General features: G+C 36.0%; 36 protein-coding genes (1 of these 36 cut by a window edge). 27 read left to right on the top strand and 9 right to left on the bottom strand.

The window, feature by feature from the left end:
* Window positions 1-372: 372 nt before the first annotated feature.
* The 7 genes from DEX24_RS07500 to dnaA form a co-directional block, all read right to left on the bottom strand.
* On the bottom strand, window positions 373-1,455 hold the full coding sequence (locus DEX24_RS07500; RefSeq protein ID WP_109305801.1) for an HD-GYP domain-containing protein: 1,083 nt from the start codon (window positions 1,453-1,455) through the stop codon (window positions 373-375).
* A 209-nt stretch (window positions 1,456-1,664) separates the two neighbouring features.
* Window positions 1,665-4,217, bottom strand: a complete 2,553-nt coding sequence (gene gyrA, locus DEX24_RS07495; RefSeq protein WP_109305800.1) for a DNA gyrase subunit A — start codon at window positions 4,215-4,217, stop codon at window positions 1,665-1,667.
* A gap of 25 nt (window positions 4,218-4,242) precedes the next feature.
* A complete protein-coding gene (gyrB, locus tag DEX24_RS07490) occupies window positions 4,243-6,165 on the bottom strand; it encodes a DNA topoisomerase (ATP-hydrolyzing) subunit B (RefSeq protein ID WP_109305799.1) in 1,923 nt (640 codons plus the stop codon).
* Window positions 6,166-6,231: 66 nt separating this feature from the next.
* Window positions 6,232-7,347, bottom strand: coding sequence for a DNA replication/repair protein RecF (gene recF / locus DEX24_RS07485; protein ID WP_109305798.1), 1,116 nt, complete (start codon window positions 7,345-7,347; stop codon window positions 6,232-6,234).
* Between the two features lies 1 nt (window position 7,348).
* Window positions 7,349-7,585, bottom strand: a complete 237-nt coding sequence (yaaA, locus tag DEX24_RS07480) for a S4 domain-containing protein YaaA (RefSeq protein ID WP_109305797.1) — start codon at window positions 7,583-7,585, stop codon at window positions 7,349-7,351.
* Window positions 7,586-7,750: 165 nt separating this feature from the next.
* Entirely contained in the window at window positions 7,751-8,887 is a 1,137-nt protein-coding gene (dnaN, locus tag DEX24_RS07475) for a DNA polymerase III subunit beta (protein ID WP_109305796.1), read from the bottom strand.
* 171 nt (window positions 8,888-9,058) lie between these two features.
* Window positions 9,059-10,402, bottom strand: a complete 1,344-nt coding sequence (gene dnaA / locus DEX24_RS07470; protein ID WP_109305795.1) for a chromosomal replication initiator protein DnaA — start codon at window positions 10,400-10,402, stop codon at window positions 9,059-9,061.
* A gap of 557 nt (window positions 10,403-10,959) precedes the next feature.
* Between dnaA and rpmH the strand changes: the two genes are divergently transcribed.
* From rpmH to ychF, 13 genes are all read left to right on the top strand, one after another.
* Window positions 10,960-11,094: a 50S ribosomal protein L34 gene (gene rpmH / locus DEX24_RS07465; protein WP_109305794.1), complete on the top strand. Its 135-nt coding sequence runs from the start codon at window positions 10,960-10,962 to the stop codon at window positions 11,092-11,094.
* A 141-nt stretch (window positions 11,095-11,235) separates the two neighbouring features.
* Window positions 11,236-11,592, top strand: a complete 357-nt coding sequence (gene rnpA, locus DEX24_RS07460) for a ribonuclease P protein component (RefSeq protein ID WP_109305793.1) — start codon at window positions 11,236-11,238, stop codon at window positions 11,590-11,592.
* Between the two features lie 104 nt (window positions 11,593-11,696).
* A complete protein-coding gene (jag, locus tag DEX24_RS07455; RefSeq protein WP_109305792.1) occupies window positions 11,697-12,446 on the top strand; it encodes an RNA-binding cell elongation regulator Jag/EloR in 750 nt (249 codons plus the stop codon).
* 163 nt (window positions 12,447-12,609) lie between these two features.
* Window positions 12,610-13,998 carry a tRNA uridine-5-carboxymethylaminomethyl(34) synthesis GTPase MnmE gene (gene mnmE / locus DEX24_RS07450; RefSeq protein WP_109305791.1) on the top strand — a complete coding sequence of 463 codons (1,389 nt, stop codon included), beginning with the start codon at window positions 12,610-12,612 and terminating at the stop codon, window positions 13,996-13,998.
* Window positions 13,999-14,026: 28 nt separating this feature from the next.
* Entirely contained in the window at window positions 14,027-15,913 is a 1,887-nt protein-coding gene (gene mnmG, locus DEX24_RS07445; protein WP_109305790.1) for a tRNA uridine-5-carboxymethylaminomethyl(34) synthesis enzyme MnmG, read from the top strand.
* Window positions 15,914-15,947: 34 nt separating this feature from the next.
* Window positions 15,948-16,664: a 16S rRNA (guanine(527)-N(7))-methyltransferase RsmG gene (rsmG, locus tag DEX24_RS07440; protein ID WP_109305789.1), complete on the top strand. Its 717-nt coding sequence runs from the start codon at window positions 15,948-15,950 to the stop codon at window positions 16,662-16,664.
* 171 nt (window positions 16,665-16,835) lie between these two features.
* Entirely contained in the window at window positions 16,836-17,684 is an 849-nt protein-coding gene (gene noc / locus DEX24_RS07435) for a nucleoid occlusion protein (protein WP_109305788.1), read from the top strand.
* 131 nt (window positions 17,685-17,815) lie between these two features.
* A complete protein-coding gene (locus DEX24_RS07430; protein ID WP_373863601.1) occupies window positions 17,816-18,574 on the top strand; it encodes a ParA family protein in 759 nt (252 codons plus the stop codon).
* Window positions 18,567-19,406, top strand: coding sequence for a ParB/RepB/Spo0J family partition protein (locus DEX24_RS07425; protein WP_109305786.1), 840 nt, complete (start codon window positions 18,567-18,569; stop codon window positions 19,404-19,406). Before DEX24_RS07430 ends, DEX24_RS07425 begins: the two co-directional genes overlap by 8 nt.
* A gap of 14 nt (window positions 19,407-19,420) precedes the next feature.
* Entirely contained in the window at window positions 19,421-20,125 is a 705-nt protein-coding gene (locus tag DEX24_RS07420) for a DUF554 domain-containing protein (protein WP_109305785.1), read from the top strand.
* A 95-nt stretch (window positions 20,126-20,220) separates the two neighbouring features.
* On the top strand, window positions 20,221-21,105 hold the full coding sequence (locus DEX24_RS07415; protein ID WP_109305784.1) for a mechanosensitive ion channel family protein: 885 nt from the start codon (window positions 20,221-20,223) through the stop codon (window positions 21,103-21,105).
* Between the two features lie 2 nt (window positions 21,106-21,107).
* The gene (locus DEX24_RS07410) at window positions 21,108-21,323 is read left to right on the top strand and encodes a DUF951 domain-containing protein (protein WP_109305783.1); all 216 of its coding nucleotides are present in this window, start codon (window positions 21,108-21,110) and stop codon (window positions 21,321-21,323) included.
* Between the two features lie 76 nt (window positions 21,324-21,399).
* Window positions 21,400-22,500, top strand: coding sequence for a redox-regulated ATPase YchF (ychF, locus tag DEX24_RS07405; RefSeq protein WP_109305782.1), 1,101 nt, complete (start codon window positions 21,400-21,402; stop codon window positions 22,498-22,500).
* Window positions 22,501-22,526: 26 nt separating this feature from the next.
* Here the strand turns inward: ychF and DEX24_RS07400 are convergent, their stop codons facing one another.
* Window positions 22,527-23,099: a DUF3267 domain-containing protein gene (locus DEX24_RS07400; RefSeq protein ID WP_170112879.1), complete on the bottom strand. Its 573-nt coding sequence runs from the start codon at window positions 23,097-23,099 to the stop codon at window positions 22,527-22,529.
* Between the two features lie 162 nt (window positions 23,100-23,261).
* Between DEX24_RS07400 and rpsF the strand changes: the two genes are divergently transcribed.
* From rpsF to DEX24_RS07345, 11 genes are all read left to right on the top strand, one after another.
* Complete coding sequence (gene rpsF, locus DEX24_RS07395) at window positions 23,262-23,552, top strand: 30S ribosomal protein S6 (RefSeq protein WP_109305780.1); 291 nt, start codon at window positions 23,262-23,264, stop codon at window positions 23,550-23,552.
* A gap of 42 nt (window positions 23,553-23,594) precedes the next feature.
* Window positions 23,595-24,176 (top strand): single-stranded DNA-binding protein, encoded by a 582-nt coding sequence (gene ssb / locus DEX24_RS07390; RefSeq protein WP_109305779.1) that lies wholly within the window; start codon window positions 23,595-23,597, stop codon window positions 24,174-24,176.
* 49 nt (window positions 24,177-24,225) lie between these two features.
* A complete protein-coding gene (rpsR, locus tag DEX24_RS07385) occupies window positions 24,226-24,462 on the top strand; it encodes a 30S ribosomal protein S18 (RefSeq protein ID WP_109305778.1) in 237 nt (78 codons plus the stop codon).
* Window positions 24,463-24,616: 154 nt separating this feature from the next.
* Window positions 24,617-25,561, top strand: coding sequence for a YybS family protein (locus DEX24_RS07380; RefSeq protein WP_109305777.1), 945 nt, complete (start codon window positions 24,617-24,619; stop codon window positions 25,559-25,561).
* 13 nt (window positions 25,562-25,574) lie between these two features.
* A complete protein-coding gene (locus tag DEX24_RS07375) occupies window positions 25,575-27,548 on the top strand; it encodes a DHH family phosphoesterase (RefSeq protein ID WP_109305776.1) in 1,974 nt (657 codons plus the stop codon).
* Window positions 27,548-27,997 carry a 50S ribosomal protein L9 gene (rplI, locus tag DEX24_RS07370; protein ID WP_109305775.1) on the top strand — a complete coding sequence of 150 codons (450 nt, stop codon included), beginning with the start codon at window positions 27,548-27,550 and terminating at the stop codon, window positions 27,995-27,997. Before DEX24_RS07375 ends, rplI begins: the two co-directional genes overlap by 1 nt.
* 14 nt (window positions 27,998-28,011) lie before the next feature.
* Entirely contained in the window at window positions 28,012-29,379 is a 1,368-nt protein-coding gene (gene dnaB / locus DEX24_RS07365) for a replicative DNA helicase (protein ID WP_109305774.1), read from the top strand.
* Window positions 29,380-29,522: 143 nt separating this feature from the next.
* Entirely contained in the window at window positions 29,523-30,818 is a 1,296-nt protein-coding gene (locus DEX24_RS07360) for an adenylosuccinate synthase (protein ID WP_109305773.1), read from the top strand.
* Between the two features lie 168 nt (window positions 30,819-30,986).
* On the top strand, window positions 30,987-35,276 hold the full coding sequence (locus tag DEX24_RS07355; protein ID WP_109305772.1) for a collagen binding domain-containing protein: 4,290 nt from the start codon (window positions 30,987-30,989) through the stop codon (window positions 35,274-35,276).
* A gap of 222 nt (window positions 35,277-35,498) precedes the next feature.
* Window positions 35,499-38,870, top strand: coding sequence for a collagen binding domain-containing protein (locus tag DEX24_RS07350; RefSeq protein ID WP_109305771.1), 3,372 nt, complete (start codon window positions 35,499-35,501; stop codon window positions 38,868-38,870).
* Window positions 38,863-39,204: an LPXTG cell wall anchor domain-containing protein gene (locus tag DEX24_RS07345; protein WP_109305770.1), complete on the top strand. Its 342-nt coding sequence runs from the start codon at window positions 38,863-38,865 to the stop codon at window positions 39,202-39,204. The genes DEX24_RS07350 and DEX24_RS07345 overlap by 8 nt, the downstream gene beginning before the upstream one ends.
* Window positions 39,205-39,300: 96 nt before the next feature.
* On the opposite strand, the gene DEX24_RS07340 is transcribed toward DEX24_RS07345, so the two are convergent.
* Window positions 39,301-40,113, bottom strand: a complete 813-nt coding sequence (locus DEX24_RS07340) for a YitT family protein (protein ID WP_109305804.1) — start codon at window positions 40,111-40,113, stop codon at window positions 39,301-39,303.
* 412 nt (window positions 40,114-40,525) lie between these two features.
* Between DEX24_RS07340 and yycF the strand changes: the two genes are divergently transcribed.
* The 3 genes in view from yycF to DEX24_RS07325 are tightly spaced (at most 6 nt apart) and all read left to right on the top strand, a layout consistent with a single transcriptional unit that may run on beyond the window.
* A complete protein-coding gene (gene yycF / locus DEX24_RS07335; RefSeq protein WP_109305769.1) occupies window positions 40,526-41,233 on the top strand; it encodes a response regulator YycF in 708 nt (235 codons plus the stop codon).
* A gap of 6 nt (window positions 41,234-41,239) precedes the next feature.
* Complete coding sequence (walK, locus tag DEX24_RS07330; RefSeq protein WP_109305768.1) at window positions 41,240-43,063, top strand: cell wall metabolism sensor histidine kinase WalK; 1,824 nt, start codon at window positions 41,240-41,242, stop codon at window positions 43,061-43,063.
* Window positions 43,054-44,313 carry the 5' portion of a YycH family regulatory protein gene (locus DEX24_RS07325; RefSeq protein WP_109305767.1) on the top strand. It continues 105 nt past the right edge of the window, so only the first 1,260 of its 1,365 coding nucleotides appear in the window; the start codon lies at window positions 43,054-43,056; its stop codon lies beyond the right edge, outside the window. Before walK ends, DEX24_RS07325 begins: the two co-directional genes overlap by 10 nt.

Below are 44,313 nucleotides of genomic sequence, written 5' to 3'. Positions count from 1 at the left end.
TCGATAACGACATTCTACGAATAGAATGTCTTCGTTTGCTTACGCACTAATTAAAGTTTGTAAGACTTTATATTGATTAACTTCACTGCTTGTTTAGTTTTCAAGGTTCATGTTTTGTTGTTGTCGCGAAGTCACCTTAACGACTTACTTATTATATCACCATAACTTTAAGTTGTCAACAACTTTATTAAGATAATTTAATTTGTATTTCGTCGGCTGTTTTGACGACTTAGTTATTATATCAATAAAACATATAATGTGTCAAGAACTTTTTTAAAGTTGTTTTTAAATAACTTGTAAGTGATTAACTCAACTTTATTATTATACCTAATAGTTTTTTAAAAAGCAATAGAGAATGCAAAAAAACATTCTCTACATATAGATTCTATGAATGTAGACATTACGCTTTTGATTAAGATCAATTAACTCATCACTATGTTCGACTTTAACAACTGGTCGAGTAACCATATTCTTATTTGTAAATACGATTGTTGCAATAAGCGAGTTCGACAATTCTACTACCGTTCCTAAAGGTAACCCTTCTACACAAGCTAATAAAGCTTGAACTACTTCTATATAGAGTTTACCAAAAGATGATTCTCTAATAATTTCAACCGCTTTAAAAACTGACTCTTTCTTCTTATATAAACGTTCACTTGTCATAGCATGAAACATATCTGCAATCGCAATAATATGTGCAATCTTGCTAATTTGCTCCCCTTTAGTACTATTTGGATAACCACTTCCATCTAATCGTTCATGATGTTGAATAATAGCTAACTTCATTTCTGATTTTAATAGTTGAAGATCCTTCACCATTTTCAAACTATAATTTGGATGGTCTCGCACTTCTTTAAATTCATTTTCAGTTAACGCACCTGGTTTAAAACGTATGCGTTTACTAATTTTCGCCATTCCGCTATCTGCCAGTATAGCGGCCGTCGCTACTTGAATAACGTCTCCACGGTTATATCCCATCTTATCGGCAATAACGGCAGCAATCAAAGCAACCGATACTGAGTGATAGTATATATATTCTTTTGAATCTGCATAATCATTTAACATGAATATTTTTGTTCGGTCTGTAATCATTTCTGTAATCAACGGCATAATTACATCACGTACCTTGATAAGATCTACCTTCGAGCCTGATTCCCAATTCAAAAATTCAACTTTGAACTTTTGAACGCTAGTAATAAATCGTTTTTCAAATGATAATGAATCTTCTTTTTTCTCGTTTACTTCCAAAGATTCACTCGTCTTATCCATACTATTATCTAGCGCTGGTTTCACAATTAACACTTTATTAATATTAAAAGCTTTCAGAACAAGCAGTACTTCTCTACTCACTCTCATTTCTTTGTAGGCGATAGGGAATTGTGTATTACTAAAAATATCCTCAGCAAGAATACTTCCGATTTTTAAATCAAGCAAATTGATATTCAATGTCTCCATGAGTATAAACTCCCTTCCAAACTATAGAGAATATATGTATTTATTAAAAAAGAACAATCCAAAGTCCCTACTAAATTCCTTTTATTCCTTTTTTAATAGTTTCTTTCTATCAAATATATACTTATTTAATGCGCTTTGCTATTACTATTTCACAAAAAAGGAGGGAATTGCTATATAACTAGCAATTCCCTCCCCTATACTTTGAATCTTTACTCTTCGTCTGATTCTGTACCTTCGATTGTCTCCGGCTCGATTGACGGTTCGCTATCAGTAGCTTCCATATCTTCGGTTGGGACTGAAGGTTCACCTTCAAGTTCTTCTTCATCTAGCAGATCTTCTTTTTCAACTTTTGCAACAGTCGCAACAAGTTCTTCTTTTGCTAAACGAATTAAACGGACACCTTGTGTACTACGCCCTGTTTGTGATACATCATTGATATCCATACGAATCAGCATACCGTTAATTGTAATTAACATAATATCTTCTTCACCTGTAATCGTCTTAACGGCTACAACAGGACCATTTTTATCTGTAATTTGACATGTTTTAATACCTATACCACCACGTGTTTGCAAGCGATACTCTTCTTCATGTGTACGTTTACCATAACCATTCTCAGTAACGACAAGAATTTCCTGTCCTTCTTCAAGAATCTCCATACCCACAACGAAGTCATCATCTCGTAGACGAATACCACGTACACCAGCCGCGTTACGACCCATGGCACGAATATCAACTTCTGCAAATCTTATTAACATGCCTAAATGCGTACCGATTACAACATCTTTCTTACCATCTGTAAGTCGCACGGAGATTAACTCATCATCTTCGCGTAATGAGATAGCAATCAAACCATTTGTTCTAATATTAGCAAAGTTTGATAAGGAAGTACGTTTCGTAACCCCAGTTTTAGTCGTAAAGATAAAGTAAGCATCTTCTTCATATGAAGGAACACGAATCATCGCAGTTACTTTTTCATCTTTATCAACATTCAATAAGTTGACGATTGGCAATCCTTTTGCAGTACGACCATACTCTGGAATCTCATAGCCTTTCGCTTTAAATGTTTTACCTTTAGATGTAAAGAATAGGATTGTATCATGCGTAGATGTATACATTAAATGTTCTACGAAATCATCATCATTAGTCCCCATACCTTGCACGCCTCTACCACCACGACGTTGACTGCGGTATGTATTAGCAGGTAGACGTTTAATATAGCCATTATGCGTTAATGTTAGAACTGATTTTTCAACTGGAATTAAATCTTCGTCTTCAATCATATTCGCTCCACCAGCAATAATTTCTGTACGTCGTGCATCATTGAAGCGTTCTTTTACTTCCATTAACTCTTCATGAATAATTTCTTTAATTTTAAACTCATTAGCTAAAATAGATTGTAGTTCGGCGATCAATGCTAATAATTCGGTATACTCACCCTCAATTTTATCTCTTTCTAAACCAGTTAAACGTTGTAAACGCATGTCTAGAATAGCTTGAGATTGACGGTCAGATAACTCATATTGTTCACTCAAACCACGTTTTGCTTCTTCAGATGTTTGCGATGCTCGAATCAATTTGATAATTTCATCAATATGATCCAGTGCGATACGCAGCCCTTCTAAAATATGTGCGCGATCCTGTGCTTTTTTCAACTCGAATTCTGTACGGCGACGTATTACTTCTTTTTGATGTTCTAAATAATAATAAAGAACTTCTTTAATACCTAATGTTTGCGGTTGGCCATTTACTAATGCCAACATATTAACACCAAAACTCGACTGCATAGAAGTCTGTTTGTATAGGTTATTTAAAACAACATTCGCATTTGCATCTCTTCTAACATCGATTACTATACGCATACCATTTCGATCGGATTCATCGCGAATATTAGTAATGCCATCGATTTTTTTATCGCGAACAAGCTCAGCCATTTTTTCAATAAGGCGCGCTTTATTCACTTGATAAGGTAATTCATTTACGATGATAACCTCTTTACCACTACTTGTATTCTCAATTTCGACCTTTGCACGAACGACAATTGAGCCACGTCCAGTTTCATAAGCGCGACGAATACCGCTACGCCCTAAAATAAGACCTCCCGTAGGAAAATCAGGACCTGGAATAATTTCAATTAATTCCTCTGTTGTAATCGCTGGATTTTCAGAAATAGCTAACACACCATCAATGATTTCCCCAAGGTGATGCGGTGGAATATTAGTAGCCATACCAACAGCAATACCAGAGGCACCATTTACTAGTAAATTTGGATAGCGTGCTGGTAAAACAGATGGTTCTCTTTCATTACCATCATAGTTATCTTTATAATCAATTGTATTTTTATTAATATCTCGCAACATTTCCATCGCAAGTTTAGACATACGAGATTCCGTATAACGCATAGCAGCAGCACCATCACCATCTACAGAACCGAAGTTACCATGGCCATCTACTAGCATATAACGATAGCTGAAATCTTGTGCCATACGTACCATTGCTTCATAAATAGATGAGTCACCGTGCGGGTGAAATTTACCCATTACGTCACCGACGATACGCGCTGATTTTTTATATGGTTTATCAGCGGTACTACCCAATTCTTGCATACCGAATAAAATACGTCGTTGTACGGGTTTTAATCCGTCGCGAACGTCTGGTAATGCACGAGAGACGATAACACTCATCGCGTAATCTAAAAAGGCTGTTTTAATTGTTTTGGTAATATTAACTCCTTTAACGCCGGAGTGGTTTGATTCAGACAAAGTGTTGACCTCCCTTCACAATCTTCTATATATCTAAGTCAGCGTATACTGCATTATCATTGATAAATTGACGACGTGGTTCTACATCATCACCCATAAGTTGATCAAATGTTTGATCTGCTTCAATCGCATCATCTAATTCGACTTGGAGTAAGACACGGAACTCAGGGTCCATCGTTGTATCCCAAAGTTGTTCAGCATTCATCTCACCTAAACCTTTATAACGTTGTGTTAATGGTTTAGGCTGTTTTGGTAAGCGTTCTAAAATTTCTTGTAGTTCAGCATCACTATAGCAATATTCAACATGTTTACCTTGTTTTACTTGATAAAGTGGCGGTTGTGCAATATAAATATATCCCGCATCAATAAGTGGTCTCATAAAGCGGAAGAAGAATGTTAATAATAGCGTACGAATATGCGCGCCATCTACATCGGCATCTGTCATAATAACAATCTTATGATATCGTGCTTTTTCTAGATTAAATTCTCCACCAATTCCCGTACCGATTGCAGTAATCATTGCACGTATTTCATCATTCGATAAAATGCGATCCAATCGTGCTTTTTCAACATTCAATATTTTACCTTTTAACGGCAAAATTGCTTGGAAATGACGATCGCGCCCTGATTTTGCAGAACCACCGGCAGAGTCACCTTCTACAATGTAAATTTCACATTCAGCTGGGTTTCTTGAAGAACAATCAGCTAATTTACCAGGTAAACTAGATACTTCTAATGCTGATTTACGACGTGTCATTTCACGTGCTTTTTTAGCTGCGACACGCGCTCTTGAAGCAATAAGTCCTTTATCAACAATGGTACGGGCAACATTTGGGTTTTCTAGTAGGAATCGATCGAAACGTTCTGAGAATAATGAGTTTGTAATCGTACTCACTTCAGAGTTTCCTAATTTGGTTTTTGTTTGCCCTTCAAATTGTGGATCCGGATGTTTGATTGATACGATGGCAATTAAACCTTCACGTACATCTTCGCCCGATAAATTGGCATCAGCATCTTTAATTAAGCCATTTTTACGTGCGTAATCATTAATAACACGAGTTAGTGCTGTTTTAAACCCTGATTCATGTGTTCCGCCTTCATACGTATTAATATTATTTGCAAACGAAAAAATATTAGAAGCAAAACCACTATTGTATTGCATAGCAATTTCAATTGAAATACCATCTTTTTCACCTTTTAAATCAATTGCAGGATGAAGTGGTTCTTTCTTTTCATTCATATGTTCAACGTAAGACGTAATCCCGCCTTCGTAATGATAAATATTTTCTTTTTCTTGCCCTTCACGCTCATCTTTAATAATCATCGTAATACCACGATTTAGATACGCGAGTTCACGAATACGATGCGCTAAAATATCATATTCATATACTGTTGTTTCTTTGAAAATCTCTGCATCTGCTTTAAACCTTACCGTTGTACCTGTATGATCCGTTTCGCCAATGACTTTTAATGGTTGTTTTACAGCACCACGCTCAAAGACAATTTCATAGATTTTTTCATTGCGATGAACTTGTACAATCGTTGTAATTGATAATGCATTTACGACTGACGCACCAACACCATGCAAACCACCAGAAACTTTATATCCGCCGCCGCCAAACTTACCACCAGCATGCAATACCGTCATAATTACTTCAACGGCCGGTTTACCTAATTTTTCTTGTGTATCTACGGGGATACCACGACCATTGTCAACGACGCGAATCCAGTTATCTTTTTCAATTGCAACAGTAATAGTATCGCAGTACCCTGCTAAAGCTTCATCTATACTATTATCAACGATTTCCCATACTAAATGGTGAAGGCCCTTTGAACTTGTTGAACCAATATACATACCTGGACGTTTTCGAACTGCTTCTAAGCCTTCCAATACCTGTATCTGGTCCGCGTCATAAGAAGCATTGTTGTTGTTTTCCTCTAATGCCATTATTACTCCACCTACTCTTTCATTACATCAGTATGTTTTATAATTTGATAAAGTTCTGCAAAACTCTTATTCAGAATCCACAGAACCTTGTTTCACGTGAAACATCTTCGCTTCACGAATTGTGTCATGATCGATCCCTTCCACACTTGTAGTTGTAACAAATGTTTGGACATCCCCATGAATCGTATTTAATAAATGTGATTGACGATAGTCATCTAGTTCGGACAAAACATCATCTAACAGTAAGATGGGTGCTTCGCCAACCTCCTGTTTAATCAACTCGATTTCAGCTAATTTTAAAGATAATGCCGTCGTGCGTTGCTGGCCTTGTGAACCATAGGTCTGGATATCATAGCCATTGACGCAAAACTGTAAATCATCTCGATGCGGACCTACTAGCGTAACGCCTCGTTCATATTCACGGTTTTTCTGTTCCTTTAGTTTTGTAAGTATGTAATTTTCCATTTGGGTCACATCCCAAGATGGTTCCATACCGCTAATTGGACGATAAATTATTTCTAATTTTTCTAGTTCTCTCGAAATTCCATAATGAATTGGTGCCGCCCATTTTTGTAAAAGTTCCATAAATTCGAAACGCTTGCGAATAACTTTTACAGCTGCTGACACATATTGCTCTGTGTAAATATCAAAAGTTAAATCTTCGAAATTCTTTTTACCTTGGTTTTTTTTCAGTAAATGATTTCGTTGTTTTAATATTTTTTGAAACGATAATAAGTCATGAAGATATACAGGAGATATTTGACCAATCTCCATATCTAAGAAGCGTCTTCGGATTTGTGGACTACCTTTTACAACATTCAAATCCTCCGGTGCAAACATCACAACATTCATTTGGCCGATATAATCACTCAGTCTACTTTGATCCAAGTGATTCGCTTTTGCTTTTTTACCTTTTTTAGAAACGACTAATTCTAAAGGTAACCGTCCATACTTTTTCTGGATGTCACCTTCTATTTTACCATATTCTGCGTCCCATCGTATCAATTCTTTATCGTTGGACGTACGATGAGATTTCGCCATCGCTAGTACATAGATTGCTTCCATGACATTTGTTTTACCTTGAGCATTTTCACCGATAAAAACATTGATGTTTGGTGAAAAAGTTAAATCAAGTTTTTCATAATTACGGTAACCTGTTAGCTTTAGGCTTTCTATATGCATATTATGCCTCGTCGAATCCTACAGTATCTGCTTTAATAATAAATTCGCCATGGGTTGGAATATTTATAATATCTTCTGCTCTTAATTTACGACCGCGACGATTATCTAACTCTTCATTTACAAAAACTTCATGCTCTTGTAAAAACCATTTTGCTTGTCCGCCTGAACTGATAATATCTGTCATTTTTAATAGTTGTCCTAAAGTTACGTACTCTGTATCAATCGTGATTTCATTCATAGTGTTATTCATCCTTTTCATTTCGATTAAATTATCTTCTTATTGTAACGGATTTTGAGCAATAAGTAAAAATTACATGTATTTCTAGGAAATAAAAAACCTCTTTTAGGACCAGGTCATAAAAGAGGTTTTGGGAAATAATCATACTTTTACTATATCAAAATATTAATATGTGCGTACCGGTAAAATCAATTGTAGGATGGAATTGTCGTGAATTGAACGGATAATAAAAGGTCTCATTGCCCCTGTAAATTGGATGATTACATCTTGACCATCAAGAGATTTTAATGCGTCCATCATATACTTTGCACTAAACGAAATACGTAATTCTTCGCCGCTTAATTCTTGTACATGAATTTCCTCTTCAACTTTACCGATTTCAGGTGAGTTTGAAGAAATTTCGATTGATTCACCAGATAAAGTAGAAAAACGGACAACATTATTACGTTCTTCACGCGCTAATAAAGAAGCACGATCAATTGCTTGTAATAATTCTTTCCCGTTAATTTTCACAGTTGTTTGGTATGAATCAGGAATAAGACGATTTGTATCAGGGTAGTTTCCTTCCAGTAAACGAGAGAAGAATAAAACATCTTCCGTTTTGAATAAGACTTGTTGATTTGTCATATAAATATTTACAGGAGAAGATGCGTCCGAAAGAATTTTACTCAATTCAGTTAAACTCTTACCTGGAATGACAACTGACTCAACATTTGTTGGTAAGTTTTCTAAAGCAACAATTCTTCTAGCTAAACGGTGGCTGTCTGTAGCAACACAAACAAGACCTTCTTCTTTTACTTGCCAATTTACACCAGTAAGTACTGGACGTGATTCACTTGTAGAAACAGCAAAAACGGTTTCACGGATTACAGAACGCAATAAATCACCTGGAATTGTAATTTGTGTTTCTTCACTTACTTCTGGCAGCATAGGATATTCATTTGGTTCAAGTCCGATTAAGTGGAAATCAGATTTACCCGATTGAATACGTGTTTGATATTGGTCTGATACTTCAATCTCAACTTCATTAGTTGGTAGTTTACGGACAATTTCATTGAACATTCTTGCTTGAAGAACGATTGAGCCAGTCGTTGTAATTGAAATTAATTGTTCGCCATCTTTTTCAACTGGAATAAATGTTTGAATTGTAATATCTGCATCGCTACCTGTTAATCGAATGCCGTCTTCAGCTGCATCAATTTTAATACCTGTCAAAATAGGAATCGTTGTTTTTGAACTTACAGCTTTCATAACATCGTTTAAACCGTTTAATAATTGATCTCGTAATATGCTAAATTTCATCAGTAAAAACCTCTCTTTATATATATATTATTATATTAATTATTAATAGTTATAGTAATAGGGCCTGTGGATTTGTGGATAAGTGCCTAAAAACGAGTAAAATCAGTCTATCAGGCTGTAGATAGACTGTGTATAAGTGTGTTATTAATTTTGGTAGTTATCCACAGGTTATTAATTACCTAACTTACTTTTAATTTGTTTAATATCATCTTGAAGAATCGGATCGCTTTTTAATTGCGTAGAGATTTTTTCATGCGCATGAATAACGGTTGTATGATCTCGACCACCGAATTCCTCCCCAATTTTAGGTAGAGAAAAATCTGTTAGTTCACGCGATAAGTACATGGCAATCTGCCTAGGAAAAGCGATTGATTTTGTACGTTTTTTAGCCGTGAAATCTTCTAAACGAATAGAAAAATGTTCACCAACAGTTTTTTGTATATCTAAAATAGAGACCACTTTAGGTGCTGTTGACGGAATGATGTTTTTTAAAGCTTCCGCTGCTAACTCAGGTGTTAAATCTTCATTCATTAAATTAGAATACGCGACTACTCGTATAAGAGCACCTTCTAATTCACGAATATTGGAATCGATTTGACTAGCTATATACCCCATTACTTCATTTGGTATGTCCAAACCGTCGGCTTCTGCTTTTTTTCGTAAAATTGCGATGCGTGTTTCCAAATCAGGTGGACCAATATCAATAATCAATCCCCATTCAAAGCGCGAACGTAAGCGATCTTCCAATGTTGGAATTCCTTTAGGTTGACGATCACTGGAGATGATAATCTGTTTGGATTCTTCATGCAATGTATTAAATGTATGAAAAAATTCTTCCTGTGTAGACTCTTTACCAGCTAAAAATTGAATATCGTCAATCAGTAATACATCAACTTTTCTATATTTATTGCGGAAAGCTTCGGTATTGTTATCACGAATTGAGTTTATAAACTCATTGGTGAATTTTTCAGATGATAAATAAACAACTTTAGCATTTGGATCATGATCTAAAACATAATGCCCGATTGCATGCATTAGGTGAGTCTTACCAAGACCAACGCCACCATGCAAAAATAAAGGATTATATGCTTTAGCCGGTGCTTCTGCTACTGCTAAAGAAGCAGCATGAGCAAAACGGTTACCAGGTCCAATGACAAATGTATCAAAAGTATTTTTTAAATTTAACATTCCTGGTGAGTGATCATTAGAATCAGTTGATTTTTTCTTTTTAATAGTAGTAGAAGGCATTTGAAAGTCGTCTTCAGATAATTGTACGAAGTCTATATGTAATTTTGAACCGGTTAATTTCATCACTACATCTTGAATCGTGTTGACGTAATTTTGTGCCAACCAATCTCTAGTAAAGGAGTTTGGAACCGAAACGGTCAATCGATCATCTTCGTACGCAACGAGTTCAGTAGCTTTTAACCATGTATCGAAGCTAGGTTTTGATATGATCTCTTGGGCGTGATTTAATACTTCATCCCAAAAGTGTTTGAGTTCTTCTTGATTCAATCGGGCCTCTCCTTTTCGTAAATTATTTGATGGAATAAAAGCGCAATGTTAAATATACAACAAATTAACACTATACACAATAGTCACAACCTGTGGATAACTGTTATTCGAGTCCTCTTATTAACGTTATCCACAGGTTGTCCATTTATGTGGATATCGCTGTGCATAGAATAACTTACGGACAATCTATTTACGAAAAGGTATGCTTTTGAAAATCAATATTACCAAGGGTTTAAAGTAGTTATCCACAATACCCCTGTGAAAGGATTTCAAAGTTATCCACAGGGTATGAATTTGTGAAAAAGATGTAGATAAGGCATGTGGATAACTTTTTAAGCAAAAAAATTAACCACAGCCTTAATTGTGGAGAAAGCGAAAAAATGTGGATAACTACTAACGGTTTTTGAGGGCTTTATTTGAAGGTGTTTTTGAAACGATTTAGGAATGATTTTTTTACATACCATTGACAAAGTAATTTAAAAAACGCTATAATGTGCAAGACTGTCTGTAGTATTTATATATTAATGGACTTAGACTTTCAATCAGGAGGTGTCATAATGAAACGCACATACCAACCAAAAAAACGTAAGCACAGTAAAGTGCACGGTTTCCGCGCTCGCATGAGCACTAAAAACGGCCGTCGCATCTTAGCAGCACGTCGTCGTCGTGGAAGAAAAGTTCTTTCAGCATAAGCAAGTCCACTGACCAAAATCAGTGGTCTTTTTTCTTTTGAGTAGTTCAAACATCCATCGATGGATCAAAGCTGTTCACAGTATGCTAAATCGATGGATTGAATGAACTCTCTACTTATTAAAGTGTTAAGCAGGTGAACAATGAAGAAAAGCCGTAGAGTAAAAAAAGAATTTGATTTTCAAAAAGTTTTTCGTTATGGAAAATCATTCGCCAATCGCCAATTCGTTGTTTATGGATTGCCAAAAGAAGAACAAGAGCAGTTTAGAATTGGATTGTCTGTAAGTAAAAAGTTAGGTAATGCAGTGTTGAGAAATCAAATTAAACGTTATATCCGTCAAAGCTTTCATGAGTTAGATCTTGAATTGCGTCAAGACATGGATTACGTCATTATCGCCAGGAAACCGGCGGCCACTTTAAATTTTGAAGAAACAAAAAAATCATTAGAGCATGTCTTAAAAATTTCAAAGGTTTTAAAGAAAAAGCATAGAACATCATAGAACTTACATGATAAAATAGATAAAAATAATGATCGCAGGAGCTTTTGTTTTTATATCACTGCTTCTAGCACTACTTTCGTCCTGCGAATACAGGAGGGGCCTAATTGAAACAATCCACACAAGTAGGTGCAACGGTTGAAGAAGCTGTTGTAAATGCATTGAAAAAGCTTGAATTGACCCGAGAACAAGTAGAAATTGATGTACTTCAACAACCTAAAAAAGGATTTTTAGGTATTGGCTCTCGCGATGCACATGTATTAGTAAGAGAAATTCTTGCCAATCCGGTGACGCAGTCTGTTGAGCAAGTAGCAATTCAAGAGCAAGTAATAGTGACGGAGCCTGAAGTGATTAATGAAGAAGCTGCCAATGTAACAGCCGAGCTTGTTACTAAAAAAGATGATTCATTAGCTATTGAGGCGGTTGCGCAGTATATTCGAGATATCGTGCTTCAAATGGGCATCGATGACTTGCAGCTAGAGCAGACACAAAAACAAAAGGTCGTACAATTTCAATTGTCGACAAAAAAAGCAGCATTATTAATCGGTAAAAGAGGTCAAACATTAAATTCTTTACAGTTGTTAGCACAGTTAATCGCTCAAAATAATTCGCAACGTTATTTAACGGTGGAAGTGGATGTTGAAAATTATCGTCAAAAACGTGAAGATGCACTCGTAGAGCTAGCACATCGCTTAGCTGATCGTGCAGCTACTTCAGGGAAACGTTTTGAGTTGGAGCCGATGCTATCAAATGAACGTAAGATTATTCATAATGCATTGGCTGATCGTCTTGATGTTGATACATTTTCTGAGGGCGACGCAAATAAGCGCTACTTAGTAATCGAACCAGTTCGATAATATGTAAAAGGATTGTGAAAGAGTCCATCTCCAGCTTTATGGAGGGGGACTCTTTATTTTTTTATAGGCTAGAAGTGATGATAGTGTAGCTGAAAAAGTATTTATGTTAACATGTATAATTGAGAATTTGCAATAGATTAAGCTATTCTAAGGAGGAAAAACGATGTTTGAATTTGATACAATTGCAGCGATATCAACACCACCGGGTGAGGGCGCTATTGCAATCGTTCGTTTAAGTGGAGAACAAGCAATTTCAATTGCGAATAAAGTGTTTCATTCTCCAAGTGAAAAAAGTTTATTAAATGTTTCATCACATACAATTCATTACGGGCATTTAAAAGAAGTGGATACGGGCGAGGTAGTAGAAGAAGTCATGTTATCACTTATGAAAGGACCTAAAACATTTACGAGAGAAGATGTTGTGGAAATTAATTGCCATGGAGGAATCGTTACTGTAAATCGTGTATTACAACTTGTGTTACGACATGGGGCACGTATGGCGGAGCCAGGTGAATTTACGAAGCGTGCCTTTTTAAATGGCCGTATCGATTTGTCACAGGCTGAAGCTGTTATGGATTTAATACGCGCTAAAACCGATCGTGCAATGGATGTTGCACTCGGGCAAATGGATGGCAAATTATCACGTTTAATCAATGAATTACGCCAAGCATTAGTAGAAGTATTAGCACAGGTAGAAGTGAATATTGATTATCCTGAATATGATGATGTAGAAGAAATGACGATTCCATTAATGCTTGAAAAAGCAAATTGGGTAAAAAATGAAATAGACAAATTACTGCAAACTTCTTCACAGGGTAAAATTTTACGTGAAGGGTTATCCACAGTTATTCTAGGACGTCCAAATGTAGGGAAATCATCGTTGTTAAACAGCTTGGTACAAGAAAATAAAGCGATTGTAACAGATGTAGCTGGGACGACACGTGATATTATCGAAGAATATGTAAATGTGCGCGGTGTACCATTAAAACTTGTCGATACAGCGGGGATTCGTGAGACGGAAGATATCGTAGAACGAATCGGTGTAGAACGCTCACGCCAAGTTTTAAAAGGGGCCGATTTAATCTTATTTGTTGTTAATTATAATGAAGCGCTAACAAAAGAAGACGAGCTTCTTTTTGAAACGATTGAACATATGAATTATATCGTCGTTGTTAATAAAATGGATTTAGAGCAAAAAATTGATTTAAATGAAGTTCATCGCTTGGCAGGGGGGCGTCGTGTCATTACGACATCATTGCTCAATGAAGAGGGCGTGATCGCGTTAGAAGAAGCGATAGCCGCATTATTCTTTGACGGATCAATCGATGCTGGTGATGCAACCTATGTATCAAATACAAGACATATTGCTTTATTACACCAAGCTTCGGAACGAATCGTAGAAGCAATTTCTGCAGCAGAGGCTGATGTACCAGTAGATATGATTCAAATTGATGTAACAAGAGCATGGGAAATTCTCGGTGAAATTGTTGGAGATACGATGCAAGATAGCTTGTTAAATCAATTATTCTCACAATTTTGTCTAGGGAAATAAACGAAGAAATTAGAAGGGAAGTTATGATATGCCAACAACATTTGAAGCGGGTACTTTTGACGTCATCGTAATAGGAGCCGGTCATGCCGGAGTCGAATCTGCATACGCTGCAGCGCGCATGGGCGCAAAAACTTTAATGCTATCAATCAATTTAGATATGATTGCTTTTATGCCATGTAATCCATCTGTAGGAGGCCCTGCAAAAGGAATCGTCGTACGTGAAATCGATGCGATGGGTGGAGCAATGGGAAAAGTAATCGACAAAACTCATATTCAGATGAGAATGTTAAATACAGGTAAGGGACCAGCAGTACGTGCTTTACGTGCACAAGCTGATAAAGTTCTATATCAACAAGAAATGAAATCTTTATTGGAGAATCAAGATAATTTGACGATTCATCAAGCGATGGTAGAAGAACTGATTATTGAGGATGGTCAAGTAACAGGTTTGATTACACAAGTTGGCGGTATTTATCACGCGACAACAGTCATCGTCACAACAGGTACTTTTTTACGCGGTGAAATTATTATCGGTGATTTGAAATATTCTTCTGGTCCAAATAATCAACAACCATCGATTAAATTAGCGGATAATTTACGCGATATTGGTTTTGAAATGGTACGTTTCAAAACGGGTACACCCCCACGAGTTAACAGTAAAACAATCGATTATTCTAAAACTGAAATCCAACCAGGGGATGAAGAACCACATGCATTCGGTTTTGAAACAACAGAATTTATTACGGATCAAATCCCATGCTGGTTAACATATACAAGTCTAGAAACACATCAAATTATCAATGATAATTTAGAGTCGTCACCAATGTTTACAGGTGTTATTACTGGTACAGGTCCACGCTACTGCCCATCAATTGAAACAAAAATTGTGCGCTTTAATGATAAACCTCGTCACCAACTATTTTTAGAGCCTGAAGGAAGAAATACACAGGAAGTCTATGTGCAAGGTTTATCAACAAGCTTACCAGAACATATTCAACGTAAAATGCTAGAATCAATCCCGGGCTTAGAAAAAGCGGAAATGATGCGTGCTGGTTATGCGATTGAATATGATGCAATCGTACCAACACAACTCTGGCCAACATTGGAAACAAAACGTATTACAAACTTATACACAGCCGGCCAAATCAATGGTACATCTGGTTATGAAGAAGCAGCTGGACAAGGTATGATGGCTGGTATTAATGCAGCAGCTCGTGCATTAGGAAAAGAAGAGATGATCCTTGGGCGTGCAGATGCGTATATCGGTGTTCTAATTGATGATCTTGTAACAAAAGGAACAAATGAACCGTATCGTCTTCTTACTTCACGTGCGGAATACCGTTTATTATTGCGTCATGACAATGCGGATATGCGTTTAACAGAGCGTGCTTTTGAAGCCGGATTAGTAAGCGAAGAACGTTATGTGAAATTTGTAGCGAAACGCCAACAAGTAGCAGATGAAATTACAAGATTAAATGAATTTGGTATTAAACCACGTCTAGTAAATGATGCTTTAGCAGAGATTAATAGTAGCTTATTAAAAGATGGTTTACATGGTTCTGATTTATTGAAACGCCCAGAAGTAAACTATGACTTTATTTCGAAAGTAACAGATGGTCCTGAATTATCGAAGGGTGTAAAAGAACAAGTTGAAATTCAAGTGAAATATGAAGGTTATATTGATAAAGCGTTACAGCAAGTAGATAAATTAAAACGTATGGAAAATAAAAAAATTCCAGATGGTATCGATTACTCGGTTATTTCTGGTATCGCAACAGAAGCGCGTGAGAAATTACAGGAAGTTCGCCCACTATCAGTAGCACAAGCATCACGTATTGCAGGTGTAAATCCGGCTGACATTTCAATTTTACTAGTGTATATTGAACAAGGAAGAATCGCGAAAATTTCGCAATAAAATATAAAGAAGTTAGATTTGGAAGGGGTATAACATGAACGAAGAACAGTTTGTGCTAGCTTTAAAAGAACAAGGTATTGATTTATCGGAGGAGCAGATTCAACAATTTCGTAGCTATTTTGAACTTTTAGTTGAATGGAATGACAAGATGAATTTGACTGCGATTACTGATCTACCATCTGTTTATTTGAAGCATTTTTATGACTCAATTAGTGCGGCTTTCCATTTTGATTTTACGACGGTAGAAAGTGTATGTGATGTTGGAGCAGGAGCGGGATTCCCAAGCATACCGATTAAAATCTGTTTTCCACATCTACATGTGACAATCGTCGATTCACTCAATAAGCGTATTTCATTTTTAAATCATTTGAGTGAACAATTGGCTCTAGACCATGTGCAATTTGTTCATGCTCGCGCTGAAGAATTTGGTCAAAATACTGCATATCGTCAAAAATTCGATTTAGTGACAGCCCGTGCTGTTGCACGACTATCTGTTTTGGCGGAACTGTGTATTCCAATTGCTCGAGAAGGCGGACAATTTTTAGCGATGAAAGCTTCATCTGGTGAAGATGAGTTAAAAGACGCGAAAAAAGCAATTGAAGTTCTCGGAGCAAAACTGAGAAGTAAAGTTGCTTTTGAATTACCTGTGGAAAACAGTGAACGTACACTTTATCTCTTTGATAAAATAAAAACTACACCAAATAAATACCCGAGAAAGCCTGGTACGCCTAACAAATCACCTATTAAATAACAATTGTTTCACATGAAACAATATGTCTGCTTACTTTTTTTGTAGAAAGTTACTATAATAGATAGAGTATATAATAAATTTTGCATTAATGACTTAGACATAATATAGATTTACCTCCAGTCATTTGTTGGAGCAGAAGCTACATGTAATCGTTAAAGGGTGGTGCCAAAATTGAAAAGTGCTTTATCGCGTATATTTGGAAATGGTGACAAGGTTGATGTGAAGAATACCTTTGAACAAGTTGTAAATATACCTATGGAAAAAATACAGCCAAACCGTTATCAACCACGTACAATTTTTGATGATTCAAAAATTGAAGAGCTGGCAAGAACAATTCATACACATGGTATTATTCAACCAATTGTTGTACGTCTGAAAGAGGATGGCCAGTATGAAATTATTGCGGGCGAACGTCGTTATCGTGCGATGAAATCTTTAATGTGGGTGGAAGCACCTGTTATTATTCGTAATTTATCAGATAAGGAAACGGCGTCAGTAGCTTTAATAGAAAATTTACAACGCGAAGAATTGACGGCTATTGAAGAAGCTCAAGCATTTCAACAACTTTTAGAACTGCATGAACTAACGCAAGAAGCGCTTGCGCAACGTCTTGGTAAAGGGCAATCGACAGTAGCTAATAAATTACGTTTGTTGAAGTTACCTGAAGCGGTACAACTGGCGATTTTAGATCGAAAAATTTCAGAACGTCATGCACGTGCACTAGTGCCCGTGAAAAATGAAGAACGACAATTGCAACTATTGGCTGAGTCGATTGAACAAGATTATAATGTACGTCAATTGGAGCAACGTATTGCTGATATGATCAATCCTGCTGAGAAACCCAAAAAACCACGTGCAAAGCGTAAGGCAGTTAGCAAGGATATTCGCATTGCTTTAAATACAATTCGTGAATCATTAACAATGGTGAATAAAACGGGTATTGATGTACAAGCTGAAGAAGAAGAACATGAGGAATACTACCAAATCACGGTGAAAATTCCGAAAACCAAAAAGAAATAATAGAAAAGAGTCTTGGCTAATTCGTAAAAAAATTAGCTAAGACTTTTTTTGTGGGTAAAAGGAGTGTTTCGTACAGTTCTTTGATAGAATAAAGAAAAAACAGAAAATTCAAAAGGCGGGTGGAATAGTTGATGAAGGTAATGGCAGTTGCAAATCAAAAAGGCGGCGTGGGTAAAACGACGACTTCAGTGAACCTGAGTGCAGGGTTAGCGAATATTGGTAAGAAGGTATTATTGATTGATACAGATCCACAAGGCAATGCAACAAGTGGTATTGGAATTGAAAAATCCGAAGTATCAGAATGTATTTATGATGTGTTAATCAATGAAGTTCCTTTGCAGGAAATCATACATAAAACATCGATTGAGTTACTTGATATTGCACCGACAACAATTGCACTTGCAGGAGCAGAAATAGAACTTGTCTCAACTATTTCACGTGAAGCAAGATTGAGAAATGCAATTGCTACAATCAAATCTGATTATGATTATGTCATAATTGATTGCCCGCCATCTTTAGGTTTATTAACATTAAATGCATTGACTGCTGCGGATGCGGTTTTAATTCCTGTGCAGTGTGAATATTATGCTTTGGAAGGTTTAAGTCAATTATTATCAACAATTACACTCGTACAAAAACATCTAAATGCAGATTTAGCGATTGATGGTGTGTTATTAACAATGTTTGATTCACGTACGAATTTAAGTAATCAAGTAGCAGTTGAAGTGAAAAAGTATTTTAAAGAAAAAGTATATAATACAGTTATTCCACGTAGTGTTAGATTAAGTGAAGCGCCAAGTCATGGCACATCAATTTTTGAATATGATCCAAAATCAAAAGGTGCACAAGTGTACTTACAATTTGCAGAGGAAGTGAGTCTCAATGGCTAAAGGATTAGGTAAAGGTTTAGATGCATTATTTAAAGGACAGGAAATGGTGAATGGTGATCATATTGAAAAAATTAAAATTCGTGAATTGAAAGCTAATCCGTTCCAACCACGTAAAATATTTTCACAAGATGCGTTAGAAGAGTTAGCGGAGTCGATTCGAGAACATGGTGTCTTACAACCAATTATCGTTCGTAAAAAGGGGCGTTTTTTTGAAATCGTTGTAGGAGAACGTCGCTATCGTGCTTCGAAATTAGCACTACAGCAGGAAATTCCTGCTGTGGTCCGTGATTTAACGGATAAACAAATGATGGAATTTGCAGTGTTAGAAAATCTACAGCGTGAAGATTTAACTGCAATTGAAGAAGCAGAGGCCTATCAAAGTCTAATGGAAAACCTGGAACTAACACAGGAACAATTGGCACAACGTCTAGGAAAAAGTCGTCCATATATTGCTAATCATATTCGTTTATTATCGTTGCCAACAGATGTGCAAGATTATGTAACAACAGGGAAAATTTCAATGGGACATGGTCGCGCTTTACTTGGCCTAAAACGTAAAAAGTTAATTTCTCAAATAGCTGAAAAAGTGATAGCACAAGGTATGAATGTCCGCCAACTAGAGGCACTTGTCCAATCTTTAAATACAAATGTTTCACGTGAAACGAAAAGTGAAGTGAAAAAAGATATATTTATCGTGGAACGTGAAGGTCGTTTAAGAGATCATTTTGGTACAAGTGTATCAATTAAAAAATCAAAAAATAAAGGGAAAATTGAAATTGAGTTCTTTTCAGATGATGATCTAGAACGCATCCTTGAAATTCTTAATCCATAAGGGAGTTTAAGCAAGTGATATTATTAGGGTCATTAATTAACGGTATCTTAATCGTAATTGGTTCGCTTATGGGGTATTTTTTGAAAAATATTCCTGAACGAATGAAAACAATGATACTACAGATCATTGGTTTAGCTATTGCATTAATGGGAATTCAAATGGGGCTAAAAAGTGATAGTTTTATCGTTATTATTATTAGTTTAGTTATTGGTACGGTAATTGGTGAATGGTTAGACTTGGATAAGGGGTTATATAAACTGGGTAAGTGGATTGAAAAATGGTTTTCAAAAGGCGAGTCACATGGACAAATTTCTGAAGGGTTTGTGTCTGCCACTTTAATTTTTGCAATTGGTTCTATGGCTATTTTAGGTGCGCTTGATAGCGGGATTCGACAGGATCATTCCTTATTGATTACAAAAGGATTAATCGATGGTTTTACGGCAATTATTTTAACATCGACACTAGGGATTGGTGTATTACTTTCTGCTGTGCCAGTATTTTTGTATCAAGGAATCATCGCTATTTGTGCAGGATTGATTAGCACGCTTATACCAGCGGTAGCGATGGAGAGTTTTATCGTACAAATGACAGCTACCGGCGGCGTTATGATTTTAGCGCTCGGTTTAAATATGGTAGGTCTCACGAAAATTCGTGTAGCCAATACTTTGCCTGCAATTGTAGTAGTAGGAATTATTGTGACAATTCAATATAATTTTTAACATAAAACTATCATGTATGCGTCTATTAACCGTCGCTATAAATGATAGTTTTTATTATAATGAATATATCGTTAGTTAAAAGAGGTGTTCATTTAATGGGAAAATTATACAATTCATTCATTGAGATGATGACGAATGAAAAGCTGTGGTTATCAATTGGTAAAGGTACATTAAATATTATTTTAATTGCGCTTATATCGGTGATTGTTGTCCGTGTTGCACATAAAATGATTAAAAAAAGTTTTGAATTAAGGTTGAAAGTCCCTGGTGAAATGACGGCGCAAACGGAACGAAGATATCGCACAATTCTACGTCTTGTGCAGAGTGTTATCTCATACGTCGTTTATTTTTCGGCGATTTTAGCAATCTTATCGATTTTAAATGTCAATTTAGCAGGTTTACTAGCAGGTGCGGGAATCGCAGGTTTAGCTATTGGTTTTGGTGCGCAAAGTTTAGTTAAGGATGTTATTACAGGATTCTTTATTATTTTTGAAGATCAGTTTGGTGTAGGTGATTATATTAAAATTTCAGCAATTGAAGGTACTGTTCTTGAAATAGGTTTGAGAACGACTAAAGTAAAGGGTGTTAATGGCGAAATTAATATTATTCCAAATGGTACAATTTCTGAAGTAATAAATTACTCGATTAGTAACTCAGCGACTGTTATTGATGTTAGCGTGTCGTATAATGCGGATATTTCACTTGCAGAAAAATTAATCGAAGACTATTTAGACGGCTTAGATACAAAGTATGAAGAAATTGTATCGCCACCTACCTTACTTGGTATTCAAAATGTAGTAGGGGCGGAGGTTACATTGCGTATTTCACTGGAAACATTACCAATGCAACAGTTTGGTGTATCGCGAATGATCCGTAAAGATATTAAAGATATTTTCGATGCAAACCATATCGAAATTCCATATCCTAAAATGATGGTGTATGAAAGAGAAGCAAATACAAGAGCAGAAGGAGAGGAATAAAGATGGAGGAAAAACAATATAATCTAGGTGATATTGTCGAGATGAAGAAGCAGCATCCTTGTGGGGTGAATGAATGGAAAATTATACGTTTAGGTGCAGATATTCGTATCAAATGTGAAGGATGTCAACATAGCGTCATGATTCCACGTCGTGAATTCGAGAAAAAGATGAAGAAAATACTCGTTCAAGTAAAACCACAACCAAATGAGCAAAATTAGACTTTTATTAGATAAATCACTATAATGAGACAGGTCGTCAAAACGTAATATAACAAACTGAAGGGTTGTGACATAAATGGCTTTAACAGCTGGCATTGTCGGTTTACCAAACGTTGGTAAGTCAACATTATTTAACGCAATAACAAAAGCAGGGGCACTTGCTGCAAACTATCCATTCGCAACAATTGATCCAAATGTAGGAATCGTTGAAGTTCCAGACGCTCGTTTAGACAAATTAACGGAGCTTGTCGTTCCGAAAAAAACCGTGCCAACATCATTTGAGTTCACAGATATCGCTGGAATCGTCAAAGGTGCTAGTAAAGGTGAGGGACTGGGTAATAAATTCCTATCGCATATTCGCGATGTAGACGCAATTACACAAGTAGTACGTTGTTTTGTAGATGAAAACATCACGCATGTTGCTGGTACGATTGATCCTATTGATGATATCGAAGTAATTAATTTAGAATTGATTCTTGCGGATTTAGAGTCTGTTGAGAAACGTCTTGCTAAATCGTCAAAATTGATTAAACAAAAAGATGCAGAAGCAATCATCGAAGTGCCAGCCCTTGAAAAGTTAAAAGCTGCATTCGAAGCAGAAATGCCTGCACGTTCAGTTGAGCTAACTGAAGAAGAAGCAAAAGCAGTAAAAGGTCTACATTTATTAACTCAAAAACCTATGCTTTACGTTGCCAACGTAGCCGAGGATGAAGTAAATGATGCAGACAACAATGAAATGGTTCAAAAAGTACGTGACTACGCAGCAAAAGAAGGCGCGGAAGTAATCGTTATTTGTGCCCGCATTGAAGAAGAAATTGCAGAATTAGATGATGAAGAAAAAATGATGTTCTTAGAAGAGCTAGGTATTGATGAATCGGGCCTTGATAAATTAATCAAAGCTTCATACAGCTTGCTTGGCTTAGCAACTTACTTCACTGCTGGTGTTCAAGAAGTCCGTGCTTGGACATTCCGTAAAGGGATGAAAGCGCCACAATGTGCTGGCGTAATCCACAGTGATTTTGAAAAAGGCTTCATCCGTGCAGAAACGGTATCGTATGATGATTTAGTTGAATACGGTTCTAAAGCTGCAGCAAAAGAAGCAGGACGTCTACGTTTAGAAGGTAAGGAATATGTCGTTGCTGACGGCGACGTTATGGAATTCTTATTTAACGTATAGATAGCTGGATATAAAAAGAGTCACTCTTAATTGAGTGACTCTTTTTTTCTATATATAGAAAATTTGGGTTCAGTCGTGCTGTCTAAAATGAATAAATCCTTATCTAATGTTTTTAATTTACGATCCATCATTATATCTGCAATGGCACCAACGAGTAACGAAGCACTTACTAATGTTAGTGGTAACAGATCAAAGTAGATGCCCGCAATAAGTGGCATGATACCAGTCAACCAAAATGGAAGCATAATAGATTTTCTGGCACCTTTAATCGTCATATATTCGCTAGTTGTAGCATAAGCGATTCCTTTTTTTAGATTCAGGCCAATCGTTAAAGATGAAAATGTAGAGGAGGTAAAGAGTAAAAATCCAATCAAATGACATAATTCATGTAAAAAAATGAGTAGAATATAAAAAAGTATAAATAATAGAAGACCGAAAATAAATCCGCTGACTGTCAAGGTCGGGAAACCATTTATAAAAAGGTGTAGTACAAAGACAATTGCTGTCAGTACGAATGTATAGCGCACCATTGGTTTTGCAAGGGACGCCATATCTAGTGCAAATTCATCTATTTTTTCATATTGTGTCGTAGGAATCACATCCTTCTTTTTAAACAGTGTACTCATTTATAAAGATTTTTTCAAAACATTGCTTTAAAAAAATCTTTATGCTACAATCTAACGATGTGAGTAGTATTAATTACTTGCTCCTTGCCGTGTCCAAAAGACATTGGCCCAAGTCCATAAGGAGGTGCTTATACAATGAGAAAATATGAATTAATGTACATTATTCGTCCAAACATCGAAGAAGAAGCGAAAGCTACTTTAGTTGAACGTTTTAACACAATCCTAACTTCAAACGGTGCTGAACTTGCTGAATCAAAAGATTGGGGTAAACGTCGTCTTGCTTATGAAATCAACGACTTCCGTGAAGGTTTCTACCAAATCATGAAAGTTTCTGCTAACACAGAAGCAATCAATGAATTCACTCGTCTTGCTAACATTAGCGAAGATATCATCCGCTTCATCGCTGTTCGTGAGGATGCTAAATAATTTTTAACGAATATAAATTTAGACAAAGGAGGTTGATTTCTGATGATTAACAGAGTTGTATTAGTTGGAAGACTTACGAAAGATCCTGAACTTCGTTATACACCTACTGGCGTAGCAGTTGCACGATTTACACTTGCTGTAAACCGTACATTCTCAAACCAGGCAGGCGAAAAACAAGCAGACTTTATTAACGTAGTAGTATGGAGAAAACCAGCAGAAAACACAGCTAATTTCCTTCGCAAAGGATCTTTAGCTGGTATTGAGGGTCGTATTCAAACTGGTAGTTATGAAGGTCAAGATGGTAAACGTGTTTACACAACTGAAGTTGTTGCAGATAGCGTCCAGTTCTTAGAACCACGTAATGCAGGCGGCGGTGCTGCTCCGCAAGGAAACCAATATGGTGGTGGTCAACAACAATCATCTTACGATGGTGGTGGCCAACAACAGCAGTCATCTTATGATGGCGGCGGTCAGCAGTCATATAGTCAAGCACCACAGCAAAGCAATTATCAGCAAAATCAATCACCTAATCAACAAAATTTCACACGCGTAGATAACGATCCTTTCGCTAGTTCGAATGCACAAGGTAAAGTTGATGTTTCAGACGACGACCTTCCATTTTAAGTAGCAGAGTAAATCGAGTCACGTAAATATGAAGAGGAGGCACATACACATGGCACCACGTAGAGGAGGCCGCAAACGCCGTAAAGTTTGCTATTTCACATCTAATAACATCAAACACATCGACTATAAAGATGTTGATTTATTAAAAAAATTCATCTCTGAACGAGGAAAAATTCTTCCTCGTCGTGTAACTGGTACAAGCGCTAAATACCAACGTAAACTTACACTAGCTATCAAAACTTCACGTATTATGGCTTTATTACCATTCACTACTGAAGAAAAATAGTTTCTTTAAAAGACCGATTTTATATCGGTCTTTTTTTATACATATTATTACCAAATTTTACCTTTAAATGTTGTGTCATTTTGTTAGACAACTTGAAACATGGTACAATATACAGATGAAATAATATATGTTGGATTAAAAAGGAAGATAAAATATGCCAAACAATAATGCTCAAAAGTTGACTCAAGGTGCACTGATGGCGGCGATATTTATCATATTTGTTTTACTGTCATTAATTCCAGGGTTGAATATTATTACAATGTGGTTTATGCCTTTGCCGCTTATCTGGTATTCAATTAAATATGATATTAAATCTGCTGCTGTCGTTACGGTTGTTAGTATTGTCATCGCCCTGCTGTTTACGGGTATTGTACAAGGGGTACTCGCATTTGGTTTTGCTATCATTGGAACAACGATTGGCCAAGCAATCCGACTAGGGAAATCAAAATTTTATATTGTGATGGCGGCAACAATCGCCTCATTATTTTTCTTTGTAGTGACATTTGTGACATACATAAAGTTCACTAATATTAATATTATCGATCAAGGTATGAAAAATGCTGAAAAATCATTGAATACTGCGATGAAATTAAATGAAAAACTAGGTATCGACCAAACACAATTATTAACACCAAAAATGATTGATAAAGCGATGGAAATGGCGAGTGCTAGTGTTCCAAGCGCTATTATTTTTGTGTCATTTTTACTTGGTATGATGATTATTATTACAAGTTTCCCACTGTTAAAAAGACTGGGTGTCAGCGTACCTAAATTTGGTGCATTTAGAGACTTACGACTACCAAAAATTTTATTGTTTATTTATATTATCGTGCTAGGCATGCAATTATTTATCAAGCCAGAAACAGGAACATATTTGTATGTGGTGGCTATTAACTTATCACTAATATTTACAATGTTATTTTTAATGCAAGGTATTTCATTTATTCATTACTTCGTATATGTGAAAAAAATGCCTACTGCTATTGCATGGATAGGGACAGTATTAGCTATACCTTTGAGTTCATACATTATATTATTGGGTATAGTAGACTTAGGATTTGATCTTCGAATGCTATTGAGCGGGAAGACAAAGAAATAGGAGCTGAGACGTTATGGGTACTGTATTTAGAAAAAGACCAATAAGATATCCTCTGTTAATTTTGTCATTACTAATCATTACGAGCATCGTATTATTGATTATGTCACATCCTATTATAGGTACAATATATGGTGTGTTGATCGCTATAACGACGACGGTTGTTTGGACATATGAAAAAAACACATATGTCGAAACTGAAAAACATATAGAGATGCTGTCTTATCGCTTAGAAAATGTCGGCGAGAAGGCACTGCTTGAAATGCCGATTGGTATCGTTTTAATTGATGACCATGCTTCGATTGAATGGACGAATCCTTTCATTCAACGTATGTTAGATGAAGAATCGATGATTGGTAAGGAAGTATATTCAATTTCAGATGAATTATTTTCATTAATTAAACATGAGGATATGAATGAAATAAATGTCTCTGTAAAAGAGCGACAATACCGCGTATTTTTTAAACGCGAAGAAAAATTACTCTATTTCTTTGATATTACAGAACAAGTTGAAATCGAGGAACTTTATTATGAGGATCGCACTGTATTAGCGGTTCTACTAATCGATAACTATGATGAAATTACGCAAAGTATGGATGATCAAAAACGTAGTCAAACAAATTCGATGATTACTTCACTCATTAATAAATGGGGAATGATGAATGATATTTATATTAAACGTATTTCGTCTGATCGCTTCATGGCTGTAATGAATGAATCTATTTTATCGAGTTTAGAAAAAAGGAAATTTGCTATTTTAGATGATATTCGTGAAATTACTGCACAAAAAAATCTCTCGCTCACACTGAGCATTGGAGTAGGAGCAGGGTCGCCATCTTTAACTGAACTAGGGGAGCTTGCACAATCAAGTTTAGATTTAGTATTAGGACGTGGAGGCGACCAGGTCGCTATTAAGCAGCCTGATGGCAAGGTGAAGTTTTATGGGGGCAAGACAAACCCCGTAGAAAAAAGAACGCGTGTGCGAGCTCGTGTCATCTCTCACGCCCTACGCGATTTAATACAAGATAGCGATCAGGTTTTTGTTATGGGACATAAAATGCCAGATATGGATGCTATCGGCGCTGCAATTGGTGTGCGTAAAATGGCCGAGATGAATAATATTAATGGGTATGTTGTTATCGACTTTGACAATATTGATAATAGTATTAATCGATTGATGCAAGTCGTCAAAGAAAAATCAGATTTATATGATCGCTTTTTAGAACCAGAGCAAGTATTAGATAAGATGACAGATAAATCGTTAATTGTCATTGTTGACACGCATAAGCCTAGTATGACAATAGATGAGCGTATCATTCATAAGGCTAGTAAAGTTGTCGTCATCGATCATCATCGCCGAGGCGAAGAATTCATTGACAGTCCAATGCTCGTCTATATGGAGCCGTACGCTTCATCAACGGCAGAGTTAGTAACGGAATTACTGGAGTATCAACCAAAACATGATAAAATGACGATGTTGGAAGCTACAGCATTATTAGCAGGAATCATCGTCGATACGAAATCCTTTACTTTACGTACTGGTGCACGAACGTTTGAAGCAGCTTCTTACTTGAGAACGAATGGGGCAGATACCGTACTTGTTCAAAGATTACTGAAGGAAGATTTAGATACGTATTTAGAACGGGCAGAGATTATTAAAACAGCAGATTTTGTTCATCAAGGAATGGTCATCGCGCATGGTGAACAAAATAAGGTATATAATTCTGTATTAATTGCCCAAACAGCAGATATTTTACTAACGATGAAGGATATTTCGGTTTCCTTTGTTATTGCACATCGCAGAGATGGTAAAATAGGTATTAGCGCACGTTCATTAGGTGACACGAATGTGCAACTTATTATGGAAGCTCTAGGCGGTGGTGGCCATTTAACAAATGCCGCGACACAAGTAGAAGCAAAATCCATTGATGAAGTCATTATGCGCTTAAAAATCGCGATAGAAGAAACAATAGAGGGGAGCAAAGAATAATGAAAGTTATTTTTCTTAAAGACGTGAAGAACCAAGGTAAAAAAGGTGAGGTAAAAGAAGTTTCTGATGGCTATGCTCGCAATGTATTACTTAAAAACAAAGCAGCAGTTGAAGCGACTGATGCAGCATTAAACCAATTAAAAGGTCAGCAACGCAAAGCGGAAGAAGTAGCCGCAGAAGAGTTAGAAGAAGCAAAATTATTAAAAACTAAAGTGGAAGCACTAACAGTTGAATTACAATCAAAAACAGGTGAAGGTGGCCGTTTATTTGGTTCAATCACGTCAAAACAAATCGCTGATGAACTAAATAAAAAACATGGTATTAAAGTAGATAAACGTAAAATGGATTTACCAGATGCTATCCGTACACTGGGTGTAACAAATGTACCTGTTAAGTTACATCATGATGTTACCGCAGTATTGAAAGTACATGTAACTGAACAAAAATAAGGGAGGAAATGCTAATGAATGATCCGCAAATGGATCGCATTCCGCCCCATAATCAGGAAGCTGAACAATCCGTACTCGGTGCCATCTTCCTAGAGCCTCAGGCGCTGATTTCAGCGTCTGAAACTCTTTTACCAGATGATTTTTATCAAGCAGCACATCGACTTATTTTTGAAGCGATGTTACGTTTGAGTGATTATGGTAAAGCGATTGACGTATTGATGGTTACTGAAGAACTATCGAATCGCAATGAATTAGAAGATGTTGGTGGCGTATCGTATATGACGGAGCTTGCAAATGCCGTCCCAACAGCAGCCAATGTGAGCTATTATGCTCAAATTGTCGCTCAAAAAGCGCTGTTACGCCGTTTGATTCATACAGCGACTAAAATTGTAGAAGATAGTTTTACACGTGAGGATGAAGTAGCCGAACTGCTAAATGAAGCGGAACGAAAAATAATGGAAGTGGCGAATCGCAGTAATTCTGGCGATTTTAAACATGTTAAAGACGTTCTTGTACAAACTTATGAAAATGTTGAAAAACTACAAAGTCGTAAAGGCGATATTACCGGGATTCCTACAGGTTTTCGTGATTTAGATCGACTAACAGCCGGTTTTCAACGCGGAGATTTAATCATTGTAGCGGCACGTCCATCCGTAGGTAAAACAGCCTTTGCACTAAATGTTGCACAAGCAGTCGGTACGCAAACAACTGAAAATGTTGCTATCTTTTCACTGGAGATGGGCGCAGAACAGCTAGTCATGCGTATGCTTTGTGCAGAGGGTAATATTGACGCACAAGTGTTAAGAACAGGTGCCTTAACGAATGAAGATTGGCGTAAATTAACGATGGCGATGGGGAGTCTTTCAAGAGCCGGCATTTATATTGATGATGCACCAGGTGTACGCGTCAATGAAATTCGTGCAAAATGCCGACGCTTGAAACAAGAAAGTGGTTTAGGGATGATCCTGATTGACTATCTTCAATTAATTCAAGGTGGTAGTAGCGGTTCTAATGGTCAAAATCGTCAACAGGAAGTATCTGAAATATCACGTTCATTAAAAGCATTAGCACGTGAGTTAGAAGTACCAGTTATTGCCTTGTCTCAGTTATCACGTGGTGTAGAACAACGTCAAGATAAACGTCCGATGATGTCCGATTTACGTGAGTCTGGTTCGATTGAGCAAGATGCCGATATCGTAGCCTTTCTATACCGTGAAGATTACTACGATAAAGAAACAGAAGACGCCAATACAATAGAGATTATCGTAGCGAAACAACGTAATGGTCCAACTGATACCGTGAAGTTGGCATTCAAAAAAGAATTCAATAAATTTGTTAGCGTTGACTGGTCACAAGAAGCGAGTTCTGGTGGCTTTTCATAATTGAAACACGAACGATGTTTATTATTAATGATAACATGTTCGTGTTTTTTTGAGTTTTTTGTTGACTAGAAAGAAAATCGTTGATAAAATAATTCTTGTTTGATTCAGGATACTGCAAAAGTATCTGACGGGGGTGCTCATAAATGACATCAATAGTAGTAGTAGGAACACAATGGGGAGACGAAGGTAAAGGGAAAATTACCGACTTCCTATCTAAGAAAGCCGACGCAATCGCTCGTTTTTCAGGCGGGGACAATGCAGGGCATACAATTCAGTTCAAAGGTGAGACGTATAAGCTTCACTTAATTCCATCTGGTATTTTTTATTCAGATAAAATTTCTGTTATGGGTAATGGTATGGTGATCAATCCAAAAGCTTTGATGACAGAATTAAAAGGCTTACAAGCGCGTGGTGTGAACACAGATAATTTACGCATTTCAAATCGTGCTCATGTTATTCTTCCATATCATGTATATCAAGATAAAATTGATGAAGAATCACGCGGAGACGCTAAAATCGGCACGACATGTAAAGGGATCGGCCCATGTTATACAGATAAAGTACAACGTATTGGTATCCGTATCGCTGATTTACTAGACCGCGACGTATTTGAGAAAAAATTACGTGAAAACTTAGCGCTAAAAAATCGCTTATTTGAAAAATTCTATGAAGTAGCACCGTTAAACTTTGATGATATGTTCGAAGAATTTTATGACTTTGGTCAACAAATTGCTAAGTATGTAACAGATACATCAAAAGTACTAAATGATATTATTGATGAAGAAGGTAAGGTATTATTTGAAGGCGCTCAAGGTATTTTACTTGATGTAGATCATGGCACATACCCATACGTAACATCTTCAAATCCAGTAGCGGGTGGCGTAGCAACAGGTGCAGGGATTGGCCCATCACAAGTGGATCGCGTTATCGGCGTTGGTAAAGCTTATACATCACGTGTTGGTGACGGTCCATTCCCTACTGAATTATTTGATGAAGTAGGTCATCAAATTCGTGAAGTTGGTAGAGAATACGGTACGACAACAGGTCGTCCACGCCGTGTTGGTTGGTTTGATTCTGTAGTTGTTCGCCATTCACGTCGAGTATCAGGTATTACAGATTTAGCACTAAACTCGATTGATGTATTATCAGGTCTGGATACAGTGAAAATCTGTACTGCTTATGAGTACGAAGGTGAAGTATTAACAGAATATCCAGCTAGTTTACATGTTCTTGAAGGGTGTAAACCAATATATGAAGAACTACCAGGTTGGCCAGAAGATGTTACAGCTTGTCGTACGTTAGAAGAGTTACCTGCCAATGCACGTAATTATGTACAACGTGTAAGTGAATTAACGGGTATTCGTATCGCCACTTTCTCAGTTGGTCCAGATCGTGATCAAACAAATGTGCTTTTAGATGTATGGGAAAATAACAAGTAATTTCGAATTAAATAACAACAAAATACCTTTTTTGTAATAAAAATACAAATGGTTATTGTGTATGAATAGTGGGAGTGCTCTAATAATAATATTAGAGCACTCTTTTTATTTTGGACAATTACTCTAATAAAATCAAAGAAAAATAGATGATAAGGAGGCGTAAATTCATTGAAACGTAAATGGATGCTCAATCTATTTTCATTCGTACTCGTATTTCAATTGGCATTTAGCACAATACCACAAAATACTTTTGCTACTGAAAATCCAGATGCACCTATGACGACGGCACTCGATGAAAAAGGTATAGACCATAAGTCAGCTTCAAATGATATTGTGATAACGGATGAGGATGAAGAATTTAAGGATGACAAGATAATAATACCAGCTTTAGTGGAGGAAGATACGGAGAATAAAGAGGATATAACGCCGATTAAAACAGTTCCAGTAATCGATAGAGACAATCAAAATTCAAAAACCTCTCTAAATCCTATAATAAAAAATAAAATAGAGGTAGTTGAAAAAAGGATTAGAAAACCACTAGTACAAGCTAAAAACAACGAAGAAACAGGTCCATTAGCAGATGATTCAGATGAAAATAGTGCATCATCACCTATGATCATAACGGAAAATCTACTAAAGGAAGTCACATATAAAGATAAAAACGGTAAAACAGTGGAAGAAAATCATAAGATGAATGTGGGGGATGACATTACATTTACAGCTAAATGGCAAATACCAGATGGTCATCATTATAAGAAAAATGCGACCTTCACATTCAAAACACCCAAGCAATTTCTCATTTCATCGGAACAATATGGTTCATTGATTGGTACAGAAGGTACTATTTTTGGTCAATATATATTGTATAAAAATGGTATTGTTGAATTTACATTTAGTGAAGAAATAGAAGTGAATGACAATATTACAGGTATGTTTACCGTCAATACGATTATCAGAGAAGATTTAGTAGGTGCAAATGTACAAACGTTACTTGTTGACTTGCCGATGGATGGTGAATTTAAATTAGCGATTATCGTACGACCAAAATATAAAGTAACTTTTGAAAAGAAAGGTCAAACGAATAAAACAGAAACACCCGAATATATTCGTTGGACTATCGATATCAATAAACACGGTGAATCAATCGGTGATATCACAATAACGGATCTTATACCAAAAGGGTTAACCTTGAATAAACAATCTATCAAGTTATATGAACTGAAAGTTACCGATATTCAAGGTAATATGGTGGAGCAAGGTGATGAAGTACCACTATTAGAACAAAATCTCCCTCTTAAAATCAAAAATGTAGACACAGCATATCGCCTCATATATGATACGATAATTGATGAAGCAAAAACGGTAACCTATAAAAACAAAGCTGAAATAACGCTAGGAAATAACCAAAAAATACAGGCAGCTGCTTCTGTTGCTGTTGTACAATTTGCACCAATCACGAAGCGTGTCGTAAATTTCGATCGGAATTCACGAACGCAGAACTGGGAAGTATTATTTAATCGAGACGCGCAAACATTCGAAACAACTGAAGCCTATTTTGAAGATTATTTTAGCGATACGGTTTCATTGGTGACAAGCTCATTTATCGTATCAAAAAAAGTGGTAGATACTAATAGCAATATTACTTGGATGAATGTTACTAAAGACTTTTACAACATCATATATAAGAAAAATTCTAAAGGACAAGATGGCTTTCAGTTTGACTTTAAACAAATGGTTGAACATGAATATCGCATACAATATCAAACAATTTTAAAACCAGGGTTGCAAGGAAGTTTTAAAGTGAGCAATTCCATTTCTGGTTTAGGGGTAAATGGAGCAGTTACAAGTACGGGAGATTATATTAATCCCTATATTTCAAAATCAGTAGGTTTGGCTGATTATGCCACCAAAACAGTTGAATGGCGTATAAAAATCAATAATTTTGAAGTGCCATTAACTAACACCAGCATTGTCGATGAATTTCAAACAAGCGGTTTAACACTAATAGAAGATAGTTTTAAGTTAGTAGACAGCAAAGGTAAAGTAATGCAAAAAGATATCGATTATTCACTCGTTGTTTTTAGTGACAAGTTGTTCGAAATTCATTTTCTCAAGCCGACAGTAGGTATTGTAAATGTCTCTTATATTACAAAATTTGATATCACTAAATTACCAGATGGGAAAACAGACTTTGGCAATAAAGCGACATTAAATATGGGTGTTGTGAGCTTGAATAGGATAACTAGTGAAAAAAATAGAATGAATTCATCGGAATATGAACCAAAATCAACATCGACAGCAACTTTCACACCCTATATTAGCTTCCGAGCAGATGGCTACTCAAAAGGTGTATACAATTATGTGACAAAGGCTGTAACTTGGACAACAGGTGTAAATTTTCAACAAAAATATTATGATGAGGGATTCACCGTTGAAAATAACACAGCACAAGGTTTAATACCACGATTAGAGTCCATTCAAATTAAAGAACTGAATATTAAAAATGGTGGCGAGGGAGTAGAGGTAGGTGGAGCAATTACAAACTACAAAGCCTCCTATAAAATAAAAGATGGCGCAATCGATAAAACAACGTTAGTCATACAATTTACAGAGCCTATTAATCGGCCGTATAAAATTGTCTATGATGCAGATAAAATAGCAGATTTGACGGAAACAGATTATAATCATAACGCGATAGTGACGGGACGTAGTACACCATTTACTGCTAAATTATCTGTAATTTCAGGTAATACGTATGTACAGAAAACGGGTATACAATCGGAGGATTTGATAAATTGGACAGTTGTTTTTAATGCAGCTCAATCAACATTATCAAATGCTGTTTTGACAGATATTCCAAAAAAAATTGGCGATAGTCCTCAATTTTTAATCGAGGATAGTTTTGCCGTTTATGAAGGAATTCCAAATTCGAAAAAACCGGGTGAATATTTGCCGGGTGTAGCAGCAGATCCTTCACTATATAAAATTATTAAAAAAGGGGACACAATTGAAGTTTATTTTTTATCGGAAATTCAATTAGCCTATATTATTAAATATGATGCTTACGTCAATGTACCAAATAGAGCTAGCGTTGAAAATAAAGTAACGGCAAAGGCGAAGCAACTAAGTGATGAGCGAACTACTAGCGCTACAATAAAAATTATTAAAACAACATCTAGTGGTTCTGCATCAGGCGATAATGGTGTGTTGAGGATTAAAAAAACAGATGCTACAAATAGTAATCTAGGCTTAAAAGATACAGTGTTTACTTTATGGAGTGTCGATAAAGATGGCAAAAAGAATTATCCATTAAAGACAGTGGCAACAGATCAAAATGGTATCGCAGAAATTAAGCAGTTGCTCTTTAAAAAATATATTGTCGTAGAAGATCGAGCTTCACCGGGTTATCTAATGAATTCAACTAATCAGTATGACGTAACGATTAATGGTGTAATAGTTGATTTAGCTATTACAAATCGACCAGCAATATATTCGAGTACGTTACACATCAAAAAAGTGGATATAAATAATCGGAGTAAATTATTAAAAAATGCACAATTTAGAATAATAAACGCGGATAGTCAGGTGATTGAAGAACAAGTAACTACAAATGAAGAAGGACAGGCGACCGTCATCATCCCAGCTTTATATGCTACAGGAGAAATTTTCATTATTGAAACGAAGGCACCTGAAGGTTATAAATTAGATAATATCCCTAAAAAAATTACGATGATGAACAATGGTGTTGTTCATCTAGAGATTACAAATACCAAGTTAGATGAAGAATCGAATGGACCTGGAGAACCAGAAGAACCAAGTGGACCTGGAGAACCAGAAGAACCGAGTGGACCTGGAGAACCAGAAGAACCGAGTGGACCTGGAGAACCAGAAGAACCGAGTGGACCTGGAGAACCAGAAGAACCGAGTGGACCTGGAAAACCAGAAGAACCGAGTGGACCTGGAGAACCAGAAGAACCGAGTGGACCTGGAAAACCAGAAGAACCGAGTGGACCTGGAAAACCAGAAGAACCGAGTGGACCTGGAAAACCAGAAGAACGAACCAAACCTGAAAAACCAATTATTTCAGGAAAACCGGTGAAACCAATTATTACGATTATAGATGGTGGCGGTTCTGTTGATACAAGGGAGAAAAACAGAGAAAAAAATAGAATTGCTCTGGAAAAACAAAAAGAATTGGAAAGAAAAATGAAAGCAGCTGAAAGAAAAATAGAATTGGAGATACGTAAAGCAATTGAAAGAGAGAATAAGTTAAATAAACGGACAGTAACTGAAAAGCACCAGCAACAAATAAATAAAAAAAACACAACTGAAAAAAAACAATTGAATAAAAATCTACCTCAGATGAGTATGATGAATAATTGGATATTAACAGTATTTGGTATAGTACTACTAGAGGTTACTTTTATGATTTATAGTAGGGCAAAACGACGTAGTTAACTTAAATAGACAAAAGACAACATTATTTTAGTTGTCTTTTTTTGTTGGAAAATAAGTGAAAAAATGGTTTTTCTATTTATAAAGGGGGAAATAATATATGTACAGATTTTGAAAGTACTACATAAAAGAGGAAATAAAGAGGAGACAAGTAGTTGAATAGGATGACTGCTTAAATGAATCACAGAATAAAAAACAATAATTAATAGAAAGGGTTGGATAGTATTGAAAAATAAATTAATGCTACTTTTATTGTCAATTATGTTGATTTTTCAATTGGCGCTTAGTTCACTTCCAGGTATGGCATTAGCTCAAGACCAAGATCGTAATGATGCAAGTGGTGATGTAATGACAAATGATACAGTGATGGTGGACGAGGAAGCAGTAAATCACAGGACAGTGGATTCCACAAAACAAGAATCTATAAAACCACAGTCGAAAGATGAAGACGTATCAGGAGATATTGCAACAAAAGAGCCATCTTCTGAACTAGTAATACCGTTGAAAAATGAGGAAAAAGAAGCGGTAGAGAAAAAAGAAGTTTCTGTGAAAAAGCCTCAAATTGCATCAAAAGAAATAATAAAAGAAGCTGTTGTATCAAAGAAATTATCGACTAAAGCAGCAATTGAAACAAAAATTATTCAAACAATCACATACACAGATAAAAAAGGTAATATCATCAATCAAGGGGCAGAAATGGCTATGGGTGATGAAATTACTTTGAAAGCAGATTGGGCATTACCAGAGCCGCATAGCTATGTAGCAGGAGATACGTATTCATTTAAATTACCGACGCAGTTATTAATTGCTAGTGAACAACAAGGGAATTTACAAGATACATCAGGTGTTATATTTGGAACGTATACGATTTCAAAAACAGGAGATGTTGTTTTTACATTTAATGATGAGATTGAAAAACAATCCATTATTAAAGGAACTTTTGAAGTCCAGTCTTCTTTAAAAGAAAAACTTTCAGGGAATCCCAATCAAGAGTTAGTCGTAGATGTACCTGGTGCAGAGGATTGGATTACGGGGATTATTGTCAAACCCAATGTAGTAGAATCCTTAACTAAAACTGGTATTTTAGATAAGGCTAAAAATCCATCGAAAGTAACGTGGACGATTGACTTTAATAAAAAACTAGAAAAAATTGGTGATGTCACCATTACAGATCCTGTTCCAGTAGGTTTGCGCTTTATATCGGGTTCAATGAAAGTATATGAGCTAAATGTAGATTTAAATGGCACGGCTACACAAGGTGCACAAATAACGGAGAATTATACTAAATTTCCTTTGACGATGAAAAATGTTACGAAAGCATATCGTATCGTATATGAAACAAAAATCATCGACAAAGTAAATGCAACGTATAAAAACAAAGTTACTTTAACTGCTAATGGCAAGACTATTAATGCAGAAGCATCTGTTACAACTTCTTATTTAGAAGCTATGGATAAAAAAGTAGGTGCCTATGATCCATCAACGCATTTATTAAATTGGACGGTTAAATTTAACCAAAAAGAAGATGCATTAACGAAAGCACAATCTTCTTTTATTGATTATTATGATGGTCAAAAACTAGATGTACAAACAAAATCATTCATCGTAAAAGAACTTTCATACGATGCAGCAGGTAAGGAGGTTTGGACGTCTGTTCCCGCCTCTGAATATACCGTGACGAGAACGAGTTCTGGGATGCCAGCTGGTAAAACAGGTTTTAAATTTGAATTTAAAAAAGCGGTAAATAAAACATATTTAATCGATTATCAAACATTCATCAATCCAGAAACCGTATTAAATACAAGTGTAGCTAATACAGTTTCTGGATTAGGTGGGGAATGGACAGCAAATAAGACTGTACCAAACTCATTTCTCATTAAAGTAAAAGGGAAAGAAAACTATGAAGATAAAACAATCGCATGGAATGTTACGATCAATTACGACAAAAAAATATTGTCGAATGTACGTATTACAGAAACGTACCCAAATGGAGGCTTGTTACTACGACCATCTACGGTCGTTATTAAAAATTCCGCAGATGTAGCATTGGTAGTGGGTACAGATTATACTTTAACGGATAATAAGGAGAATGGTTTTGACATCACCTTCTTAAAAGATGTCACAGATAAGTTAACTATATCGTATGTGACAGATTATGATACGACGAAAACAATTAATGGTAAAAATACATTTAAAAACAAAGCAACTGTTACAGAAACAATTAATGGAACAGATTATAAAGCGGATGGTGAAGCAACGTTTACACCAGGTACAGAATCACAGAATAATGGTTTTAAATCAGGTGACTATGATTATAGTAAGAAAGTGTTTAAGTGGACTTTAGGAATCAATTACAACCAAGAAAGTATAGCTCAATTAGTTGTCACAGATAGTTCACCACAGGACTTAATAACCGATCTCAATTCATTTAAAATAGTCAAATTAGATTTAACTGCAGGTGGCGTGGGTGTGGAAGCTGGTGAATTCACAAACTTTACAGTTGTTGCAGAACAAATCAATGGTCATGCAGGTTTCCGTTTAATATTTAATGAAGCCATTTCTAGCGCATATAAAATTACGTATGAAGCAAAAGATGAAGATGAAATAATCATTAAGGAATATACGAATAATGCGACGGTTACAGGCCCGAAAACACCATCAAAATTAACAGCAAAAATACCAGTTTTGCATGGTGATGAATATGCTATTAAACATGGTAAACAGGATGGTGATGTCATCAATTGGTCTGTCGATTTCAACTTTGCACAATCGAGTTTAACGCATGCCTCATTAATTGATAAACCATCGGACAATCAATTTATATTACAAGAGTCATTCCATGTGTATTTTGCAGAACCAAGCTCTACAAAAAAAGGTGAATTTGTAAAAGGTGATGAATTATCACCTACATTATACGATATTTTAATGAATGATGATGGATCATTTAGATTGAAATTCAAACAAGATATTCATGAAGGATATTTTATTGAATATCAATCCTATATTAACGCTCCCACAGGCGCAATTATTGAAAATAAAGTTTATGCACAATCTGATCAAGCAGGAACAGAAACAAATCCTTCTTCTGAGAAAATAACTGTTGTTCTAACGAACTCAGGTGGCACGGCTTCAGGTGAGACAGGTGCAGTTACTATTAAAAAAGTAGATGCGATTACACCTGATAAAGTATTAAAGGATGCGGTATTTACTATTTGGAATGTAGATAGCGATGGTAATAAGCGCTTTGCATTGAAAACATTAAAAACGAACGATGCTGGTGAAGTAACATTCGATCAGTTACTGTATAAAGACTATATTATTGTAGAAGATAAGGCACCGGATGGTTACAAAGTTAATGTTAATGCACAATCAACAGTAACCGTGAATCAAGATAGTCAGGAATTAACAGTGAAAAACATGCCGTTGAATACTGCTGGGCAATTAGCGATTAAAAAAGTGGATGCTAAAGATGCTACAAAATTATTAGCAGGTGCCGAATTTAAGTTAATGAATATTGGAAATAAGGTCGTAATCGATAAAATTGTTACAGATGAAGAGGGGACAGCACTGGTAGATGTACCACTAGTAATTGAATAATAGCCAATTCGATATTGTTGTAACATATGATTCAACGACTGAAATTACAGTAACAAATACAGTAACACCAAAACCGCCGGTAGAGCCACCAGTAACACCAGAACCACCGGTAGAGCCACCAGTAACACCAGAGCTACCAGAACTACCAGTGAAACCTTCAATTACGATACCACAGGATGGTCATCATTTTAATCATCAAGATAATGGCCAGTCACAAAGTGATCAGCTACCGCAAACAGGTATTCAAATAACCTATCTAGCGATGACTGCGGGCATATTTTTAGTACTTCTTGGTGCCCTTGTGCTTGTTAGAAAAATGAGGAAAGTTTCTTAAATTCAATTAAAAAGGCTGCTTATAGGTTGCTCTACATCGCTAATAAGCGGTAGAACAAACATATAAAGCAGCCTTTTTAATGATGACACAAATAGATTAATGAATATTACGTTTTTTGAATTGACCACCGCGCACTTCTGCAATATTACCGATAGCGAGAAAGGCTTTGTCATCAATTTCTTCAACGATGGTGTTGAGCTTCGCTTCTTCAAGGCGTGTAATGACCGTGAAGACGACTTTTTTTGCGTCGCCAGAATATGCACCCTCCCCATTCAAATACGTTACACCACGTCCTAGACGGTCCATAATTGCTTGGCCGATTTGATGGTATTCATCGCTAATTATGTAAACAGCTTTTGATTCGTCTAAACCTTCAATAACGATATCAATCGTTTTGTAAGCAATAAAATAAGCGATCACAGAGTACATGGCACGTTCCCAAGTAAAGACAAAACCTGCGACAGAAAAAATAATTAAATTGAAAAACATAATAATTTGACCAACTGAAAAAGGGGTGTTTTTATTGAATAATATCGCTAATATTTCAGTGCCATCTAGCGATCCACCATATCGTATTACGAGGCCTACACCGATGCCAAGCACAATGCCACCAAAAATAGTCGAGAGCAATAAATCATCGGTGAAAGCAGCGATATGATGTAAGTAAATAGTTGTGATTGATAAAACGGTAATGCCGAGGGCTGTTGATAAAGCAAATGTTTTACCAATTTGTTTGTAACCGATGAAAAAGAAGGGGATATTCAAAATGAAAATAAATGCGCCAATAGGTAGCCCGACTAGATGAGAAAGAATAATGGAAATACCGACAATGCCACCGTCTAAAATATTGTTGGGCACGAGAAAAAGTTCGAGTCCGACTGCCATAATGATGGCACCTAAAATAACCATGAAAATACGTTTAAATAAGCGTATTTTTGAAGCCTTTTTAATGGGCTTCGATTTTGAGAGTACTTCGGTTGTTTGTGTTGTATTGCCCAAAGCGGTCACTTCCTTTCAAATTTTCAGAATACTTTAATTGTAAAGTACAGAAGGCTAAAATGCTTGTTATATTGCTTTTATGGCAAAAAAAATAAAGTTATCTTTCATTTTCTTTACAAAATAATGTCAAAACCAATAGTTTGTTCAATATGTGGTAAGTTAAATAGGGTAAATATTTTATTTACATTTCCCGGGAAATAATGGGAACATGTTTCCCACAAAGATGCGAGAAACATCAAAGCATGGTAGAGTTAATGGAGTAGAAATAAAAATAAATGGCTTTATTATAGAGATATTAACGTGTGAGAAAGGGTGAATACTTTTGGATAAAAAAGTGTTAGTAGTAGATGACGAGAAACCGATTGCAGATATATTACAGTTTAATTTAACAAAAGAGGGTTATACAGTAGTAACAGCATATGATGGAGATGAAGCTTTGGAAAAAGTGGAATCGGAAAAACCAGATTTAATCTTATTGGATATTATGCTACCGAAAAGAGATGGTATGGAAGTTGTGCGAGAAGTTCGTAAAAAATACGATACGCCAATTATTATGATTACCGCAAAGGATTCAGAAATCGATAAAGTATTAGGTCTTGAACTAGGTGCAGATGACTATGTGACAAAACCATTTAGTACGCGTGAATTGGTTGCGCGTGTAAAAGCAAATATGCGTCGTCATCAAGCGACAACACAAGTGGATGAAGAAGAAACAACAACGGACATCGTGGTAGGTTCTTTAATTATCCAACCGGAAGCCTATTTAGTATTAAAACGTGATAAAACAATTGAATTAACGCACCGAGAATTTGAATTATTACATTATTTAGCGAAGCATATCGGACAAGTAATGACGCGTGAACATTTACTACAAACGGTATGGGGCTATGATTATTTCGGAGATGTTCGTACAGTGGATGTTACCATTCGTCGTTTAAGAGAGAAAATTGAAGATAACCCAAGTCATCCAGCGTGGATTGTTACGAGACGTGGAGTTGGCTACTATTTAAGAAACCCTGAACAGGAGTAATGGTTTATGCAAAAAGTAGGCTTTTTTAGATCCGTCCACGTAAAAGTTGTACTGATCTATGTACTGTTAATATTAATAGCGATGCAAATTATGGGCTTATATTTTGCGAATAAACTAGAGGCTACGCTTACAGACAATTTTGAAGTTTCGATTTCAGACCGTCTGAAGCTAGTCGATTTTAGCGTTAAAGAAGAAATGATTAAATCACATGCTGAAACGGATGCTACTCTAGAGGAGAGTTTAAAAGATATTTTAAATGGTTTATCCTCGGATGATATTCGAGAAATTCGCGTTATTGATTCTCATAATAAAATTTTAGCGACATCAGATAGTAGTGGTCAGTCAATTGTTGGACAACGCTCGGCCGATCAACTTGTCAGCCAAACACTTGAAACATCTTTGCCCAATAAAAAAATTGCCATCGATAAAACCACAAATAATCGCGTATGGATTATTACAAAACCGATTCAATCAAATGGTAAAACAATTGGCGTTATTTATGTAAAATCAAATATTGAAAGCGTCTTTGAACAAATGGCAACCATCAATAAAATTTTAGCTGGTGGTACAGCAATTGCACTATTAATTACTATTTTCTTAGGTGTTTTTATCGCAAAAACTATTACGAAGCCAATCTCAGATATGAGAAGGCAGGCACAAGCAATGGCGAAAGGGAATTTCTCGCGTAAAGTTAAAGTATATGGTAATGATGAAATTGGTCAATTAGCAGTATCCTTTAACCACCTAACAAACCGTTTGCAAGAGTCGCAATCGACTACGGAAGGTGAGCGTAGAAAATTAGCTTCTGTTCTGACGAATATGACAGATGGTGTAATTGCGACAGATCGTAAAGGGAAGATTATTCTTATTAATACGCCAGCACAAAAACTATTACAAGGTGAAAAAAATGAATTGATGGGTCGCTCGATTACTGAAGTACTAGGTGTCGATGATGAATATACATTTGAAGATTTAATTCATATGCAGGATTCGATTAATTTAGATTTTAGCACGCGAGATCAGCCGTATATTTGGCGAGCTAACTTTTCGGTTATTCAAAAAGAGACCGGCTTTGTCAATGGTTTAATCACGGTGTTACATGATATTACCGAACAAGAAAAAATTGAGATGGAACGTCGCGAATTCGTGTCGAATGTATCACATGAACTGCGCACACCATTAACTACGATGAGAAGTTATTTAGAAGCTTTAGCTGAGGGTGCATGGAAAGACGAAAATATTGCGCCAACATTTTTAAATGTTACACGAACGGAGACTGAGCGTATGATTCGTCTTGTAACAGATTTACTACAGCTATCACGGATGGATAGTAGAGAATATGAACTCAATACAGATTTCGTTGATTTTGTAAAAATGTTCGACCGTATTATTAATCGCTTTGAAATGTCAAAATCAAAAAATGTTGAATTTATTCGTGAATTACCTCATACACCAATCTATTTAGAAATTGATACAGATAAAATTACGCAAGTAATCGATAATATTATTTCTAATGCGCTAAAATATTCACCAGATGGCGGTTCGATTCATTTTAAATTGAATCTTTCAGAAGATGAAGTAGTCGTAGAAATAAAAGATACAGGGATGGGGATCCCACCAAAAAATCTCGATCATATATTTGATCGATTTTATCGTGTAGATAAAGCCAGAGCACGCTCCATGGGAGGTACTGGATTAGGTCTAGCCATTTCCAAAGAAATGATCAATGCACATGGTGGCCGAATATGGGCTGAGTCGGTTGAAGGCAAAGGAACATCAGTATTCTTCACGCTGCCAAACAATGCAGATGAGGATGGTGAATGGGAATGAAATATCTAGAGCAAATTAAATCAGTTGTATTGTTTGTTCTCGTTCTTTTGAGTGTGACATTAACATTTACAATTTGGTCCTATCATCCAAACTATGAAACGGTGGAAAAAGAGAAACCTTTTAATGTAACAATGGAGAAAAAACGTCAAATGTCAGAAGTATTGCTACCGTATCGCTTGCTCATCAATCGTGAGGGAGAGTGGACAGGTACTTCAAATACGACAGAGATGTCCATGTTGTTTAAACAGATGAAAAACTGGGAACTATCCGATATTTCACCAGTGAGTAATAATTTTAGTGTGTCTAAGCTCAATGATTTGATGTTGTTAGACAATCGCTTAATTATGCAATTTGATAGTGAAGTACCCATGCCAGTATTCCAAAATATATTACCTGTTTTAAGTAAAAAAGTACCTGAAGTAAGCTTTGATCACATGATTATTAGTTGGAAATCTGTTGATCAAGATGATGTTCCGTCAAATGAGTTGACAGTCTTTTTCTCTAATGCAAAGCAAAAACAATTATACCGAGCAAAAATCAAAGTAAAGAGCGAAAAAGATTTTCAAAAAAATGTATTAGATTTATTAGTAGGATTCCCAGAATATACGCCGATTCAACGTGATAATAGGAATACATTATTCCTACCCGTTGATGATATGAAAATGTCTCAATATAAATATTTGATTTCAACCGTTAGTATTGATGATTTTAAAAATGCACTCTTTACGAATTCTAAAATTGTAAAAATGAGTCCAGATGATAAGCAAGGTATCGAAAAATATACCGATGATCGTTCTATTATGACGATTGATAAATCAAAGTATATGTTAAGTTATGTGAATTCTACAGCAACAGAAAATCAAGAAAATATTCAGAAAACACATCTCGTATCAAATACATTTGAATTCATCAATGCACATGGAGGATGGACAGGAGATTATCGTTATTCAGCGGTTGACTATAATGCGCAAAAGGTAGACTATCAATTATATGTTGAAAATCAAGCAGTATTGAAAACAGATATGGGTACTACTAAAATTGAGACGTATTGGGGTAATGGACGCATCTATCGTTATATACGCCCAACGTATAAGCTTGCTTACTTACCGCAGGAAAAAAATAAGACAGTGAATTTAATTTCCGGCGAAAAAATGGCTCAAAAACTTATGTCGAATAAAAATATTGATTTCAATGACATTACAGCACTACGTACAGGATTAACAATGCATAAAGACGCACAGAGAACATCT

The sequence above is a fragment of the Kurthia sibirica genome (genome assembly GCF_003143975.1).
In the GTDB taxonomy this organism is placed as follows: domain Bacteria; phylum Bacillota; class Bacilli; order Bacillales_A; family Planococcaceae; genus Kurthia; species Kurthia sibirica.
Note: the sequence above shows the minus strand (reverse complement) of the source record. Positions and strands in the feature narration are given on the sequence as shown.

Excerpts from the sequence above, each read along its gene's own strand:
- walK (WP_109305768.1), top strand. The coding sequence starts at position 41,240 with ATGCAAAAAGTAGGCTTTTTTAGATCCGTCCACGTAAAAGTTGTACTG.
- DEX24_RS07410 (WP_109305783.1), top strand. The coding sequence starts at position 21,108 with ATGGAGGAAAAACAATATAATCTAGGTGATATTGTCGAGATGAAGAAG.
- DEX24_RS07360 (WP_109305773.1), top strand. The coding sequence starts at position 29,523 with ATGACATCAATAGTAGTAGTAGGAACACAATGGGGAGACGAAGGTAAA.
- DEX24_RS07380 (WP_109305777.1), top strand. The coding sequence starts at position 24,617 with ATGCCAAACAATAATGCTCAAAAGTTGACTCAAGGTGCACTGATGGCG.
- recF (WP_109305798.1), bottom strand. The coding sequence starts at position 7,347 with ATGCATATAGAAAGCCTAAAGCTAACAGGTTACCGTAATTATGAAAAA.
- DEX24_RS07375 (WP_109305776.1), top strand. The coding sequence starts at position 25,575 with ATGGGTACTGTATTTAGAAAAAGACCAATAAGATATCCTCTGTTAATT.
- ssb (WP_109305779.1), top strand. The coding sequence starts at position 23,595 with ATGATTAACAGAGTTGTATTAGTTGGAAGACTTACGAAAGATCCTGAA.
- ychF (WP_109305782.1), top strand. The coding sequence starts at position 21,400 with ATGGCTTTAACAGCTGGCATTGTCGGTTTACCAAACGTTGGTAAGTCA.
- rnpA (WP_109305793.1), top strand. The coding sequence starts at position 11,236 with ATGAAGAAAAGCCGTAGAGTAAAAAAAGAATTTGATTTTCAAAAAGTT.
- rsmG (WP_109305789.1), top strand. The coding sequence starts at position 15,948 with ATGAACGAAGAACAGTTTGTGCTAGCTTTAAAAGAACAAGGTATTGAT.
- DEX24_RS07425 (WP_109305786.1), top strand. The coding sequence starts at position 18,567 with ATGGCTAAAGGATTAGGTAAAGGTTTAGATGCATTATTTAAAGGACAG.
- dnaB (WP_109305774.1), top strand. The coding sequence starts at position 28,012 with ATGAATGATCCGCAAATGGATCGCATTCCGCCCCATAATCAGGAAGCT.
- gyrB (WP_109305799.1), bottom strand. The coding sequence starts at position 6,165 with ATGGCATTAGAGGAAAACAACAACAATGCTTCTTATGACGCGGACCAG.
- mnmE (WP_109305791.1), top strand. The coding sequence starts at position 12,610 with ATGTTTGAATTTGATACAATTGCAGCGATATCAACACCACCGGGTGAG.
- mnmG (WP_109305790.1), top strand. The coding sequence starts at position 14,027 with ATGCCAACAACATTTGAAGCGGGTACTTTTGACGTCATCGTAATAGGA.
- DEX24_RS07500 (WP_109305801.1), bottom strand. The coding sequence starts at position 1,455 with ATGGAGACATTGAATATCAATTTGCTTGATTTAAAAATCGGAAGTATT.
- yaaA (WP_109305797.1), bottom strand. The coding sequence starts at position 7,585 with ATGAATGAAATCACGATTGATACAGAGTACGTAACTTTAGGACAACTA.
- DEX24_RS07340 (WP_109305804.1), bottom strand. The coding sequence starts at position 40,113 with ATGGTTATTTTAGGTGCCATCATTATGGCAGTCGGACTCGAACTTTTT.
- rpmH (WP_109305794.1), top strand. The coding sequence starts at position 10,960 with ATGAAACGCACATACCAACCAAAAAAACGTAAGCACAGTAAAGTGCAC.
- rplI (WP_109305775.1), top strand. The coding sequence starts at position 27,548 with ATGAAAGTTATTTTTCTTAAAGACGTGAAGAACCAAGGTAAAAAAGGT.
- DEX24_RS07430 (WP_373863601.1), top strand. The coding sequence starts at position 17,816 with ATGAAGGTAATGGCAGTTGCAAATCAAAAAGGCGGCGTGGGTAAAACG.
- dnaN (WP_109305796.1), bottom strand. The coding sequence starts at position 8,887 with ATGAAATTTAGCATATTACGAGATCAATTATTAAACGGTTTAAACGAT.
- DEX24_RS07415 (WP_109305784.1), top strand. The coding sequence starts at position 20,221 with ATGGGAAAATTATACAATTCATTCATTGAGATGATGACGAATGAAAAG.
- rpsR (WP_109305778.1), top strand. The coding sequence starts at position 24,226 with ATGGCACCACGTAGAGGAGGCCGCAAACGCCGTAAAGTTTGCTATTTC.
- rpsF (WP_109305780.1), top strand. The coding sequence starts at position 23,262 with ATGAGAAAATATGAATTAATGTACATTATTCGTCCAAACATCGAAGAA.